General features: G+C 33.7%; 61 protein-coding genes (1 of these 61 running past the window's edge). 12 read left to right on the top strand and 49 right to left on the bottom strand.

Annotated elements, in window-relative coordinates; translation table 11 throughout:
- Positions 1-178 precede the first annotated feature (178 nt).
- The gene (locus NK213_RS04525) at positions 179-787 is read left to right on the top strand and encodes a zinc ribbon domain-containing protein (RefSeq protein ID WP_253347165.1); all 609 of its coding nucleotides are present in this window, start codon (positions 179-181) and stop codon (positions 785-787) included.
- Between the two features lie 38 nt (positions 788-825).
- Here NK213_RS04525 and NK213_RS04530 read toward each other — a convergent pair whose 3' ends face one another.
- The 32 genes from NK213_RS04530 to NK213_RS04685 form a co-directional block, all read right to left on the bottom strand.
- Positions 826-1500: a GspE/PulE family protein gene (locus NK213_RS04530; RefSeq protein WP_253347166.1), complete on the bottom strand. Its 675-nt coding sequence runs from the start codon at positions 1498-1500 to the stop codon at positions 826-828.
- A 36-nt stretch (positions 1501-1536) separates the two neighbouring features.
- The gene (locus tag NK213_RS04535; RefSeq protein WP_253347167.1) at positions 1537-1971 is read right to left on the bottom strand and encodes a viral A-type inclusion protein; all 435 of its coding nucleotides are present in this window, start codon (positions 1969-1971) and stop codon (positions 1537-1539) included.
- Entirely contained in the window at positions 1972-2598 is a 627-nt protein-coding gene (locus NK213_RS04540; protein ID WP_253347168.1) for an L-threonylcarbamoyladenylate synthase, read from the bottom strand. It lies immediately after the preceding gene.
- On the bottom strand, positions 2591-3547 hold the full coding sequence (locus tag NK213_RS04545) for a ribose-phosphate pyrophosphokinase (protein WP_253347170.1): 957 nt from the start codon (positions 3545-3547) through the stop codon (positions 2591-2593). The genes NK213_RS04540 and NK213_RS04545 overlap by 8 nt, the downstream gene beginning before the upstream one ends.
- Positions 3547-4890: a bifunctional UDP-N-acetylglucosamine diphosphorylase/glucosamine-1-phosphate N-acetyltransferase GlmU gene (gene glmU, locus NK213_RS04550; RefSeq protein WP_253347171.1), complete on the bottom strand. Its 1344-nt coding sequence runs from the start codon at positions 4888-4890 to the stop codon at positions 3547-3549. Before glmU ends, NK213_RS04545 begins: the two co-directional genes overlap by 1 nt.
- Before the next feature lie 309 nt (positions 4891-5199).
- A complete protein-coding gene (locus tag NK213_RS04555) occupies positions 5200-5349 on the bottom strand; it encodes a FeoB-associated Cys-rich membrane protein (RefSeq protein ID WP_253347172.1) in 150 nt (49 codons plus the stop codon).
- A 19-nt stretch (positions 5350-5368) separates the two neighbouring features.
- On the bottom strand, positions 5369-7588 hold the full coding sequence (gene feoB / locus NK213_RS04560) for a ferrous iron transport protein B (RefSeq protein WP_253347174.1): 2220 nt from the start codon (positions 7586-7588) through the stop codon (positions 5369-5371).
- Positions 7589-7804 carry a FeoA family protein gene (locus tag NK213_RS04565; protein ID WP_253347176.1) on the bottom strand — a complete coding sequence of 72 codons (216 nt, stop codon included), beginning with the start codon at positions 7802-7804 and terminating at the stop codon, positions 7589-7591.
- A gap of 315 nt (positions 7805-8119) precedes the next feature.
- On the bottom strand, positions 8120-8953 hold the full coding sequence (locus NK213_RS04570) for an ATP-binding protein (protein WP_253347178.1): 834 nt from the start codon (positions 8951-8953) through the stop codon (positions 8120-8122).
- A 178-nt stretch (positions 8954-9131) separates the two neighbouring features.
- Complete coding sequence (locus NK213_RS04575) at positions 9132-9692, bottom strand: lipopolysaccharide assembly protein LapB (RefSeq protein WP_253347180.1); 561 nt, start codon at positions 9690-9692, stop codon at positions 9132-9134.
- 75 nt (positions 9693-9767) lie between these two features.
- A complete protein-coding gene (locus NK213_RS04580) occupies positions 9768-10220 on the bottom strand; it encodes an NAD(P)H-dependent oxidoreductase subunit E (protein ID WP_253347182.1) in 453 nt (150 codons plus the stop codon).
- Between the two features lie 218 nt (positions 10221-10438).
- Positions 10439-10708 (bottom strand): hypothetical protein, encoded by a 270-nt coding sequence (locus NK213_RS04585; RefSeq protein ID WP_253347184.1) that lies wholly within the window; start codon positions 10706-10708, stop codon positions 10439-10441.
- A gap of 12 nt (positions 10709-10720) precedes the next feature.
- The gene (locus NK213_RS04590; protein ID WP_371926372.1) at positions 10721-10975 is read right to left on the bottom strand and encodes a hypothetical protein; all 255 of its coding nucleotides are present in this window, start codon (positions 10973-10975) and stop codon (positions 10721-10723) included.
- Between the two features lie 45 nt (positions 10976-11020).
- A complete protein-coding gene (locus NK213_RS04595) occupies positions 11021-11230 on the bottom strand; it encodes a hypothetical protein (protein ID WP_253347188.1) in 210 nt (69 codons plus the stop codon).
- A gap of 151 nt (positions 11231-11381) precedes the next feature.
- Positions 11382-12230 carry a hypothetical protein gene (locus NK213_RS04600; RefSeq protein ID WP_253347190.1) on the bottom strand — a complete coding sequence of 283 codons (849 nt, stop codon included), beginning with the start codon at positions 12228-12230 and terminating at the stop codon, positions 11382-11384.
- 109 nt (positions 12231-12339) lie between these two features.
- Positions 12340-12723: an adhesion protein FadA gene (locus tag NK213_RS04605; RefSeq protein ID WP_253347193.1), complete on the bottom strand. Its 384-nt coding sequence runs from the start codon at positions 12721-12723 to the stop codon at positions 12340-12342.
- A gap of 35 nt (positions 12724-12758) precedes the next feature.
- Positions 12759-13184 carry an adhesion protein FadA gene (locus NK213_RS04610; protein ID WP_253347195.1) on the bottom strand — a complete coding sequence of 142 codons (426 nt, stop codon included), beginning with the start codon at positions 13182-13184 and terminating at the stop codon, positions 12759-12761.
- A 64-nt stretch (positions 13185-13248) separates the two neighbouring features.
- Complete coding sequence (locus NK213_RS04615; RefSeq protein WP_253347197.1) at positions 13249-14349, bottom strand: OmpA family protein; 1101 nt, start codon at positions 14347-14349, stop codon at positions 13249-13251.
- A 204-nt stretch (positions 14350-14553) separates the two neighbouring features.
- Entirely contained in the window at positions 14554-16317 is a 1764-nt protein-coding gene (locus NK213_RS04620) for an NADH-dependent [FeFe] hydrogenase, group A6 (RefSeq protein WP_253347199.1), read from the bottom strand.
- 25 nt (positions 16318-16342) lie between these two features.
- Positions 16343-18187 (bottom strand): NADH-quinone oxidoreductase subunit NuoF, encoded by a 1845-nt coding sequence (nuoF, locus tag NK213_RS04625; protein WP_253347201.1) that lies wholly within the window; start codon positions 18185-18187, stop codon positions 16343-16345.
- A gap of 14 nt (positions 18188-18201) precedes the next feature.
- On the bottom strand, positions 18202-18678 hold the full coding sequence (locus tag NK213_RS04630) for an NAD(P)H-dependent oxidoreductase subunit E (RefSeq protein WP_253347210.1): 477 nt from the start codon (positions 18676-18678) through the stop codon (positions 18202-18204).
- A gap of 562 nt (positions 18679-19240) precedes the next feature.
- Entirely contained in the window at positions 19241-20083 is an 843-nt protein-coding gene (locus tag NK213_RS04635; RefSeq protein ID WP_253347212.1) for a transporter, read from the bottom strand.
- Between the two features lie 188 nt (positions 20084-20271).
- The gene (locus NK213_RS04640; protein WP_253347214.1) at positions 20272-21465 is read right to left on the bottom strand and encodes an acetate/propionate family kinase; all 1194 of its coding nucleotides are present in this window, start codon (positions 21463-21465) and stop codon (positions 20272-20274) included.
- A 16-nt stretch (positions 21466-21481) separates the two neighbouring features.
- Positions 21482-22474 (bottom strand): phosphate acetyltransferase, encoded by a 993-nt coding sequence (pta, locus tag NK213_RS04645; protein ID WP_371926373.1) that lies wholly within the window; start codon positions 22472-22474, stop codon positions 21482-21484.
- A 42-nt stretch (positions 22475-22516) separates the two neighbouring features.
- Complete coding sequence (ftsY, locus tag NK213_RS04650; protein WP_253347218.1) at positions 22517-23560, bottom strand: signal recognition particle-docking protein FtsY; 1044 nt, start codon at positions 23558-23560, stop codon at positions 22517-22519.
- Entirely contained in the window at positions 23550-24239 is a 690-nt protein-coding gene (gene tsaB / locus NK213_RS04655; protein ID WP_253347220.1) for a tRNA (adenosine(37)-N6)-threonylcarbamoyltransferase complex dimerization subunit type 1 TsaB, read from the bottom strand. The genes ftsY and tsaB overlap by 11 nt, the downstream gene beginning before the upstream one ends.
- Positions 24220-24672, bottom strand: a complete 453-nt coding sequence (tsaE, locus tag NK213_RS04660) for a tRNA (adenosine(37)-N6)-threonylcarbamoyltransferase complex ATPase subunit type 1 TsaE (RefSeq protein WP_253347221.1) — start codon at positions 24670-24672, stop codon at positions 24220-24222. Before tsaE ends, tsaB begins: the two co-directional genes overlap by 20 nt.
- On the bottom strand, positions 24662-25153 hold the full coding sequence (gene rfaE2 / locus NK213_RS04665) for a D-glycero-beta-D-manno-heptose 1-phosphate adenylyltransferase (protein WP_253347222.1): 492 nt from the start codon (positions 25151-25153) through the stop codon (positions 24662-24664). Before rfaE2 ends, tsaE begins: the two co-directional genes overlap by 11 nt.
- Before the next feature lie 271 nt (positions 25154-25424).
- Complete coding sequence (upp, locus tag NK213_RS04670) at positions 25425-26048, bottom strand: uracil phosphoribosyltransferase (RefSeq protein ID WP_253347223.1); 624 nt, start codon at positions 26046-26048, stop codon at positions 25425-25427.
- 76 nt (positions 26049-26124) lie between these two features.
- Positions 26125-26367: a type B 50S ribosomal protein L31 gene (locus tag NK213_RS04675; RefSeq protein WP_012860083.1), complete on the bottom strand. Its 243-nt coding sequence runs from the start codon at positions 26365-26367 to the stop codon at positions 26125-26127.
- A 199-nt stretch (positions 26368-26566) separates the two neighbouring features.
- Positions 26567-27178 (bottom strand): peptidylprolyl isomerase, encoded by a 612-nt coding sequence (locus tag NK213_RS04680; protein WP_253347224.1) that lies wholly within the window; start codon positions 27176-27178, stop codon positions 26567-26569.
- 20 nt (positions 27179-27198) lie between these two features.
- Complete coding sequence (locus NK213_RS04685; protein ID WP_253347225.1) at positions 27199-27549, bottom strand: hypothetical protein; 351 nt, start codon at positions 27547-27549, stop codon at positions 27199-27201.
- Between the two features lie 403 nt (positions 27550-27952).
- Between NK213_RS04685 and NK213_RS04690 the strand changes: the two genes are divergently transcribed.
- Positions 27953-28537 (top strand): hypothetical protein, encoded by a 585-nt coding sequence (locus NK213_RS04690; protein ID WP_253347226.1) that lies wholly within the window; start codon positions 27953-27955, stop codon positions 28535-28537.
- Positions 28538-28565: 28 nt separating this feature from the next.
- Here NK213_RS04690 and NK213_RS04695 read toward each other — a convergent pair whose 3' ends face one another.
- The 7 genes from NK213_RS04695 to NK213_RS04725 all read right to left on the bottom strand — a co-directional run bounded on the left by NK213_RS04695 (position 28566) and on the right by NK213_RS04725 (position 39554).
- Positions 28566-29165 (bottom strand): hypothetical protein, encoded by a 600-nt coding sequence (locus NK213_RS04695; RefSeq protein WP_253347228.1) that lies wholly within the window; start codon positions 29163-29165, stop codon positions 28566-28568.
- Between the two features lie 161 nt (positions 29166-29326).
- The gene (locus tag NK213_RS04700) at positions 29327-29968 is read right to left on the bottom strand and encodes a hypothetical protein (protein ID WP_253347229.1); all 642 of its coding nucleotides are present in this window, start codon (positions 29966-29968) and stop codon (positions 29327-29329) included.
- 70 nt (positions 29969-30038) lie between these two features.
- Positions 30039-30524: a hypothetical protein gene (locus NK213_RS04705; protein WP_253347230.1), complete on the bottom strand. Its 486-nt coding sequence runs from the start codon at positions 30522-30524 to the stop codon at positions 30039-30041.
- A 137-nt stretch (positions 30525-30661) separates the two neighbouring features.
- Positions 30662-31984, bottom strand: coding sequence for a PhoH family protein (locus NK213_RS04710; RefSeq protein ID WP_253347231.1), 1323 nt, complete (start codon positions 31982-31984; stop codon positions 30662-30664).
- Positions 31985-32321: 337 nt separating this feature from the next.
- On the bottom strand, positions 32322-33803 hold the full coding sequence (locus NK213_RS04715; protein WP_253347232.1) for a DUF1254 domain-containing protein: 1482 nt from the start codon (positions 33801-33803) through the stop codon (positions 32322-32324).
- Positions 33804-34047: 244 nt separating this feature from the next.
- Positions 34048-35952, bottom strand: coding sequence for a threonine--tRNA ligase (gene thrS, locus NK213_RS04720; protein WP_253347233.1), 1905 nt, complete (start codon positions 35950-35952; stop codon positions 34048-34050).
- Between the two features lie 17 nt (positions 35953-35969).
- Positions 35970-39554, bottom strand: a complete 3585-nt coding sequence (locus NK213_RS04725; protein ID WP_253347234.1) for an LptA/OstA family protein — start codon at positions 39552-39554, stop codon at positions 35970-35972.
- A gap of 173 nt (positions 39555-39727) precedes the next feature.
- Here NK213_RS04725 and NK213_RS04730 point away from each other — a divergent pair, with 173 nt between their 5' ends.
- Positions 39728-40939 (top strand): uracil-xanthine permease family protein, encoded by a 1212-nt coding sequence (locus NK213_RS04730; protein WP_256478652.1) that lies wholly within the window; start codon positions 39728-39730, stop codon positions 40937-40939.
- Between the two features lie 88 nt (positions 40940-41027).
- Here the strand turns inward: NK213_RS04730 and NK213_RS04735 are convergent, their stop codons facing one another.
- The 3 genes from NK213_RS04735 to NK213_RS04745 form a co-directional block, all read right to left on the bottom strand.
- The gene (locus NK213_RS04735) at positions 41028-41651 is read right to left on the bottom strand and encodes a GyrI-like domain-containing protein (RefSeq protein ID WP_253347235.1); all 624 of its coding nucleotides are present in this window, start codon (positions 41649-41651) and stop codon (positions 41028-41030) included.
- A gap of 121 nt (positions 41652-41772) precedes the next feature.
- On the bottom strand, positions 41773-42486 hold the full coding sequence (locus NK213_RS04740) for a peroxide stress protein YaaA (RefSeq protein WP_253347236.1): 714 nt from the start codon (positions 42484-42486) through the stop codon (positions 41773-41775).
- Between the two features lie 510 nt (positions 42487-42996).
- A complete protein-coding gene (locus NK213_RS04745; RefSeq protein WP_253347238.1) occupies positions 42997-43398 on the bottom strand; it encodes a hypothetical protein in 402 nt (133 codons plus the stop codon).
- Between the two features lie 377 nt (positions 43399-43775).
- On the opposite strand from NK213_RS04745, the gene gpmA reads away from it, so the two are divergent.
- From gpmA to NK213_RS20400, 7 genes are all read left to right on the top strand, one after another.
- A complete protein-coding gene (gpmA, locus tag NK213_RS04750) occupies positions 43776-44465 on the top strand; it encodes a 2,3-diphosphoglycerate-dependent phosphoglycerate mutase (RefSeq protein WP_253347240.1) in 690 nt (229 codons plus the stop codon).
- 98 nt (positions 44466-44563) lie between these two features.
- Entirely contained in the window at positions 44564-45373 is an 810-nt protein-coding gene (locus tag NK213_RS04755) for an aldo/keto reductase (protein ID WP_253347242.1), read from the top strand.
- Between the two features lie 21 nt (positions 45374-45394).
- Positions 45395-45895 (top strand): nitroreductase family protein, encoded by a 501-nt coding sequence (locus NK213_RS04760; protein WP_253347244.1) that lies wholly within the window; start codon positions 45395-45397, stop codon positions 45893-45895.
- Positions 45896-46078: 183 nt separating this feature from the next.
- Positions 46079-47410 (top strand): sel1 repeat family protein, encoded by a 1332-nt coding sequence (locus NK213_RS04765; protein ID WP_253347246.1) that lies wholly within the window; start codon positions 46079-46081, stop codon positions 47408-47410.
- A gap of 223 nt (positions 47411-47633) precedes the next feature.
- A complete protein-coding gene (locus NK213_RS04770; RefSeq protein WP_253347249.1) occupies positions 47634-48125 on the top strand; it encodes an NUDIX hydrolase in 492 nt (163 codons plus the stop codon).
- A 21-nt stretch (positions 48126-48146) separates the two neighbouring features.
- Positions 48147-48725 (top strand): DJ-1/PfpI family protein, encoded by a 579-nt coding sequence (locus NK213_RS04775; protein WP_253347251.1) that lies wholly within the window; start codon positions 48147-48149, stop codon positions 48723-48725.
- A gap of 133 nt (positions 48726-48858) precedes the next feature.
- Positions 48859-48987, top strand: a complete 129-nt coding sequence (locus tag NK213_RS20400; protein ID WP_256478653.1) for a hypothetical protein — start codon at positions 48859-48861, stop codon at positions 48985-48987.
- A gap of 80 nt (positions 48988-49067) precedes the next feature.
- On the opposite strand, the gene NK213_RS04780 is transcribed toward NK213_RS20400, so the two are convergent.
- From NK213_RS04780 to NK213_RS04795, 4 genes are all read right to left on the bottom strand, one after another.
- Positions 49068-49664 (bottom strand): hypothetical protein, encoded by a 597-nt coding sequence (locus tag NK213_RS04780; RefSeq protein ID WP_253347253.1) that lies wholly within the window; start codon positions 49662-49664, stop codon positions 49068-49070.
- 123 nt (positions 49665-49787) lie between these two features.
- Positions 49788-50393, bottom strand: a complete 606-nt coding sequence (locus NK213_RS04785) for a C40 family peptidase (protein WP_253347255.1) — start codon at positions 50391-50393, stop codon at positions 49788-49790.
- Positions 50394-50410: 17 nt separating this feature from the next.
- Positions 50411-50854 carry a D-aminoacyl-tRNA deacylase gene (dtd, locus tag NK213_RS04790; RefSeq protein WP_253347261.1) on the bottom strand — a complete coding sequence of 148 codons (444 nt, stop codon included), beginning with the start codon at positions 50852-50854 and terminating at the stop codon, positions 50411-50413.
- A gap of 162 nt (positions 50855-51016) precedes the next feature.
- On the bottom strand, positions 51017-51331 hold the full coding sequence (locus NK213_RS04795; RefSeq protein WP_253347262.1) for a hypothetical protein: 315 nt from the start codon (positions 51329-51331) through the stop codon (positions 51017-51019).
- A gap of 262 nt (positions 51332-51593) precedes the next feature.
- Between NK213_RS04795 and ligA the strand changes: the two genes are divergently transcribed.
- Positions 51594-53603 (top strand): NAD-dependent DNA ligase LigA, encoded by a 2010-nt coding sequence (ligA, locus tag NK213_RS04800; protein ID WP_253347264.1) that lies wholly within the window; start codon positions 51594-51596, stop codon positions 53601-53603.
- 305 nt (positions 53604-53908) lie between these two features.
- Positions 53909-55192 (top strand): guanine deaminase, encoded by a 1284-nt coding sequence (gene guaD, locus NK213_RS04805; protein WP_253347266.1) that lies wholly within the window; start codon positions 53909-53911, stop codon positions 55190-55192.
- A 114-nt stretch (positions 55193-55306) separates the two neighbouring features.
- Here guaD and NK213_RS04810 read toward each other — a convergent pair whose 3' ends face one another.
- The 3 genes in view from NK213_RS04810 to NK213_RS04820 are tightly spaced (at most 30 nt apart) and all read right to left on the bottom strand, a layout consistent with a single transcriptional unit that may run on beyond the window.
- A complete protein-coding gene (locus tag NK213_RS04810) occupies positions 55307-55807 on the bottom strand; it encodes a flavodoxin family protein (RefSeq protein WP_253347268.1) in 501 nt (166 codons plus the stop codon).
- 1 nt (position 55808) lies between these two features.
- A complete protein-coding gene (locus NK213_RS04815) occupies positions 55809-57056 on the bottom strand; it encodes a coproporphyrinogen-III oxidase family protein (protein WP_253347270.1) in 1248 nt (415 codons plus the stop codon).
- A 30-nt stretch (positions 57057-57086) separates the two neighbouring features.
- Positions 57087-57671: the 3' portion of a HugZ family heme oxygenase gene (locus NK213_RS04820; protein ID WP_253347272.1), read on the bottom strand. 165 nt of this gene lie beyond the right edge of the window; only the last 585 of its 750 coding nucleotides appear in the window; its start codon lies beyond the right edge, outside the window — the gene reads right to left on this strand; the stop codon is at positions 57087-57089.

A 57671-nucleotide genomic window follows, 5' to 3' on the forward strand; every position in this document is an offset into this window, starting at 1 on the left:
TCATTTCGGACACCTGCCTTCTCTCAATTAGTTTACACAATCAAGATTTTTGTGTCCACTTTTTCATACTAACACCAGACCTAAAGATGGTAGCAAAATAACAAAAGGGGATTATGTAACGGCTAAAGGAAACTGGCAGCCTATTATCTCAGAAGAATTATTCAATCAAGTTAAGAAAATGAGAGATATACAGAAAGAAAACAAAGCAAGATGGAGTGAAAAGAGAGCGGAATTTCTTCTAACAGGCTTTACATTCCACACATCCTGTGGTGGAAAATTTCGGGGTTCTAACACGAATGGTGGAAGGTATAAGTATTATGTCTGTCGTGAGTGTGGTGAACACTTTAAAAAGGATATTTTTGAGAAATCAATATTTGATGAATTGTTAAGGGATGATTTTCTGGAAGATCTCAACAAAAATCTGGAAGACAATTCAAATAAGAATAACCAACTCAAGAGATTAAAAAAACAGCTCCGTAACTTGGAAGCTGAAAATGATAAAGCCCTAAAATTCTTAATGAATGAAACTATAACAGAATCAGAATTTACAAAGATTAAACAAAAAAATTTAACAGAAATAAATAATATAAAAGAGAGTATTATAAATATAGAAAGGGAATATATTCCAACTGACCAGTTGAGTCTGGATGTTATTGAAATATTCCGAATAACTCTCAAGGAGCTGGATCAGGATGAATTTGTTGAAGCTAAAGCGATATTGAAGAAGATGATTAAAAGGATTGACTTTAAAGATTTGAAAAACTTCAATATCTATCTAAATATATAGAGCGAAGCACACTTTATTTTTTTAAAATATGTTTCGCTCTAAGAACAAGAACCATCCGGATCATTCCTAAGTATATGTTTCAGTCCTTCAAGGAAAGTAAGACCAATTTTTTCTTTTACCTGAATCTGGGTTATTCCGTTTAATCTTTTCTCCACAGGATCTTCCACAGTGATTATCTTTCTGCTTTCATCATTTAGTTTATTTATCATAGAAAAAAGCGTAGTTGTTTTTCCTGAACCGGTAGGGCCGCTTATTAATACAAGTCCGTGATTTTTACTGATCAGCTTTTTGATACTGCTCAGACTTTCACCTCTAAAACCCAGAGATTCAAAATCTGTTATGCGATCTTCATTCTGAAGAATTCTCAATACAAGACTTTCCCCGTCAACAGTCGGCAGAGAAGACACTCTTATATCGTATTTCTTGCCCTGTATTGTTAAATTTATACTTCCGTCCTGCGGAAGTCTTTTCTCTGCGATATTCATTTTTGAGATAATCTTTATTCTGGAAATAATTTCAAGTTTCTCATTATCAAATGAAAATTTATCTGCTTTTTCCAAAACTCCGTCTACTCTGTAACGAATATTAAATTCCCTGCTGTTGATATCTATATGAATATCACTGGCGTTTTTTGCCACTGCATCACGAATTATCCGGTTTACACTTTCTATAATGCCCGGTTTTCCGTTCTGAATTCTAAAATTGTCCCCCATTTTCCCCCGCCTTTTAATTTTATTATTCAAAAATTATTATTTTGATAGTTCTTCCAAAAAGTACTTATTCTGCTTAACCAGCAATCCGTATACTACTTTTTTTATCATATTGTACCATTTCAGATTCTGCTTTAATTCTACCACTGCTTTTGTAGACTCTCTTACCTGCATTTTTAAAAAGTCCAGTTCTTCGTATGATAAAGTTAAATTTATCTTTTTACTCTTTGACTGAGCTTCTTTTTCCAGATAATTTAAAAATGTAAATACATTAGAGGCCTGTTTTTCATATGGAAGCATTTGCTTTTTCATTTCTTTTACCAGTTTCGCAAGATATTTCATATTTCCTCTGCTAAGTTCCACCTTTGAATTTCTTTTTCCTCTTCCTATTTTTTGTATAAGTGAAGCTGCTTTATTCTGATTTCTTGCTGCCATAGTATCTACTGCACTTGGGTTTACTGCTTTTCTTTTCATTTATCCTCTGCCCTTCTTCATAAATAATTTTAAAATTTCCTCTGTTTTTATATTCCCCTCTCTTAAGATACTTATTTCTCCGCCGGAATATTTTATTACAGTCGACGGAACACCATTTAGTATGGGTCCGCCGTCTAAGATATAATCCGTTTTTTCTAAAATATCATAAGAGATATCCTCTATTTTTGCAGGAGATTTTTCACCTGATATATTTGCACTTGTGGTAAAAACTATTCCTCCGCATGATTCTATTATCTCTAACAGTATCTTATTACCGGGAATTCTCACTCCTATTGTATTATCTTTCGCTACATTATATTTACTTCTGTCAAAAACAACAGTTAACTCTCCCGGCCAATATTTACCAGTGATTTCCAGAATATTTTCCAGATTCTCATTTTCAAGATCAACTAATTCCCCAAGATACTTTATATCGCTGATCAATGCTATTATCGGCTTACTTCTGTCTCTGTGTTTTATGTCAAAAATTCTGTTTATACCTTCGGGATTATTATAAACTGCTCCGATTCCATACACTGTGTCTGTAGGAAAAATAGCTATCCCGTTTTTCTTCAGACAATTTATTATACCCAAAACCGATTCTTCACTTACTTTATGTTTATTCATGAGGAAGCTCAAATAAATCGCTTATTGCCTGATCATTTACTATTCTTTTGATTGTTTCTGAAAACATAGTATCTGTAGATAAAATTTCCAGATTCTCAAATCTTTTGTTATCAGGTAATTCTATCGTATCTGTTACTATTACTTTATTGAACGGAGCAGCTTTCAGTCTTTCCACCGCAGGATCTGACAAGATTGCGTGTGTTGCACAAGCATATACCTCTGTAGCTCCTTTTTCTTTCAGTGCATATGCAGCATTGCAGATTGTTCCTGCTGTGTCTATCATATCATCGATAAGTATGGCTTTTTTCCCGGCTACATCGCCTATTATGTTCATAACTTCCGATACATTAGCTTTTGCTCTTCTCTTATCAATTATTGCAAGTGGTGCATGAAGCCATTTCGCAAGACTTCTTGCTCTTTTAACTCCGCCAACGTCAGGTGATACTACTACAATGTCATCACCTACAAGTTCATTTTTAATGAAATACTTTGCCAGAATAGGAAGTGCTTCCATATGATCTACCGGTATATCAAAGAATCCCTGTATCTGTCTTGCATGAAGATCCATTGTTACCACTCTTGAAGCTCCTGCCACTGTTAAAATATCAGCGATAAGCTTAGAAGTAATCGGCTCTCTCGGACTGGCTTTTCTATCCTGTCTTGCATATCCGTAATATGGTATTACAGGTATTATTTCTGCTGCAGATGCTCTTTTTAATGAATCCATAAAAATCAAAAGTTCCATTATACTTTCATTTACAGGCTTTGATGTTGACTGAACAATAAAAACCATACATCCTCTTACACTTTGATTGACTTTCGCAAATGTTTCCCCGTCCGCAAATTTGATTAAATCTACTGAGCCTAACTCCACATCCAGTTTTTGCGCTATTCTTCTCGCTAATGCTTTACTTGAAGACCCTGCATAGATTTGAAAATCTTTTTCCATTAATCCTTCCCTCTTTCTTTATTTATTTGTCTTGCTCTTCCAAAAGCAATTTGATCATCATTTATATCATCTGTTATTACCGAACCGGCAGCGGTTACTGCTCTCTTCCCGATATTTACTGGAGCCACTATTATAGAGTCACTTCCTATAAAAGAATCCTCGCCTATTGTAACTTTATGTTTCTTTTGCCCGTCGTAATTGCAGGTAATAGTTCCTGCCCCTATATTAGTATTCATCCCTATTTCGGCGTCACCTATATATGTCAGATGTCCTGCTTTTACACCTTTTTCCAGAATTGAATTTTTTACTTCCACAAAATTCCCTACATGGACACTTTCTTTTAGAACTGCTTTTGGTCTTAAATGTGCAAACGGCCCCACTGTTGCATAGTCTTCCATAGAAGCTTCCTCTACCAGCGATGCTTCTATTGTAACGTTATTTCCTATTACCGAGTCAATTATACGTGTATTTGAGTATATCGTACAATTGTCTCCGATTTTTGTCTTTCCCTGAATTACAGTATTTGGATAAATTACAGTATCCTGACCTATAATTACATTATCTTCTATATATGAAGTTTCCGGATCAATGAGTATAACTCCGTCATCCATTAGTTCCTCATTTTTTCTGTTTCTAAGAATCTTTCCTGCTATTGCCAGCTGTGCTTTTGAGTTAACACCAAGAATTTCCGCTTCATCAGATATTTTGAAACTTTCTGCTTTTCCACCGCTGTTAACAAGTATTTTTATTGCATCTGTGAGATAATACTCGCCTTTTTCATTCTTGTTGTCTATTTTATCCAAAGCTTCTATCAGGCTGGCATATTTAAAAATGTAGACACCTACATTTATCTCTTTTATTTTCTTTATTTCATCAGAGGCTTCTTTTTCCTCTATTATGTCAATTATCTGCTCTTTTTCATCAAGTATTATTCTGCCATATCCGAAAGGATCACTTACATCACATGATAGTAGTATACAATCAAGGTTGTCTTTTAGAAATTTTTCCTCCATTTTTTTTAAAGTCTCAGCTTTAATTAATGGTGAATCACCATATGTAATAAGAACGTTATCCTTACTTTTTAATATTTCATCTTTTGCTATAAGAACTGCATGTCCTGTTCCCAGTTGTTCATTCTGCTCAATGTAATCAATTTCACCCATTACAGATAAAACCTTTTCTTTCATGTGTCCCAGAATGAATATTTTTTTATGTACCCCTGTTTTTTCAAGTACATCCGAAACTTTTTGCAGCATCGGTACACCATTAACTTTGTGTATCACTTTAGGAAGTTCCGATTTCATTCTCGTTCCCTTCCCGGCCGCTAATATGACAGATATCATTTTTCACATACTCCTTTTCAAATTGATTAAATAATTGTTAAAATATTGATTTTGCAAATTTGCAAAAAAACTTATATTTCATTATAACATAATTGCTTATACCAATTCAATTATTATGAATTTTTTTAGATATAAACTTTTTTTCCTTTACTCCAGTATGACGATATACTTACTTTTAGTCATAACAGCAGCGGATTCCCTCTCTCTGTAAGAAACATATTAATCTAATACTAATTGAAAAATCATGATTAGATGCATTATTTCGTTGAATATTTACTACATCAAACAAAAAATGCCGCATAACGGCATTTAATGTTTTTTATGTGAACTCCCAGAACAACTGCAGCTTGTACAGCTAGTTCCGCAAAAATTTTTATTTTTTTTATATTCCTTGTATATCACTGAAAATACTTTATATACAATTCCAGCTGTAATTAACAAAATTATTGCTGTTTTCATATTATCAGTCTCCTTATTTTTACATAATTAATTTTGCAATATTAAAGAATAAGGTAGATACCACATAAGGCAGTACCAGAAGTATCGCGATTTCCATCAGCATCATTTTCCATCCGAATTCCTGTTTCAATGCACCGAGAGCTACCGCACAAGGTACAACTAAAAGTACGAATAACATAAATGAATACGCTCTTATCGGACCTAAATCATCATCCCATAAACTTCTTACTGCTGGTATAATATCTCCTCCGGCATCTTCTTCAAGTGTCTCCTCATCAGCAGGTTCAAAAGCTCCTACATGGAAAGTAACAGCATTAACAAGTGATTTCACTGAGTCTATAGCGGCTATACCAAGATCTTTTGCCTGACCTATAGTATCTGCAAGAAAATTAAATTCTTCTGCTTCTTCCTCTTCACCTTCTGCCACTTCTTCTTCCTGTTGCTGTAATAATACCTGTCCAAAAAATGCTACCACTGTTTCTTTTGCTATCACACTTGGTACTAGTGATGCTACAGGTTCCCATCTGTCTGCGAATCCTGTAGGCTTAAATACAGGCTGTACTACCTTTGCTGCTTTAGCAAGATAAGAATCCTGTATCTCCCCGTTATTCGGGAAATAACCAAAAAACCATATTACTATTAATATTCCAAGAATTATTGTTGTAGCTCTCTTCACATACATCATAGTTTTTGTAATCATGTTATTCCATACTACTTTAAAGCTTGGCATTCTGTATGGAGGAAGCTCAATCAGCAATTCTGTATTATCACCTTTGAAGTAGTCAAACCTTTTCAAAATATACGCCATAATCAGTGCGAATGCGACTCCTATTACATACATAGAAACTATCACCAGTGCAGCATTCTTGCTGAAAAATGCTGCTGCAAGCAGTGAATATACCGGCAGTCTTGCACCGCATGACATAAATGTAGTGATGAACCCTGTAAGTCTTCTTGTTTTTTCATCTTCAAGTGTTCTTGTGGAATAAATCGCAGGAACTGTACATCCAAAACCAATAAGCATCGGTATAAATGCCTTTCCTGATAATCCTACCCTGTTCATTGCTTTATTCATTAAGAAAGCAACCCTTGCCATATATCCGCTCTCTTCAAGTATTGACATGAAAAAGTAGATAAAGAACATCAAAGGCACGAATGTCAGAACTGATCCCACACTTGCCAGAATTCCGTCAAGAATGAAACTATTCAGCCACGCCGGAGTTCCCTCTATTAATTTTCCTACGTACTTTATGATGTAGTTACTAAAAAATCCGTCTACCCAGTCTATAAACGGGGCACTTCCGTCAAAAATCAGTACAAACATCACATACACGATCAATAAAAATGATAAAACCCCAAAAAATTTATTTAGTAATATCTTATCAATTTTATCCGTCATGGCAAATTTATTAATATCACTTTTTTTCAGATTAGCTGATACAATTCCTCTAACTGCCCCGTAACGCGCTCTTGCTATTACATCAGCAGGATCCATATCATACCTGTCTTTTAAATTTTTTATTTCTTTTTCAGCTATGTTTCTTAAATCTATTCCGTAATTTACTTTTACTGTTGCCAGGAAATTAGTATCTTCTTCAAGTGCTTTTATGGCAACCCAGTCAATTGGGTATTTTACTATCAATTTATTGTAATCTTTATTATTTGTCAGTGTCTTTTTTACGCTAGTAATCTCTTCTTCTATTGCGTTGTCAAATGCCAGTGTATATGGTATGTGAGCTTGATCTTTATGGACTTTTGCCAGTTTTACAGCTTTGGATATTATTTCATTTACACCTTCTCCGGTTTTCCCGCTTGTAAAAACTGCTTCCATTCCAATCTGTTTTTCAAAAACTTCTTTGTCCAGCTGGTAGTTTAATTTTTTAAATTCGTCATGATAGTTTAAAGCCATTACCATAGGCTTCCCTATTTCTTTCAATAAAGCTGTCAAATAGAGATTTTTTTCCAATGCAGTAGATTCTACCACATTTATAATTACGTCTACATCATTTTCCAGTATAAAATCCCTGGAAACCAATTCCTCAGGAGTATTAGCCATAAGGCTGTATATTCCCGGAAGATCGACTAAATTAACTTCCTCATTCTCAAATTTAAAAAATACTTCTTTTTTTTCAATTGTTACGCCCGGCCAGTTTCCCATTTTTAAACTTGCATTCGAAATTTTATTAATTAAGGCAGTCTTTCCGACATTTGGGTTTCCTACAAATGCTATTTTTATCATCTATACTACCTCAATTTCAATCTTTTGCGCCAGATTATTGCTTAGCACTATTTTAGTTTCAGTAGTTTTCATAAGTATATTTCCATTTGCAGCATTCTCCATAAAACAAGAATCTCCATTACATACCCCTAAACTCAACAGTCTCATATTCAGGTTTTTTTCTTTGATTTCCTTAATTCTGAATTTGTCCCCTGCTTTTGCTTGTAACAATGTCATAATTCCCAACTCCTCACAAATTTGATTCACTAACTATAAATTGTTTTTATATTCAAAATAATTCTATACCTTTTTGAAACCTTTGTCAAGCCTTTATTTTTCAGGCTTTACTGTGAAATATCTACAATTTTATAATTATTACAATTTCTTAATTATTATAAAAAATTCATTTTTATTCTCAAAACATTGATATTGCTAATTAAAATAAAATTCAGTCAATAAAAAAAAATACAACTTCTGAATTTTTTATTTTCAGACCTGTATTTTTAAATTTATTTTTATAAATAAAAATATAAAATTTTACCATCTTTTAGTTTATAATAAATCTTTTTCTTTTGTTTCCTCATACCCGTAAACATAGTTCAAATTAATATTTCTCATGGAATTAAACACACTTTTCTTTATTCCCGGATGCTTTTCTTCAAGATCTTTCAAAAGATCCTTTACTTCTTTTCTTTTGCTTGATGTTTTTCCCGCTTCTATGGTACATCCGCAATTCATCGCAAGTATGCCGTTTTTCTTGGTATACTGGATTATGTCCTTTTCTTCCACATATATCAGCGGTCTTATTACTTTCAGTTTTCCCGAAGTAGAATCTACAAGCGGAGTCATAGTCTTTATCGAACCTGAGTAAAAAATGTTTATAAGTGTAGTCTCTATTACATCGTCAAAGTGATGACCGAGAGCAAGTTTGTTATAACCATATTCTTCTACTTTATTATAGAGGATACCCCTTCTCATCTTGGCACACAAAAAGCACGGGTAATCCTTAGCCTTTTCATTTGCTATTTTCCAGATATTAGTGTCAAATATCTCACAGTCAATATCCAGTTTAGAAAGATTCTTTTTAAAATTATCCAGATCTTCTTTCTTAAAACCAGGATTAAGATTAACTGCCCTGAATTCAAAATTCCTTCTCTTGTCTTTTTTCAAACGCTGAAAAAGCTTATACAGCAGAAGACTGTCCTTCCCTCCGGAAATTGCTATTGCTATCTTATCTCCATCCTGTACAAGATCGTATTCATTAACAGCTTTCAAAAATTTTGTCCATATAGACTTCTTATATTCAGCAGTTATACTTTTTTCTATCTCTTCAAGCGGTTTCATATCACATTCAGGCAAAACCGCCTCACATTTCAAATTTACCATTTTCACTCCTTAATACTAAAACCAGAAAAGCGTACTTACTCTTAAAAATTACCTGTACTTATCAATACAATGTAATTTCACCAATAGTAAAATATCTTCAAATATAACATCTTATTTCATATGAAATAAAAATTACATAATAAAAATGTGGAATACCCACATTTTCATCTTTTATAAATTAACAATTTCGACATTCTTTTTCCAGTTCAGCTATTTTTTCTTTCAGAGCCTCATCTCTCGAATCTATATCGTATGCTGCTTTATATTCCTCTATCGCTCTGTTAAATCTTCCCATATTTTCATATTTTCTTGCAAAATCTATATGTGCAATATATATGTCAAGATCAAGGAAAATTGCAAATTCATAATTCTCTATTGCCTTAATGATCTCACCTTTTCTTGAGTGTATATTTCCTAAAAGAAATAATATAAAAGGCTCCATAGGGTCATAATTTAATGCTATGTTCAAATTTTCCTCTGCTTTATCCAAATCATTCACTTCATAATATAAGTAACCTAAAAATGCCCGCATTTCAAAGTCATCAGGCTTTAGCTTAACAAGCTGTTCATATATGCTTATAGCTTCCTTATCCTTTTTTAGTGCGTGATAGATTGTAGCTAAATTCTGCAGTGCTTCAATATCCTTAGAATTATTGATTACTTTTGCTTTATATAGTTTCAATGATTCTTCTATATTATCATCATATCTGATCTCTTTAAATATTAATGTCTTTAACATTTAATACACTCTCCATTATTCTATTCTAACACTCTCTGATTAATTTTATTAAATATTCTAACATATTTTTTTTTATTAGTAAAATTTTATTTTCTCCAGTACTCTGTCCAGTGTAGAAACTGTTACATTATGGAACAGTTCTCCGTTAACCTCTATATTTACACCATAACTGCATGCCTTAAAACAATTTTTCACAGTCAAATAAACACCATCATTTTCCTCGTTTAGATCCACTCCCATTTTTCGGGAAATTACTTCAAGTAATTCCATGCTCCCTTTCATTGTACAACCCGGACCTGAGCATACAGTGACAGTTACCGGAGCTTTCTTTTCCAGAAAAAAACTCGAAATTTCCACAATTTCACTAACTTCAGAAAATTCAAGAGACATTTTCCAGGCAATATATTCTTGTGTATCTTTCGGTATACAGCCTATTTTTGATTGTACAAAGTGCAAAACATCAAATAAATCGGCATTATCTTTTTGTATTAACAGATAATTGTTAATTAGTTCATTTATATCTTCCATATCAGCACTTTCTTTTGAAAATATTTATATCTTAATTATACTACATTTGAAAAGTATTTGAAACAAAATTTTTTCAAAGTTTAGAGTATCTGTTAATATAATTGTTTTTTAAGCAGTCCTTATATTCAATCCGCTTTTATTATTTAAAAACTTTGTTACTGTAATTTTGGCAAATAAAAAATGGTTCTGAATTAACAGCAACCATTATAAAATATATTTTATCTTATATTATTCTCAGCTTTATACTGCTCTATTCTGAATAATAAATCTTCTATTTCCTGTATTTCAGCTACTTTTTTGTCTATTTGCTTATCCACCTTTGTCAATTCTTTTTCTAGTCTCTGACCGCTGTTTAAGTGCTGTCTCAGATTCGTCCATTTTCCTCTTGCACCTTCTCTTAATTCTCTTCTGTATTCATATGTCGGAGCTGCGCTTGCCATCATTCCTGCGAATATACATAATAATGCTGTTATTCCTAATTTTTTCATTTTCTCCTCCTCTTATTTCTTTCTTCTCATTCTTGCCTGTTCATCCGGCATCAGTTCTTCTTCCTCAGCCTTTATTCTGTCAAGCATAGTGTACCAGTATCCTCTTTTTTCAGGTAATGTTACATATATTGATCCCTGAGCTCCTCTTAATGCTTTTTCATATGAAGAATATACTCCGTCCTGATCATAATCCTTAGTTATACTGTCTTCAAGAGACTTAGTTACCTGTATATCATCATTTTCAGCACTATAAGCCAAAACAGTCATTATCCCCATTAAAAAAAATAATAGTAGTTTTTTCATTTTCCCTCCTTATTTTCTTGTTTTGTTTAGATATTTAAGTACTTTATTATATTCAGTTTTATGCCATGCCACATCTTTTTTGGCTCTGTAGCTTTCTATTTTATCTGCTCTTTCCATCTGTGCTTCTACACTAGGTACTTCGACTTCTGTTTTATTTTTTTTGGCACTAAATGAAACTACCCCCAAAACCAACATAATACTAACCATGATTTTTTTCATACTTTCCTCCTTATATAAATTAAACAAAAAGTATTTTTTAACTATATAATAACATATATATTGAACTAATTCAATATAAAATATTTAATAACAAAACACAACATTATGATAAAACAAAAAAAGTCACTGATATAATATCAGTGATTTTTTCTTATTCTGCGTCTGGCTTATCTTTTTTTGTCATTTTAATTTTTCCGAGATTAATCAGACCTTTTTTGTCATAATCTTTTATTATGTCATTTAACTTATATTTATCTACAACTTTTTTCATAATTTCAAGTCTGTCGTTGTTGATTTTTTGCTGGAATAAGAAATTGTAAATTTGTGTATAAGCATCTGCGATAGTGAAATTCAAGAATGATTCCTTATTCATTTCATGGAAATTCTTAACTTCATCTTCTGTTACATTCACTTTTCCTGACAAGCTTTTTTCTATGTAGTAGTTTATTTGTACTTTGTCTTTAATCTCTTCTATTTCATCAGCTTCAGCAGTGAAAAAATCCTCTTTTTTCATCTCTTCAAGCATTATTTTGTCAAAATATTTTGCAGTAATTCTCACTGAGTTATTGCTCATATATTTTACTTCATCATTATTCAATACAAGTTCACCCTGAAAATTAGCTATAATATCCTGTATCATTTTAGTTTCATTAGCTACTAATTTTTGTCTGTATAAAAAGTTGTAAATTTGTGCAGCTATATTGTCAGAATTGCTCTCATTCTGATTAGCAAATAATCCTCTGTTTGCATTATAGAAACTCTGAATTTCGTTATTTGTAACTGTAACTGTACCATCTAGTTTCTTTTGGACATAGAATCTTACAAGTGCATTTTCCTGAAGAAAATCCATCTCTTTTAATTCTGCCTCTGTTCTTTCAGCTTGCTTTGCTTCATATAATAAAGCTTTATCCACTAAAACCTGTGCTATTTCATTAGGTCTGCTTTTATATTTTTCTATTTCTTTTTCCGTAAGAGATATAAAATCTTTTGCGTTATCCATAGATCTTCCTTTCTATAAATATTTTCCTTCTTTTTTAACTTTCCCGTGTATATATAACTTAAAAGATACTCCTAATGCAGGAGTATCTGTTATAAATATAAAAAATTAATTAATTTCCTACTATAGCACTGAACTCTTCATAAGCATCTACAACTTTTTGGTTAGCAGTTATAGATTTTTGTAAATCATTTCTTAAAGAAGTTAAAGAAGCAAGAACACCTTGGTATTCTTTTTCATAAAAACTTACTTTTCTTTCTCCAGATACTACATCAATTTGATCCTGAACATTTTCTAATAATTCAGAATACTTAGCTACGTTATCAGTAGCTGTTTCAGCTCTTTGCTGTTCAGCTTGCAAAGTTGCAGCTGTTTTAGCTTCTATTACACTAATTTGGTTGTCAATTGCAGCCGCCTGTCTTTCAATGTCAGAAGCTGTTGCAGCAAATGATAATGAAGCTGCTATAAATAATCCAGTTAAAACTATCTTTTTCATTTTTCCTCCTAAAAAATTTTTTATTATTTCAAAAATTATTGAGCGTAAGCGTCTCTAGCTGCGCTTAATTTTTCAAAATTGTCTATAATTTTTTGGTTTTCTTTTATTGAACCATCAAGTTTTCCTAAAAGATCTTTATACTGGTTAGCTACTGGCCCGTAAGTTGGCTTGTAGTAAGAGATTTTAGCTAATTGAGCTGCTTCGTCATATTTAGCTTGTAATTCATCTCTCATTTCTATTTGCTTATCTAATTCAGCCTGTGCATTATCAGCTTTTTGTTGCTCTAACTGAAATCTTTGGTCATCCTTTGCTCTTAATGCGTCTAATTGATTAGAGATCGCGTCGTATCTTTGTTCAAATGTCATTGTTGCTGTAGGTGCTGTAGTTTTAGTTGTTGTTGTTTTAGCAGCTGCTGATGCTACTACTGAAGATATCATTAATATAATTCCTATCTTTTTCATATTTTCCTCCTTGATATATTTATACTATTAAATTTTACAATAAATACTGATGTTTGTCAATAAATTATTTAATTTGTGACTCTACATCCAGCTCATAATTAGTGTTATTTTCTCTGATAATTTTGTTATCAGGATAGAATTTAACTTCAACCCTTCTGTTTCTTGCTCTTCCTTCAGGATTGTCCTTACCGTTAGGCAGTGTATTTGGTGCAACTGGTCTGTCTTCACCATATCCTGCTACGTTATATCTGATTCCGTTTCCATTACCAATTACCTGTGTATAAACATCGGCAACTGCAGCTGCTCTTCTTTCAGACAGCTTTTGGTTGTATTCTTTTGCTCCCTTAGAATCTGTATGTCCTGCTACATCTAACACTCCTGTTAAATTGCTCTTTTGATTCAATGTTTTGATCTGCTGAGCAGCAGTTACTATTTCTTGTTTAGCATTTTCTTTTATTGTTGCTTTATCAAAATCAAAGTATGCTCCTGAAACTGTTAAATCCACAGTTTTTCCGATTGGCTGCGGTTTTTCAGGTGTTACTACTATTGGTGCAACTGGTTTTGCTGCTGGAAGTATAGGGTAATCTCTCTTTTCCCCTGCTCCAAAAGTGAAACCTAATTTAAGCGATACTTGACTTTCAGTTCCGCTGTGGCTCTTATCATTATTATCTGTTAATTTATATGTAGAACCTTCATATAGAAGTTCAGCATTAAACCAAGGTGCGAACTGTTTACCTATACCTGCTGCATAGTAAAATCCGTCTTTAGCTTTCTTAATAGTGTCTCTGTCTTCAAAGTTAAACTGGTACCCTAATCTAACCGGTACATAAAATGCATTTCCTGTAGAGCTATGCCCTATCCCTATTCTTGATACCGCGTAAACCGGTACTGACGAAAACGCCTTATATCCTCTTTTTCCATTTAATTCAGTCTGATACTCAGATCCAAGTCCCCATCTGAAACCGTCTTCAGGCTTTCCTGACATAATTTCCAGACCAATACTTGCTCCAGGTTCAAAACTATTTGGTTTTTCTCCAAATTCATCTTTTGTTATTGTTCTGTAACCTAATACACCAGGTTTCAAATCCACTGTTACAGCGCTTGAAACTTGTGATGCTACAGCCACTCCCAAAAGAAGCGAAAGATTTTTCATCCCTTTCTTCATTTGACTTCCTCCTACTTATTATTTTAGTTTTGGTATGTTCGTATAAATTATACAAAATTTTATACTAAAAAGCAAATTTTTTTATAAAAATGGTACTTTTTAAAACCATTATTTTGATTCTTATTAAATATATTTTATATAATTTTTACATAAAATGATATAAAAAGCTGTTCTGACACATTTCAGAACAGCCTTTCTATTTTATTAAATTTTATGTTTTTTGAAATACTTAGTGTGTAAAAGCTCATGTGCCTGATGACTCATCGGCTCTTTGAAATATTCATTATATAATTTTTTAATATATGGATTTTCGTGTGATTTTCTTATTGCTTTAGATTCATCTTCCACTCTGATTGCATCAGTTCTCTTTCTCAGTATAGAAGTGTTTCCATGATGGTAAGGCTGTCCTCCACCACCGATACATCCACCTTTACATGCCATTATTTCTATTGCGTGATACATAGATTTTCCTGCTCTTACTTCTTCAAGAAGTTTTCTTGCTTCTCCAAGACCATGTGCTATTCCTATTTTCAGATCAAGATCTCCTACTTTTACATCAGCACTTCTTACACCTTCAAAACCTCTTACAGCTTCATAATCTATATTATCCAGACTCTTTCCTGTATACCAGTCAGCAGCAGTTCTAAGAGCAGCTTCTATAACTCCTCCTGTTCTTCCGAAAATTACCCCTGCTCCAGTTGATTCTCCAAGTGGATTGTCAAATTCTTCGTCTTTCAGGATATTGAAATTTATATTAGCCTGCTTTATTAATCTTGCAAGTTCTCTTGTAGAAAGAACTATATCTGTATCAAAATCTCCGTCTTTAGAGAATTCTTCTCTTCCTGCCTCATATTTTTTAGCAAGACAAGGCATTACAGAAACTACTATCAGATCTTTTCTGTCCACGTTTAATTCCTTGGCAAATACATTTTTAGCCACGGCACTAAACATCTGCATCGGCGACTTAGCTGTCGACGGTATATCTAATAAGTCGTTAAAGTTATGCTCGAAGAATTTTACCCATGCCGGACAGCAAGATGTCAGAATAGGTAATTTTACACTAGTATCACCAGCAAGGTGTCTCTTTAATCTGTCTAAGAATTCAGATGCTTCTTCCATAATTGTCAGATCAGCTGCAAAGTCAGTATCAAAAACTCTGTCAAAACCTAATTTTCTAAGGGCTCCAACCATTTTTCCAGTTACAGAAGTTCCCGGATCATATCCGAATTCTTCTCCAAGTGCTACCCTTACTGCTGGTGCCGTTTGTACAATAACTGTTTTTGTAGGATCTGCAAGGGCTGATAATACATCCCATGTAGCATCTCTTTCTACTAATGCTCCTGTAGGACACACAGCAACACATTGTCCGCAGTATGTACATACTGAATCATTTAAGTCCATTTCCATAGCAGGTGCTACAACTGCATCAAAACCTCTGTTTACTCCTGAAAGAGCTCCTACTGTCTGAACTTCGTTACACATAGTTTCACATCTTCTGCACATTATACATTTGTCCATATCTCTGATTATTGACTTAGATATATCTTTTCTGTATGTAGATTCTTTTCCTTCATATGCTATTTCTTTTATCCCGAATTCATGTGCCAGATCCTGAAGTTCGCATTCTCCTGATTTCTGACAAACCAGACAATCTTTCGGGTGATCAGATAATAGTAATTCTAATACTATTTTTCTTGAATTTAGTGCTTTTATTGTATTTGTTTTTACTGTCATTCCTTCGTTAACAGGTGTCGCACAAGAAGGTGCCAGGTTTCTTCTTCCCTCTACTTCAACAACGCAGACTCTGCACGAAGCTGTTTTGTTTACACATCCAAAATCTGCCAGATTTAGATAGCATAATGTTGGAATGTTTACTCCTGCACTTTTTGCAGCAGCTAGTATCGTTGTTCCTTCAGGAACTTGTACTTTTATATCATCAACTATTACATTCACAAGTTTTTGACTCATTGAACTTTCACTCCCTATCTTTTAATTATATTCTGTCTATTGCACTGAATTTACATTTGTCATAACATGCACCACACTTAATACATTTATCCTGCTCAATGACATGTTTTTCTTTTACTTTACCTTCTATACATGACACAGGACAAACTCTTGCACAGGCAGTACATCCTATACACTTGTCGTTTATTACATATTTTAACAGTGCAGTACATTGACCTGAAGGACACTTTTTATCTTTTACGTGTGCCTCATATTCATGCCAGAAATTATTTAATGTAGATAATATCGGATTTGGTGCTGTCTGCCCCAGACCACACAGTGAAGTATCTTTTATTACGTTAGAAAGTTCTTTTAGTTTTCTTAAATCGTCTTCCGTTCCGTTTCCTTTTGTTATTTTTTCAAGTATTTCAAGTAATCTCTGATTTCCTATTCTGCAAGGAGTACATTTCCCGCATGATTCTTCTACTGTAAATTCCAGATAGAACTTAGATACTGCAACCATACAGTCATCTTCGTCCATTACTATCATTCCGCCGGATCCCATCATAGATCCCTGTGCCATCAGACTGTCAAAATCTATTGCTACATCAAGGTGTTTTTCAGTAAGACATCCTCCAGACGGTCCTCCTGTCTGAACTGACTTAAATTTCTTTCCGTCTTTGATTCCTCCGCCGATTTCATAGATAACTTCTCTAAGAGTAGTTCCCATAGGTACTTCTATCAGTCCTACGTTATTTATCTTTCCTGCAAGGGCGAATACTTTTGTTCCTGATGATTTTTCAGTACCGAATGATTTAAACCAGTCAGCCCCTTTATTTATGATTACTGGTATATTTGCCAGTGTTTCTACGTTATTAACGTTTGTAGGGTATCCGTTATATCCGTGTTCTGCCGGGAACGGCGGTTTCGTAGTAGGTTCTCCTCTGTGCCCTTCCATTGAGTGGATAAGTGCTGTTTCCTCTCCACATACGAATGCTCCTGCACCATATTTTATTTCAATATCAAAGTCGAATCCTGAATTAAATATGTTCTTTCCAAGAACTCCACTTTCTTTTGCTTCTTCAAGTGCTATTTTCAGTCTCTTTATCGCAAGAGGGTACTCTGCTCTTATGTATACAAGACCGTTACTTGCCCCGATAGCATATCCGCAGATAGCCATAGCTTCTATTATAGAGTGAGGATCTCCTTCAAGTATTGATCTGTCCATGAATGCTCCCGGATCTCCCTCATCGGCATTACATACTACATATTTTTGGTCTGCTTTATTATTTAGTGCAAACTGCCACTTCATCCCTGTAGAGAATCCTGCTCCTCCTCTTCCTCTGAGTCCTGAATTCTTTACGATTTCTATTACTTCCTGCTGATCCATTTCTGTTACTTTATGAAGTGCAGTATATCCGTCATGAAGAAAATAATCGTCTATATCTTCCGGATCTACTAATCCACAGTTTCTTAAAGCTATTCTTCTCTGTTTTTTATAGAAATCCATATGATCTGAATCGCTTATTCTTTTTTTAGAAACCGGATCTACATATAGTAATTCCTCTACTTTTTCTTCACCTATAAGATGTTTGTCTACTAATTTATCCACATCTTCAGGTGTTACTTCTGTATAAAATGTATTATCAGGAAGCATTTTTACTATCGGACCTTTTTCACAAAATCCAAAACATCCCGTTTTTATTACTCTTATTTCATCTTCTTTTCCCAGAGCTTTCACTCTTTCTTCCATTTTAGCAGCTATATCATTACTACCTGAGGAAATACAACCTGTTCCACCGCATATAAGAACTTGCTTGCTGTATTTTCTGCTTTTATTAATACTGTCTTTTAAAGTATTTAACTCTTCTATAGAAGTCACACGTGACATAAGTTCCCTCCTAATTATTTATATTCATTTATAATTTTCTTTACTTCTTTTACTTCCACTTTTTTATACACTTTTTCACCAACTAATACCACTGGTGCAATACCGCAGGCACCTACACATCTTAATGCATCTATTGAGAATTTCCCGTCAAGAGATGTCTCACCAGATTTAATTCCTAATTCTTTTTGGAATTCTTCCAATACTTTATCTGCTCCTCTTACATAGCATGCTGTTCCCATACATACTGAAACTGCATGTTCACCTTTTGGTACCATTGTAAAAAATGAATAAAAACTAACAACTCCATAAACATTAGCAAGAGATTCATTTAATTTCTCCGCAACATACTCCTGAATCTCTCTCGGCAAGTATCCAAAGATTTCCTGAGCCTTGTGCAAAACAGATATTAACGATCCCTTTTTAGTTTCTAATGAGTCAATAAAAACATCAAGTTCTCTAAAACCTGCTTCTTTTAATTCGTTTGCACACATTTTTTTTCCTCCTTTATTTTGTCAATCAAATATTTTTATATTAAATTTTTTTTGATATTAAACATTTTGTTTATCTTACTAAGTTAATTTTTTCACAAAGAAAATTTACATAACGATATTATACACTAAATAGCTTTTAAGTCAAGTTAAATCTTGTTTTTTCCGTTAATTATATATTTTTTTTCAGAAACAACTTTATAGCATTAGTTTTCTATATGCTAAAAACTTCCGGACACTGTATTCAAAAGTAATACAGACAATTATTTTCATCAGATTGTTTTATTTTTTTTTAGCGAATAAATTATTTTTCATTTGCATATATAATTATTTTAAAATTAATATTTTCACAATGTATTTTTACTTACTATATTTTAGATATTAATATTTTTGCTGATATTTAATAAACCTGATCTTATCTGGTTTTATAAAAAAAGAAAACGGGTGTATACAATCCCCCGTTTTCTTATAAATTATTCTGATAATTTCATTATATTGCCGATCAATATCTATATATTACATTAATGCATAATGACCGGTACTAAAGTACAACTACAAACATTAATTATACTCCCCATCTAGGGTCGTTATCAGTACGTTTCAGATAATAACGCGGTGACAGTCCTATACTTAAAGGTACTACTCCGCCTAATTTCACGACTTTCCCCACTCCTACTTCCAAGGGGGCGCTCAGCTTATCATCTACCCAGTCATAATCAAGTTCCACGTTTCCGCTTACTGTCCATCCGCCTTTGATATGATATGCCACAAACGGCTGTATTGATGTCTCATTAATATCTCTGTCACCTTCACCGCCAGTTGACCACAATTGTTCCGCGAGACCGCCGAAAGTCCAGCTTTCTCTCTGTACGACTATAGTAGCAGCCGGCCCGAAAGCCCATTTCTTCGAACTAAATTCATCTTTTCCCAAAGGAATATTTACAATAGGTCCTACACCCCATATCAGTTTGTTCGGCCCTTGATCTGAACCTCCCTGCGGTGCAAAAAAGAAACTTTGCTCAATATCTCCTATACCTTTTTGTGAAGTATCCCCTACTACACCGTTTTGCTGTATCAGAGGAATTATTGTTCTTATTATTACTTTCCAGTCTTTTCCAAGATTTACCGGTATTACAGGCTGTATATTTAAAGTATTTCTTTTTCCGTAATTCGGTCCTACATCCCCGTCAAAATCATATTCAAAAGGAAAGATATACAGTGAAGACACAGGATTCGACAATTCTTTCGATATCTCATCCACACTCTGATTCCTGTCATTCGCCGCCGCTGCCTTAACCTCTGCTCTGTCACTCAGAGCCAGAAAAGGAAAACACATGATTGCTAACAAAATGAAAATTCCTCTTGCTGTATTCTTTGCAGCACCAGATTTATAAGCTGGTTTTGCCATATTAAACCACTCCTACTTGCTCAGAATTCAATTCAGACTACTATTAATACTATACTTTCTTTGCTCTTTTATTCAAAATGTTTTTCTATATACAAATGTTAGCAAAATTGGCTGTCTTTGTCAATTAATATTTTGCAAAAAAAGAAACAGTAATGCTGTTTTAATGCTATACTGTTTCTTCTTTTTGATTATTTTGCTAATTCATATGTATCTCTTGCTATCATTAATTCTTCTGCAGTTTCTATTTTAAATACTCTTATTTTTGAAGCTGCCGTACTTAATTCAACGTCACCGCTGATTCTTTTTCCGTTTATTTCTTCATTCAGTTCTACTCCAAGGAATTTTAACCCGCTGCATATGTCTCTTCTCACAGCTGAATCATTTTCTCCTACGCCGCCTGTAAATGCTATTGCATCTACTCCGTTTAATGCAGCAGCATATGCACCTATATATGATTTTACTCTGTATGTAAACATATGGTGTGCAAGATAAGCTCTTTCATCTCCTACGGCATTGGCATCTTCCAAATCTCTGAAATCCGAACTTTTCCCGAATATTCCCAAAACTCCTGACTGCTTATTCATTCTCGCATCCATCTGTTTTGAGTCAAGTCCTCTTTTTTCCATTATGTATAATACAGCAGCAGGATCAATATCACCGCATCTTGTTCCCATCATAAGCCCCTGCAGCGGTGTAAGCCCCATTGATGTGTCTATAGATTCACCATTCTTTACAGCTGAAATACTTGCTCCGTTTCCAAGGTGGCACACTATTATTTTTGAACTTTTATTATCTATTAATTCTGCTGTTCTTTCACTTACATATTTATGAGATGTCCCGTGAAATCCATACTTTCTTACTTTTAACTCTGTATAGTCTTCATAAGGAAGGGCATACATATATGCTTCTGCAGGTACTGTCTGATGGAATGCAGTATCAAATACAGCTACATTCGGTTTCCCAGGAAGCAGCTCCTGCATTACTCTTATTCCCATAATATTAGCAGGATTATGAAGAGGAGCCAGTTCTGCCACTTCTTCTATTTTTTTCAAAGCTTCGTCAGTTATTAATGCCGATCCTTTAAAATATTCTCCGCCGTGCACTACTCTGTGCCCTATTGCATCTATTTCGTTTACATCTGTTATATTTCCGCTTTCAGAATCCTGGAGGGCTTTTAATACTAAATCAATTGCCACTTTATGATTGGGCATATCTTTTGTTATTTCATTTTTTGTATCTTTTACTGTGTTTTTATAAACTAATTTTGAATCATTTATACCTATTCTTTCACAGATTCCTTTGGCCAGAGTTTCCTCCTTAGTCATGTCTACTAGCTCGAACTTTAGCGAAGAACTTCCGCTGTTAATTACTAAAACTTTCATGTTTTCCTCCTAAAAATTATAATTCTGATTCTACAGCCGTTATGGCGGCTACATTTACAATATCCTCTACACTGCATCCTCTTGACAGATCATGTATCGGTCTTGCCAGCCCCTGTATTAACGGACCTAAAGCTTCTGCTTTGGCAAGTCTTTGTGCTATTTTATACCCTATATTTCCCGCTCCAAGATCCGGGAATATGAGAATATTTGCCTCTCCTTTTACTTCGCTGTTCGGAGCTTTTTTACGTGATACTTCCGGCACCACTGCCGCATCAAACTGTAATTCCCCACCAAATTTAAAATCAACATTTCTTGATTTTAAGATTTCTACTGCTTCCTGAACTCTTGTTACATCCTCCGAAGAAGCACTTCCATAGGTAGAAAATGACAGCATAGCCACCTTAGGCTCTTTTATATTTACCAGACTTCTTGCTTTTTCAGCACTTGAAATTGCTATATCAGCAAGCTGTTCTGAAGTAGGTTTCGGAATGACACCACAGTCACCGAAAATAAGAACTCCGTTTTCACCGTATTCAGGTGTATTCGTTATCATTATCATGGAACTTGATACAGTTTTCAGACCCGGCTTTGTTCCCACTACATGTATTGCCGCTCTCAAAACGTCTGCTGTCGGTGAATTTGACCCCGCTACCATTCCCGACACATATCCTTTTCTTACAAGCATTGCACCAAAATAAAGATTATCATGCTCCAGAGTTTTTCTGGCTTTTTCTAATGTCATCCCTTTTTTTTCTCTTAATTTAAAAAGTTCCTGCACAAAGTCATCCATCTGAGCATATTCTTTTGGATCTAATATTTCTGCACCTTCTATACTTACCCCCAATTTTTCGGCGCTGGCTTTTATTTCATTTACCGCACCTACCAATACTACCTTTACTGTCCCTTCTTTTATCAGCTGTGCAGCTGCTTCTATTACCCTAGTATCTTCAGTCTCGGGTAATACTACTTTTTTTCCGAGGCTTTTAGCTTTGCTCTTGATTTGTTCCATCAAACTTGACAATTCCCATCACTCCTTAATGTTTTATATATATTAATCAAAAATTGCATTAACAAATTCATCAGCGTTAAACTCACGCAGATCCTCTATTCCCTCACCAACTCCAAGATATTTTATAGGTTTTTTCAGCTCATCGGATATTGCAAAAATAATTCCTCCTTTTGCAGTACCATCAAATTTAGTAAGTATCACACCTGATAAATCAACTATTTCATTAAATAACTTTGCCTGTTGGAGTCCGTTCTGACCCGTAGTACTGTCTATTACAAGTAATTTTTCAAAATTTTCCTCACCTGACTGCTGCATGATTATCTTATTTATTTTCTCCAGCTCTTTCATCAGATCAGACTTATTATGAAGCCTTCCTGCTGTATCTATAATAGCTACATCATATTTTTTATTACGGGCTGTACTTATTGTATCGAAAACCACTGCTCCGGGGTCACTTCCATGTGACTGCTTTACTACTTCCACGCCTGTTCTTTTTCCCCATTCTTCCAGCTGTTCTATTGCTGCAGCCCTGAAAGTATCTGCTGCCCCGATTATTACTTTTTTATTTTTCTGTTTCAGTTTACTTGCTATTTTACCAATCGAAGTTGTTTTCCCTACTCCGTTTACACCAACTACGAGAATTATATTTAATTTTCCGTCTATTATATTCAAAGCACTGTCTTCACTGGAAATTTTTTCTCTCAAAATCTGCTTTAGTATTTCGTATACTTCCTCAGAATCTTTTACTTTGGCTTTTTTCACCCGTTCTTCCAGTTCTTCTATTGTTCTCAGAGTCATATCAAATCCCAGATCCGACTGAATAAGCAAATCTTCCAGCTCTTCATACATCTCGTCATCTATTGGTTTTCCAGTAAAAACTTCTTTCAGCTTAGTAAAAAAGCCCTTTTTGGTAGTTACAAGCCTTTCTTTCAGAGGTTTGGGCTTCTCTGCTGTGTTTTCTTCAGGCTGTTTTTTAATTTCTTCGTCTATTACCTCTTCTGTTTCTTCTTCCGGTATGTCAGTATTGTTATCTTCATTATTTTCAGCTTTATTTTTTTTCAGCTTGAACAGATCTTTAAGTGCCATTCTTTATCTCCTTTTCTGCTTGAGATTTCTCCAGATAATATGGTTTCAGACTGTAAATGTCTGTTACTTCATAATTTTTTCTGATAAGTATTAATGTAGAAGCTTTTATTTTTATATTTGAATATAAGGGAAATTTTGCATTTTCACCCAGTTTTGCAATGATCTTTTCTCTGTAATTAAAGGCTCCGTCTCCTGAAAAATAATATATACAGTTATCAGTATACAGTTTTTCCAAAAGTTCATCCAGTTTTATGACCTGATAGTCTTCTAAAAGCTCCAGACCATTTGGACCAGTTACTGATATTGAATAATATATTTTTTCTTTTCTTGAATCAATGATAGAAACAACTTTCTCCCCCGGCACATTTACCTGATAAGCCAGTGCGTCAAGCTCATTCACAGGATAAACAGGAATCTTTTTTGCAAAAAACAAACCCATCACAGTGGCTATTGCTATTCTAACTCCTGTAAAAGAACCCGGCCCTTTTGATACTGCCACCTCGTCAATATCTGATACTTTTTTCGACGTCCAGTCAAGCAGTTTGTCTATTTTATCCAGAAGTGTCGCCGAATGAGTCTTTTCTATATCTACGGTAATTTCACCCAGAAGTCCCTTTTCTTCATCATACAAAGCAATACTCCCTGTTTTTGTGGTAGCGCTAATTCCCAATATCAACATATTTTTTTTCTCCGTTTATTATTTTATATACTGATACTTTTCTTGTACTTTCAGTATCATAAGCCAGTTCTACAAAAAGAGCATCTTCCGGAAGTTCTTCCTGTATTTTATCAGCCCATTCTATAATAGATATCCCGTCTCCGCCAAGATAATCTTCATAACCTATATCATATATTTCCGCTGCTTCTTCCAGTCTGTATACATCAAAATGATACACTGGAATATCACCGGAATTATACTCTGTAACATAATTAAAAGTAGGACTTTTTACATTTTCCGTTATATTAAAATATCTGCATACAGTCTTGGTAAAAGTAGTCTTCCCTGTTCCCAGATCACCGATTAATGCAAGACTATCGCCTTTTTTCAATATCCGGGCAGTATTTTCTGCAAGTTTATCCAGCTCTTCAAATGTCAAAACTCTACTTTTCATTTTTACTCCCATAAACATCCAGTATTTTTTCTATTACTCCTGTAGTGGATTTATTATCAACAAAAGATAGAATTTCTACGACTCCGCCGTTTTTCTCCACTATCTCAGTTTCAGGAAGCTCTTCCTTTTTATAGTCTCCGCCCTTTATATGGACATCTGGTTTAATTCTCCCTATTATCTCCACAGGAGTTTTTTCATCAAAAATAACAGCATAATCCACAGGCTTCAGACCCAGTATCATTTTCGCCCTGTCTTGCTCGCTGTTTATCGGTCTTTTGTCGCCTTTATTTATCTTTACTGCTGAATCACTATTTATACCCACTATCAGAATGTCTCCGAATGATTTCGCTTCTTCCAGATATGTAAGATGCCCTACATGAAGTATATCAAATACACCGTTCGTAAAAACAACCTTTTTATCCTGTTTTTTCAAATCTGAAATAAACTTCCCTATATTCTCTCTGTCCAGTAAATTTCTCATTCTAACTCCTCTTTTTCAGTGTAATGTCGTTATTTTAGTATAGCATATTTTTTTCAGAGATAATTATAAATTTTTATTATTTAATATGATTAATTTTTTATTATTTCTTTACAAATAGGTATGCACCAAAGGTTTGTCGGTTTTATAAAAAAACATTATTTTTTTCAGAATAAATTTCTTTTTTAGAAAACAGACGAAAGGGACCAGAGTTTAGTCCCTTTTTTCCGTATATTTGTTTTCAATAAATTTTGTATTTATTATTTAATCAATATTATTTAGTTCCAAAAATTCTGTCTCCTGCGTCTCCAAGTCCTGGATAGATATATGCATGTTCGTTTAATCCTTCATCTATACATGCTGTATATATATCCACATCAGGATGCTTTTCCACTACTTTTGCTATTCCTTCCGGTGCAGCTATTATACATAAAAATGATATATTACTTACACCAAGGTTTTTCAGATAATCTATAGTGTAGTTAACTGAGCCTCCTGTTGCCAGCATAGGATCTACCACAAGAACTTTGCTTTCTGCCACATTAGAAGGCATTTTCGCATAGTAATAAACAGGGTCAAGTGTTTCTTCATTTCTGTATACTCCTAAATGCCCTACTTTTGCCGTGGGAACAAACTGTAATATTCCTTCTACCATTCCCAGCCCTGCTCTTAATATAGGTACCAAAGTTACCGGCTGGCTTAATACTTTTGTTGTTGTTTTCTGAAGCGGAGTTTCTGTTTCCACTTCCTTTACTTCTAAATCCTTTGTAGCTTCATAAGTCATTAAACCTGCTATTTCATTTAAGCTCTCTCTAAATAATTTAGTATCTGTATACTTATTTCTTAGATTCGTCAGTTTATGCTCTATTAACGGATGTTTTATTTCGATAACAGACATTTATATTTCACTCCCTCATTGTATTTTCATAAAAAAAGCAGAGATTACTATTACACCTAATAGCTCCCTCTGTTTATTATAAATTATATTTTTTCTTAAATTTATCAACTCTTCCAGTTTCATCAACAAATTTAGATTTTCCTGTATAGAACGGATGTGATGTAGAACTTGTAGCAACTTTAACAACTGGGTATTCTTTCCCATCTTCCCAAACAGTTGTTTCTCTTGTCGCTTTTGTCGACTTTGTTAAAAACTTAAATCCATTACTAGTATCTTCAAAAACCACTAATCTGTAATCTGGATGTATATCTTTTCTCATCCTGGTACTCCTTTCCAACATTTTAAAATTTTCATAGTTCGTATTATTGTATCATATGTTTTTTTTTTTTTCAAGGGATTTTGAAATATTTCAATATTAAAATTTCTTATTTTTTTGACTATTTATATTATATATTATTTCCCCTAAAACATTTATTTTTTCTAATACTAAAAGAGGGTGCGAATTGCACCCTGTATATTTATTGTTGTCTAAATTTTGCATTTAGTGCGGCATTCCATTCATCCAGCTGATTCGAATAAAGCATCAGGAATTCCTCATAGTCTTTTCCTCTTATTTCTATACTGTTAATTACATCACCCTGTCTTATTGTTTTCAAAACACTTAAGTCAGCTCTTGTCTTCAGTTCACCAAAAATAGTATATTTTCCGTTTAACTGATCTAACGGGTTTATTGTAAGAAAAAACTGTGATCCATTTGTATCAGGCCCGGAATTCGCCATAGCAAGCATTCCCGGATCATCGAAATTCAGCCACTTTACTATTTCATCATTAAATGTATAACCAGGACCACCTGTTCCGTCACCATTCGGGTCTCCGCCCTGAACAAGTGTGTTCGGCAATACTCTGTGAAATGTCAGCCCGTTATAAAATCCTCTTCTTGAAAGATTTACAAAGTTTAACACTGTAAGAGGGGCTGCCTCAGGATATAAAAATACGTTTATGTCACCTTTGTTTGTTCTTATTGTCGCTTCTAAGCTATAATTTTTTGGTTTGTTGCTTTTAAACCAACCGAATGAAAAGCTGGACATTGAAAGCATAACTAATGTAAGTAGCACTAAGATTTTTTTCATTTTCTTTTTCCTCCTAAAAACTAATTTTTATGGTTTTGTTCTATAATTTTCTCCACGTTAACCTCTAAGTTGTAGTCGAATTCATAAATTTTGAAATCAAATTCTTCTATTTCATAATCGTATCTGGCAATACTTTTTTTTGAAAAGAAATTATCAAAAATTACTACTATCAAAGTATCATTTCCTTTCAAATCCCTGGCATTTACTATTTTCAAATATCTATCCTTATTTATATTAAAGGTTTCCTTTAGTACCGCAAGAAATCTGTCTCTGTTTTTTATTTCGTAATATAGGTTTTTCACTATCTCCGGAAGTTTTATGCCAAAAAGAATTTCCGGTTCTTCCTTCTTTTGAAATTTTATTACTGCCATTTTTCTCTCCATGCATTTTTTATAAATGATAACATATTAACAGGCAAATTTCAATTTTTATCGTCACTCACAGTGATAAAATTTATTTTATAGTTATTTTCCATCTGTAAATCAGATAATATATACTATTCACTGACTTTTTATTTCAGCTTTTACCTATTGGAATTTTTTATAAAAATAAAATCAAATTCACTTTTTTATTATTTATTTTTTATCATCATTTTATTATCTCATATTTTTGTGAATCATGTGTGAACTTTTTTATTTTTTTCTTCTTACTAAACTATATAATTCTTTTTATTCGGCTCTTATAACATATTAATTATTAAATTTGAATTTTTAACTTTACAAAATTAAAAATATCTATATAATAATAGTGTATAAGTTTTGAGGGGTGATATGTTTGAAATTAACAGTCAAGGAATATATGAGCTCGCGTAAAGTCTCGCGTAGAACTATTTATAACAGAATTGAAAATAATCAGCTTACCACTATCAAGGAGAACAATAAACTCTATATAATCGAAGAAAATCTTGGTACTAAAAAAAGCGGCATTACGAAAAATCAGGTCTCTAACTCGTTAGAAGTTAATTCCAAGCTTCTTAAGGAGATTCAAAAGGAAATTAACAACCTGATTATGCTTACCAACGAATTTGATTATAAACTCATAAGAGAAAGACTTGTATCTCTTGATAACGCTAACATTAACGTATTTAATAAACTGGACACAATAAGCAAATATAAAATCGATGAGAATTTCGGTCTTATTTTATCCCAGCTTGAAAAAAGTGTAAATACCGGCGAAATTCTGAGTAAAAAAGTAAATGACATCGAAGAGAGAATGAATATGCTTGAGCAGAAATTCGAGCTTATTTATGAACACGTAGTTGATTTTTCGGAAAAATTCAGTATTCTGTTCAGTGACAGATTTGGTGAAAAAACAGAAAGAGAAAAAAAGAAACTCATTAATATATTCAATAAAAAATAAGGGCATAATACCCTTATTTTTTTATATTTTAGTCATTCCAGTATATCAAATACAATTTGAGCTTATTTTTTTCAAATTTAAATTCATATGCTGTTCCTCCGTCTCCTTCAGGCTCTTTCGGGGTAAGCTTGTTAGGCGTCCAGTATTCTATTGCAAATAATCCTTCATCGGCATACTGGAGTTCCACACGATCATCCCATATACGCCCTGTTTCAAGATATTTTTTTGTGTTTTTTTCCATATAATAATATGATGACATATGAGCATCAAAATAATATTTTCTTTTTTTATCTTCTTCTGTTGCGTTATTTTTAAAATAATTTGTTATTTTTCCTGAGTTTGGATCTACTTTTATATATAACAGCGGCTTTAGATTATCAAATATTCTTTCTTTATATTTTTCCATATCTTTCGCAGTCATAGCTTTCTTTCCGTACTCGTATTCTTCCGGTACATTCCCCATCTCGTCGGTTATCAATGCTGTCAGTTCTTTTGTAGGGAGTTCCGTCATTGCTATTATCGTTTTTATATCTTTATTTTCCAAAGCCTGCTGAAAAACATAAAACTGTTTCACCATTTCTTTCTTTTCTTCCTGTGTAAATGTTCTGGCATTTATCAAAACTGACATTAATATTGTAAGTAATATTATAAGTTTTTCATATTTCCCCTCATTTCATGTGTTTTTTTATATTATTCCGGCGTTTATCCCGAACTTGATTCAAGACTCTTTAGTCTGAATCCGGTATTTTTCAATCTTAACTATACTCTCCGCTTTTTTCCACAGTGAAATTAATCATTCACATACAAATCCTGAAGTCTCAGCTTATTCTCCTTAAAACTAAACACATATACAAAACCGCTTCCCATAAAGGAATCTTCCGGAGTAAGCTTATTCTGCCACAAATAATCCAGAACATATAAACCATCCTCCATAAATTCCAGATCTGTCCGATTATCCCATATACGCAGATTTTCCAGATATACCTTTTCTTTTTTGGAATTATAATAGTAATAACAATCTCTGCTTCTGTCAAAGAAATATTTTTTCTTTTTATCCTCTTCTGTTGCATTGTCTACAAAATAATTTTCTACTTTTCCTTTATCCAAATCTACTTTTATATCATTAAGAACTTCCAAATCTTCAAATATTTCCGCACTATGTCTTCTGAGCATTTTTTCAGTGACTATTATTCCCTCCCGATCCCTTGTTATTTCTTTTTCTTCTTCAGCAGTAAACGGTCCCATTATCAGAAGAAAACCACGTATATCCGGAAATTCCAGCATAGAAATAAAACCATCAATATCTTTATTTTTCACTATATTCTGAAATTCCACAAACTGCCTTAACATTTCCTGCTTTTCTGCTTTTGTCGGAGTTTTTGCACTTATCATTACTGTGAACAAAAGCATGATTAATATAACTTTCTTCATCTTTCCAACTCCTATAGTATATATTTTTTGTTTGTAACTTTTTCTCTTCTTATTCGATAAATTTCTGAAATTACCATTTTCTTTCCACATCAAAAAGCTTGAGCTTATTTTTGTACATTTTAAATTTATACATAATATAGCCCCCGCATCCGTTTGATTCTCCCGGTACAAATGTTCCTGTTATACGGAGTTCTTCTTCTTTAAAAGCTCCTGTATATTTCATATTACAGGCAAAACCTTTTTCCAGATAGTCTGAAACAGAATTATTCTCTGTATTTACTTTCATATACGTGATACTTTTAAATTCTTCCGTGACATCATCCACTTCTTCCAGAAAATCACTTTCTTTCATAGTTTCATCATAATCTCTTCCATGCTCCACAAGCAGTATGGGAAACTTGATCATACCTTTCAAAGTATTTCCGTCCTTAGCTTCCAAAGCTTTCTGAAAAACAGAAAACTGCTTTAACATCTCTTGTTTCTGAGAGTCTGTCAGTGTTTTCGCGCTTATTGCCATAGAAAATACTACTGCTAATAGTAATATAACTTTTTTCATTTTCACTCCTTTATTTTTTTATTATATTTAAAGAATTAAATATCTAAAAATTTAATATATACAAAATATTTCCAGCTAATAAAATCAGGACAGAAAAGCTCTTTCACTCTCCTGCCCTGAAAATCTGCTTTTAGTTTTTATAATAATTTACTTGCCAGTTCCGACACATCTGAACGTTCACCTTTTACAAGTGTCATATGACCTGCCAGCTGCTCTCCTTTCAGCCTTTCAGCCATATACGATAATCCATTGCTGTTTTCATTCAGATAAGGACTGTCTATCTGGAAAGGGTCACCGGTAAGCACTATCTTTGTATCTTTTCCTACTCTAGTTATTATAGTTTTTATTTCATGCGGTGTAAGATTCTGAGCCTCGTCTATTATAATAAATCCCTGTGGAATAGACCTTCCTCTTATATATGTGAGTGGTTCCACTTTCAGAAGTCCCATACTTTCCAGTCCTATTATCACTTTTTCTGCATCGCTGCTGTTTGCAGGCTGTTTACTGCTAGCAAGGAATTCTATATTATCATAGATCGGGTGCATCCACGGACGCATTTTTTCCTTCTCGCTTCCCGGAAGATAACCTATATCTTTTCCCATTGGAATAACTGGTCTTGCTATAAATATTTTTTTATAAAGCTTTCTTTCTACGACCTGTTCCAGTGCAGATGCTATTGCCAGAAGTGTTTTCCCTGTTCCTGCCACTCCCATCAGACTGACTATTTTTATTCTCTGATCCATTAATAATTCTATTGCTTCTTTTTGTTCTGTATTTCTTCCGTTAATTCCCCAGAGTGTAGACTCAGAAAATACAGTTTTTTCTATTTTTCCTCTTTCTTTCTTATAAATTCCCAGCACACTTTTTCCTGCACATGTAAAATTAAACATCTCATTGGCAAGCGGCTCCTTATCAAGTAAAAGTGAATAGTTCACCACAGGAGCTTTATATATAAGGTCAAATTTACTGCTTTCCAGCTCCACTGTCCTGTTTCCTGAATAAAGAGTTACTATATCCAGTTTGTCTTTTACATAATCCATTGTTTCAAGCCCCAAAACATCAGCCTTTATTCTGACATTCATATCTTTGGATATAAGAACTACTTTTGTGTCTTTATTCTCATTTTTCTGCTTCAAAGCCATAGCTATTATCTTATTGTCAGCCAGTGTCTTGGAAAATGCATCAGGCAGATACTCAAGTTCGTGATCACCGAGAAGTATTCTGAATTCCCCGCCTTCTTCGTTTTTTATCCCGTTCGAAAGAGTTCCTTTTTCTCTAAGGGAATCTATATTTCTTGAAGCTTCTCTTGCAGATTTTCCCACATAATCATTATAGTTTTTCAATCTGTCTATTTCCTCTATTACGTAAATGGGAATATAAACATCATTATCCTTAAAGTCAAAAATACAGTTAGGATCATGTATTAATACATTTGTATCTAATATAAAGATTTTTTTCATGCGTCTCTCCTTCTGCTTTAGAATTTGATCAGTGTATGCCCTCTGTTATACTGTCTGCTGTATAGCTGTAATCAAGTTAATATTAACATATGCTTTCTTTTTTATCAATACTTTTAGGCAAATACAATACTTTTTTTATTTCCTCTCTTTTAAGATTATTTCCTGCTAAAAACTTTGCATTATAAAATTACTATTCTTATATAAATTATAATAAAATTACAGCCGCTTTTTCTGAATTAGATAATAATAATCCGGTTCTGTATTTTATCTATATTTTTACCTGAAATAATTCATAAAAAAATACCCCAAATTTTCTCGGGATATTTATATAAAATTATTATTTTACTCTCTCTACAGCTGGCGGAAGCCATGTTCCCTGTGCTATTTCAGTTTTTGGCCAGTAAGCACGTAAATATACAGAAAAATCTCCTGTTTTAGGTGCCGGAAGCCAGTTGCTTACCTTATCGCCGGTTGGCTTTTCACTCTGAATATACAGAGTCAAAGAACCGTCTTTATTATATTTCAAATCTTTATTCTTTGTTCCTAATGAATATCTGTTAACATCATTTTTTTCAAAAAAGTGATACTGATTATACATTGTTAATGACCAGAATCCGCTTACCGGCGGCAATTTCCCTTTGGGGAAAGTAATTGTATACTTTTTTGCAGCATTTAAGCGTATACCGTCAGAGTCAAAATCCTGATAAAAATATCTTGTCTCTGCTGCCTTGTTTACGAAAATATTAGACTTTGCCACTGCTGTTCTTGTTATGTAATCATCTTTGAATTCTGCGCCGTTTGTAATTGTAGTCCAGTTATAAGGAAGTTTTATTCCGTAATTATGGAACTGAAATAACGGAGTGACTATGTTTTTATCTGCATCCTGAACTGCTTTTGTAAATACTTTTTTTATGTTCGGATCTTTTTTACCGGCTTCCAATACAGCATTTATTGCTGCATAAAGTGGTTCTTCACCGGGCATAGGCGGTAATTCTTTCATTATGAGAGGAAGCTCATCATAAAATTTTTCCGGTATTACCCATTTTGTTTCTTCATCTCCGTTGCTGGCTGTTCCTGTTGGCGACGGTATAGTAGGACTAGTATTTTTCCAGTCTTTTGTTTTCATTTTCCCGTCATACTGGCTTAAAGGATACATCATGATTTGATTTATCACAGGCTGTACTGCTTTTTTATCTGCCGGATCATCTGTTACAAAGATACGCGGAATTATAGTTCCCAGATTTGTATCAGAATGAATTACCTGCGTAATTCCCGCAGGAACTTTTCCTTTCCATGCAGGCCCTATAATGAGATAAAATCCCGGTTTACTCTGATACATTGCACCTACGCTTGATATCTCGTCTGTTCTCTGATTCCCTATCTGATACACCCAGAATCTTCCTTTAAAGTCCGGAACCTGTACTACTACTGCATCCTGATCCAAAGAAAATATACCAAAACCATATACGACATCCTGATTCGGACATGCTACCAGACGTTCACCTGCATCTATATAGTCGGAAAGCATTGAAAGCTGATTCGTCGGAGCTACAGGTACTATTCCTCCCATAAGTCCCGGTTCTTTCAATTCCTTAAATACCTCACGTCTGTTATGAATATTTACCATTGGCCAGCCCCAGACATATGAAGCCTGTGCTACTTTTTGTACATATTCATTGGTCATTTTTCCTTTAGGCGGTGTTAAACCTGTTATCTCGCTGTTTGTATACGCTGCGGACAAAGAAGTCTGCAATACTGTTACAAATAACAAAAGTGTTGTAACTAATCTTTTAAATACAGTTTGCTTAAAATTTTTCATATTATGGATTCTCCTTTCAATTTTTGTTTAATTTTGCACTTTATATCAATATGAAACAAACTTATTTTAAATAAAAAGTTTTTTCTGATATAACCACCTTTTTTATTCTCAAACATAAAATCAAATTCTTTTTTTCCATAACTTTCTGTATTTTTGATAGTGCTTCATCGAAAATTTACCCTACGATTAATAATACACCATCTGATTAAAAATTACAACACATTCTTATTTTTATATTATTTCATTAAAATACTACTTTTGATTCTTCTTCTATTAATTTAAGAAAATCTTCTGCTTTCATTGTAGCGCTATCCTGTGAACCAAATCTTCTTATATTAACTTCACTGTTAGCCACTTCATTCTTACCTATTATCAGCTGTATTGGTATTTTTTGCTCTGCATTGGCTTCTCTTATCTTATATCCTATTTTTTCATCTCTTGTATCAAGTTCTGCTCTTATTCCCAGATCCTGTAATTTCTTGAACAGGTCAGATGCATATTCTACCTGCTCTTCGGAAATAGTCAGTATGCTTACCTGCACAGGTGCAAGCCATACCGGAAATGCTCCTGCATAATGCTCTATCAGTATTCCCATGAATCTTTCTATACTTCCGTACATTGCTCTATGAATCATTACCGGCTGGTGTTTTTCACCGTCAGACCCGATATAACTCATATTAAATCTCAGGGGAAGGTTAAAATCAAGCTGTATAGTTCCGCACTGCCATATTCTTCCTATTGAGTCCTTCATTTTGAAATCTATCTTCGGCCCGTAAAATGCTCCGTCTCCGGGATTCAGCTTATAGTCTATCCCCATTCTCACAAGTGCGTTAGTCAGGTCTCTTTCTGCTATATCCCATATTTCGTCAGAGCCTATAGCTTTGTCAGGTTTAGTAGATAATTCTATATTATATTCAAAACCAAATAATTTATAAAATCTGTCATATAAGTTTATAATTTCTATTATCTGATCCTCTATCTGATCCTCTGTACAAAATACATGGGCATCATCCTGTGTAAATGCTCTTACTCTCATAAGCCCATGAAGCGCACCGCTGAACTCATGTCTGTGTACAAGTCCCATTTCCCCGTATTTCAGCGGGAAATTTTTATATGAATGAAGATTATTCTTATAAGCAAGTATAGATCCCGGACAGTTCATAGGTTTTATCGCATATTCTTTCTCGTCTATTTCCGAAGTATACATATTTTCTCTGTAATTAAACCAGTGTCCTGAAATCTCCCAAAGCTCTTTATCAAGCATAACAGGTGTCTTTATCTCTTTATAGCCTGCTTTTTTATGCTCTCTTCTCCAGATTTCCTGTAATTTATTTATTACTTCCATTCCCTTTGGCATAAAAAACGGAAATCCCGGTCCATGCTCATCAAGAAAGAAAAGGTTCATTTGTTTCCCCAGTTTTCTGTGATCTCTTTTTTCAGCTTCTTCCATCATTATCAGATAGTCTTCAAGCTCTTTTTTAGTAGGAAATGCCACTCCGTATATTCTTTGAAGCATTTTTTTATTAGAGTCTCCACGCCAGTAAGCTCCCGCTGTGGACATTAGTTTAAAAGCTTTCAGATAACCAGTTGACGGAAGGTGAGTACCACGGCATAAGTCTTTAAACTCGCCTATTGTATAGATACTTACTCTTTCTGCCCCAAGATCATCTATAATTTCTATTTTATAGTCTTCTTTCATTTCCAGAAACATCTTTTTGGCTTCTGTGGAAGTCATTTCCGATCTCTCGAATTTATAGTTTTCTTTTACTATCTTCTTCATTTCGTCTTCTATTTTTGCCAGATCATCTTCTGTAAAAGGATTTTCAGGATCAAAGTCGTAGAAAAACCCGTTTTCTATAACAGGTCCTATTGTTACCTTTGTTCCCGGAAATAATCTCTGCACTGCCTGTGCCATAACATGTGCTGCACTATGTCTTAATATTTCTGTACCTTTTTCTGAATCTATAGTTATTAACTCTACTTTTGCAGATTTATCTAATATATATGAGCCGTCCACCTGTACATTATCTACAAGTGCCCCTACTGTTGCTTTTCCAAGGCTTGAACCTATACTTTTTGCAAATTCCAAAACTGAAACCGGATTTTCAAGAGTTCTTACACTGCTGTCCGGTAATATTATCTCTATCATTTTTTCTCCTTTCGATATTAAAGTCCTGCTCCAAATGATGATGTTCCTCCGCTGTATTCATACTGTAAATTTTTATCAGGAAAATTAGTTACCCCGAATTTCAGAGTGACTACATTATAGTATCCTAAACCTTTATCTTTCGGCTTATCCCACTGTCTTCCCACTCCTATTTCCCATTCCAGATTCTCAAATCTGTGTGATAAAGTAACCAGATTTAATGTCGGCTTATTTACTCTTTTTGCTGCTGATGAACTTTCATATTCTTCCGGCTCATCTGATTTTGGTGCCCCGTCCTGTGTATAGTTTAATTTATAACCTATCCACCACGGATTATCAGGATCTTTACTAAACATATATTTTGTTTCAAACTCGTGCTGTCTGAAGTTATACGAAGAGAATCTCATCGGATCATCTCTTTGGTCTACATCAGGTCTTTCCATATTATACTTGTATCTGAAATAAAATTTTTCCAGATATCCCACTTCTGCCTTAAACACAATGTCTGTAATCGAGTCAAAGTACCCGTTGGCTGAAGTGTTATCGTGAAAATACTGTGAGTCGTTTTCCAGCTCTACACCAAACTCAAAGTATCTTTTATTTTTTCTTTGTGCCTGTAAAATTCTGTCTAGATTATTCAAGTTATACTTATCCTGTTTTTCACGTGCATCACTTACAACTGTATCGTATATTGCTTCTTCCTCACGTGAAACAAACAGTTCGTTGCTCTGATATCTGTTAAATAAATCATCGCTTGTAAGTCCCGTTGTCTGTAAATCTGTATTTCTCGTCTGTATTACTGATGCTTTATCATTCTCATATCTGTATACAAAGATAATTCTGTTTCCTGCTCTTTTATCCACATACGTATCATCAGTATAGATCGTCGGCGTATTATTAGGATCTCTGTATTTATCCTTCCCGAATTCAAATGCTACCCTGAAAAAATGATTTGATTCAAAAGGTTTCTCTTTCATTCTCGAAGTATCATACACAAAACCTACTCTGTGTCTGTTGCTGTCCAGTTTCAGATCCATCTGGCTTCCGAAAACATCGTGGATATTATCTTTTATATTGGCATATTCAAATCCCCACTCGTTATAATTTACTCCAAATACTCTTTCTCTGTTCAGCTCTTTCACAGCGTTTGGATCCCAGCCTGCCCATGTGTCGTTTGAGTAGTTTTTATACTGATATTCCTTGTACTTATATTGTACATTATTGTCTTTTTCCGTTTTAAATCCATATATTATATTTCTGTTTGTTGTTTCTTCATATTTAAAATCCTCGTAAGGATAGTAATTATTTTTTGAAAAATCAAAACTTATATATCTTTTATCCGCTATACCCAGTTTTATGTAATTTCTGGTAAAATCCTGCTTTGTCCAGTTGTCTCTCCAGTGTTTATCCATTTGTTTTGTAAAATTATAGTTTAAGTTTACATTCCCGAGATACACGTTGAAATCATCATTAAATCTGAAAATATTCGCAGGTGTATTAATTATGTCATTATCACCGTACATCGCATTATGCGCATCAGTAAGCTGGAAAAACAAAGGCATATTGTTCGTTATTTTTAAATCATATTTATTATCGGAAAATCTGGTATTATCGTATAATGTAGTAAAAAGTCCGAAATCAAATTTATTAACCTGTACTGTAGGTTTTTGTGTTATAGCAGCTCCTGTAGAATCTGTAAGTACCTTATACCCGGTTTTTGAGTCAGGATCTTCTATTTTTCTTCTGTCCTCGTCAAATACAGGAACAGGTGTACTGTCGTATATTCTGCTGTCCATTTCATATCCGAAACTAAAATATGAATTTGGAATCGGAAGATTTATCTTATCATTTCCAAGTCTTATTGTAGCACCCTGATATTTTTCATAAATAATGTCTCTTACTCTTCTTATGTCTTCACCATCGTCATACAGCTTATAAATTCTGCTGTAATCATCCACACCGGGCTGTGTTATATAATTTCTGTAATTCGGGTTATCCGTGGTGTAATCGTACTCATAAGTTTTCTTTTTTATCTCTGATCTGTATATCTGTCCTCCTACATACAGATTATCCGTCAGATTATTAAATGTATCTTTTCTTTTGTAACCGAAAAAGTCATTTTCTTTCAGCGGATAATAATTTCCAAGAGTAACATCATATGTTTTATTATAGTCATATGCTGTTGTTGCTAAAATTCTGTCTGTATAGGTATCAATTGTGTTCGGATCTCCGTAAGCTCTCTGTCTGAGTCCAAAAATCGGCTGATATTCATCCTGATCAGTCTTACTGTAGGTCAGCTTTATCTTGGGACTTTTTAGATTTATGCTGTATTCATCTGCATTTTTATATGAATGAGTATCTCCTATATACCCGGGATTCAGATCTATAAATCTTTCCTTATGCAGGTATAATCCCAGACCGTTATCTTCCTGCTTATAGGTCATTCTTTTGAAAAGATCCACATCTGTTTTTCTGGGGTCTATATCATCATTCTCTGCTATGTCGTCATTTATTGCTGTTAAAGCTTTCAGAGCATCCATATTCTGGGTCCAGTAATAGTCCAGATTGAATTCCCCTGACTTCCCTATTTCCTGATCTATTTTAAAATCATAAGTTCCTATATATTTATACTGCTGTTTAAATGACATATAGTTGTCATCAAGACTTTTTCCGTTTATCGTATACATCTGATTCGTGGTCAGGTTTCTGTAGTTCAGATCCCATACTCCGTACCCCAGCTCATAAAACTTTCTGTCCTCTGCATTGGGATTTTTCGGTATACTTATAAAATTATGCGACCATGATACATTCCACTCATCTTCATTACCGCTTACCGGCATTACAAATCTCTTTACGAAAAGGTTTCCCTTATTATTCGGGCTTAATTCGTAATCATTTGAAAATCTAAGTGCCAGTATTTCTTTTGTACTTAATTCAAAATCTACAAATCCTTGTAAAAGCTTCCCTTTGTCATAGTCGAATCCCTGAATTACAAAAAGACCTCTGTCAGAATCCCCTCCAACATATGGAAACAGAGTGGCTCTTTGTGTTTCAGGCTTCAGAGATGTCACATAATAAGGTATGCTTACTATGTCTTTTCCTTTCACATTCAGTGAAACTCCGTGAGCTTCCAGTTTTTTATTTGGAAATATAACCAGTTTTTTGGCATTCATTTTATAAGACGGATTGTTATAAGGGCTGGTAGTGAACCATGAATTTTTTATGGTAAACTTTTCCGAACCTTCGCTTATAGTCTCTTCTCCACCAAAAATTATTCCTTCTTCAGTAACACTTTTCGAATCTATGATTCTTGCATTTTTAGAGTCTAAATCAAAAATGACCTCTTTAGCGAGTATCTGACTTGTCCCCTGTGTGTACATAACATTTCCGTATGCAACTATAAGATTCTTATTTTCGAGCTTTTTCATATTATCGGCTCTTATTGTCATGTCCCCGTATTTAAGGATAATTCCTCCAGATGCTATCATGGATTCATTCTCTATATTTATAATCGATTTTTCTGTTTCTACCTGTATGACTATCTCTTCCGAGAATAAACTAACCGCCAAAAGAAAAAACGCTAATATTTTATACCTAAGTTTCATATACCTATCCTTATCTAACATGTATAATATTTTTTCCAAATTATATCACATTTATTTGCATTTTAATAGTTTCTCTTTACAGTTTTTTTATATATGTATATATTAAATATATTTTATTTTTCTCTTTTTATGGAATATAATACTTTTTGAAAATAATCCGGGAGGTAAATTTAATGAATGCAAAAAAACTTATTCTTGGTATACAGCATGTACTGGCTATGTTCGGTGCAACTGTACTTGTTCCGTTTCTCACAGGTCTTAATCCGTCGCTTGCCCTGCTGGCAGCAGGTATAGGGACTCTGATCTTCCACTTTGTAAGTAAAAAAATAGTACCTGTATTTCTTGGTTCCAGCTTTGCTTTTATCGGTGCTCTTACGCTTGTGCTGAAACAGGATGGTATAGGTGCCGTAAAAGGCGGCGTTATATGTGCGGGCTTTGTCTATGTTTTTATGAGTATTATAATCAAAGTATTCGGCGTAGAAAAGGTAAAATCATTTTTCCCGCCTATAATAACAGGCCCTATAATTATGGTTATAGGTCTCAGAATGAGTCCTGTGGCACTTTCCATGTCAGGGTATTCAAACGGCAAATTCGAAATCAGAAGTCTTATCATAGCATTATCAGTACTTATTACAATGATAGTAGTATCAATACTCGGAAAATCATTTTTCAAACTGGTTCCTATACTTATCTCGGTTATTGTGGGATATTTGGTTTCCATGTCATTTGGAATAATAGATTTTTCACCTATCCATGCTGCGAACTGGATCGGCTTTTCAAAAGAAGCATTCAGTGATCTTTCCACTATGCCTGTATTTAAGCTCAGCTCGATAATAGCTATAGCTCCTATTGCATTCGTAGTATTTATAGAGCATATCGGCGATATTACCACAAACGGCGCAGTTGTAGGAAAAGATTTTTTCAAAAATCCCGGAATCCACAGAACTATGCTTGGAGACGGACTGGCAACAATTGCTGCCGGACTTCTCGGAGGCCCAGCTAACACCACATACGGTGAAAATACCGGAGTTCTTGCAGTAACAAAGGTTTATGACCCTTCGATACTAAGAATCGCCGCATGTTATTCCATATTTTTAAGTATAATGGGCAAATTCGGAGCTGTGCTTCAGACTGTACCCCAGCCTGTTATGGGCGGTGTCTCTATTATTCTTTTCGGTATGATAGCTTCGATAGGTGTCCGTACTCTTATTGACGCCAATCTGGATTTCGGACATTCGAGAAACCTTATTTTATCATCACTTATTCTGGTTTTAGGAATTTCTATTGATAATATAGTTGTCTGGAATACGGTTTCCGTTTCAGGACTGGCTGTCTCTGCCTTCTTCGGAGTAATTCTGAATAAGCTTCTTCCGGCAGATATCTAAAATAAAATCCGGCATTAAAAATCTCCCTGTTAGAAACAGCCTTTTATTACGGCTCTTTTTAAAGGGAGATTTTTTTATTATAAAATTTTTATTTTTCAACAAAATATCTAAGTACAGTCTTTAATTTTTCCTGTGCTGTTCTTTCAGGATTTGATATGTATATTTCTTTGTGTGCTTTGCTTCTTATCTTTAGTCCGTTTTCCAGACAAAAATCCTTCATTTTTTCAAAACTCGCAGTTTCGCTGTCATAAGAACCAGTATGCATCATCTGTACAGCCTGACCATCTTCTATCTCTTCAAACTTTACTTTTTCAACATGTTCAGCTGTTTTTTTCTTTTTCAAAATCTCAGCTGCTGTTTTTATAACTTGTTCATTTACAAATTCCGGCTGCCTGATCATTATTTTATAAACCAGTTTACTTTTATCCAGCTTTGTTTCATTGGAGTGACTGCCTTTGGCCAGATCCCATATTCCCTCAAGAGGATATACCGCATAATCAAAATACCCGTCTGGTGTTATTCCCCTTTTGGGAAGCATTTTCAATGTATAAGACAATGAAAAAAGTGTGCCTGCCAGTTCTGAAAAAAGACTTTCATTGGGATTTCCGCTCCCTTCCAGTGTCAGATACTGAAATTTTTCTATAAATATCAGCTCCGGCTGTCCTTTTGGCAGATAGATTCCTTTTTCCTGCTTTTTCCAATCATATTTCATAATATCACACCTCTTTGTCATTTCAGTTTATTTATATTTTATCTTCTCTATGATGACAACACTGTGTCATATTAATAAATACCCTGAAAGCTAAAAATATGCCTGTCAAACCATTTTCCCGTTACTTCTTTACAAAGACAAGGCTGTTCTCTTCTGAAAGCTTCTTATCGAATTTATACCCTCCAAAACTAATTTCTTTTATTTTTTCTTTTTTAGATATTTTTTGTGTGATTATATGTCTTGCCATTTCACCTCTTGCTTTTTTGGAATTCGTACTTATCTGAACCGGCTTTCCGTTTTTCATATCAAAAAATTCTATATCTGTAAGCGGTTTTTTTATCATTTTTGAAAATTCCTTTGAAGCCAGATTTATTATTAAGTCCTCTTTTTCAAAATAATTGCCTATGCTGTTTTTCCAATATTCATAAAGTGATTTTTTATCCAGAACAGACATAGTCATATCCAGTCTGTAAGGGCGAATTCCTGTAAGAGGCGTCAATACACCGTATAAAGCTGACAGAATCACCATTGTATTTTCCATATATTCAATTTCTTTTTTTGAAAAACTTTCTGTATCCAGTGCCTTGAATGCAACACCTGTATAGCTCGCCGCTGCATGGCCGGATTCATTCCCGTAAAAATTATGATAACTGTCCAGTATCTCTTCTGTAAGCTTGTCACTCGTTTTCATTATTCTTTTTATGTCCTCTTTTTTCAGATTTTTCAGAATATTTACAAGATTGTCCGTTTCTTTTTTATACATTATATCTTTTAGCCCAAAACCATTTATTTTCCTGATTTTCTGTGTTTTACTAGGGGATAATATTATCTTCACGCTTCACCTCTTTTTTCTGTTCTCTTTCTGTATATTCTACTACAAATTCAGTTTTTCTTGAAGTATATTTTCATTTGAATGTTCATATTTAATTGACATCAAACATAAAGATGAATATAAGAACAATCTAAGTTATCAGACTTATAATATTCACATACCAATAAAAGAATATTTTTCTTCATAACCCCCTTAATAGCTGCTGATTTTTTCAGCAGTTATTTCTTTTTAAGAATCAAAATTAAAATAAAGAATAAAATAAGCGTAATCTAAGTTTTTAAGATTATAATTATAGCAAATAAAGAAATAATTTTTTCTTCATTCTCCCCTTATTAAAAAAGACTGGATCTAGCCGGTCTTTTTTGTTTTATGAAAATATATTCTGCTGCATTATGATTTTTCTATTCTGCCTGATTTCATACTACTCTCCTGTTTTAATATGCTTTCTGAAATTACACATAATAGAAAAAAGAACTGTCCGCAGACAATTCTTTCTTTCTCTTTTATAATTTATTACTTAGCTGCTTTAGTTGCTGCATCAGCAAATTCTTGACCTAATTTTTGTATTTCTTCACCGAATTTTTTAGCTTCTTCAGGATCAGTTAATTTTGCACCAACTTCTGCTGATTTTGCACCTAATTCTTGGAATTTAGTTGTTAATTCTGTCATTTTTGTTGCATCTTTTGCTTCTATAGCTGCTACGTACTCAGTTAATAAAGCTTTGTAATCATCAACATACTTTTGTACTTCTGGTTCTTTAAATGTAACTCCGTCAGCTGCTGGTGCATCTTTAGCAGGTTCAGCTGTAGTTTCTGTTTGTGTTTCTGTTTTTGCATCCTCAGTTTTTGCTTCTTCTTTCTTACCACATGAGAAGATTACTCCTAAAGTTAATAAGACTAATAACATTTTTTTCATTGTGTATTACCTCCAAATAATTTTAATTCTAATAACGACAAAATTATATCATAATTAATTATCTATTTCAATGAACTTTTTTAATTATTTTTTTGTGTATAAATTTTATTTTTTTCTAAGTAAATAAACGATAAATAAAGCTCTTAGTATTTTTTATGCTGTTATAATTTATTTCTTTGTTTAAAAAATTTTACAGAAATAAAATATTTTTGGAAAATGTAAAGATGAGAATTTATTTTTCACAATCCATATATAAACATTTTCCGGTATTTTGAAAAGAATTTTCTATATACAAGTTTATAGTTTCATGTTAAAATATTTATATATAGAGGCTTTTTTTCTATAATTTTCTTTATCTTATTTAAGGAGGAACAATTATGTATTTAGTTTTTATTCGTCACGGTCAAAGTGAATGGAACAAGGAGAATCTTTTCACAGGCTGGACTGATGTTAATTTATCCGATGAGGGTATAAATGAAGCTATTAAAGCCGGACAGCTGCTAAAAAAGCACAATTTTACTTTTGACGTGGCTTACACTTCTGTTCTGAAAAGAGCAATTCGTACACTTTATTATGTTTTAAACGAAACTGACCAGCTGTGGATACCTGTCCAGAAATCATGGCGTCTGAATGAAAGACACTATGGTGCATTACAAGGGCTTAACAAAGCACAGACAGCAGAAAAATACGGTGAAGAGCAGGTGCATATATGGCGTAGAAGCTACGATGTACTCCCTCCGCTTTTAGATGAAAATGATGAAAGACAGTCAAAATTCGACAGAAGATACGAAGGATTAGATTCTCGTGTTCTGCCTTCAGGAGAAAATCTGAAAGTAACACTTGAAAGAGTCATGCCTTACTGGGAAGATGAAATCGCCCCTGCATTAAAATCAGGAAAGAAAGTAGTTATTGCAGCACACGGAAACAGTCTGCGTGCTTTAGCAAAATATCTCGAGAATATAAGCGATGACGAAATCATGGATTTGGAAATACCTACAGGTATTCCTCTTATTTATGAACTTGACGATAATTTTAAAGTTTTAAAAAAATATTATCTTAAAGATTAATCCTGATTTATTTATATAAAATCAGGTGCAGATATTTTGATATTAACAGAATATTATTATGATAAATACCAGTATATTTCCAAAGGAGTGAATTATAAATGATCAGATTAAAAATGGCAAATGGTGTGGAAATACCCCAGATAGGTTTCGGGACATTCAGAATACCTGATGATGCAGTCACACAAAGTGTAAAATATGCATTGAATGCAGGTTACAGACATATTGATACTGCTGCCATCTACGGAAATGAAAAAGGAGTCGGACTTGGGATCAAAGAGTCAGGGGTACCGAGAAATGAAATATTTCTTACAAGTAAACTATGGAATGAGGATCAGGGTTATGACAGTACACTAAAAGCATTTGATGAATCCCTGAAAAAACTTGGTACAGATTTTCTGGATCTTTATCTTATCCACTGGCCGAAAGATAAAAACAAAGAATCGTGGAAGGCTATGGAAAAACTTTATAAAGACGGAAGAATAAAAGCAATCGGAGTAAGCAACTTCAAGGAACATCATTTAGATGATCTTCTTACAGAGGCCGAAATAGTTCCTATGATAAACCAGGTCGAACTTCACCCTCAGTTCCCTCAGACCGAACTCAGAAATTACTGCGGGAAAAAGGGAATTCTTGTGGAAGCATGGGGTTCTTTGATGCAGGGACAGATTTTTGATAAAGAGATTATAAAAGAGATTGCAGAAAAACATAATAAAACTGTTTCACAAATTGGTGTAAGATGGGCAGTACAGAGCGGAGTGGTTACTATCCCTAAATCTACTCACGAGCAGAGAATAAAGGATAACATAAATGTATTTGACTTTGAGCTTGATAATGAGGACATGAAAAAAATAGCAGAGTTAAATACCAGTGTAAGAATAGGAAGGGATCCTGACAATATTGATTTTTAATGATATTTAGGAGGTGAAGAAATGAACAGTATTTTTGCAAGAAGAAGTATAAGAGAATTTTTGGATAAGCCTGTGGAAAGTGAAAAGATCGATCAAATCCTGAGAGCCGGAATGCAGGCACCCACTGCCAGAAATCAGCGTGCATGGGAATTTATAGTTGTTACGTCACAGGAAGACAAGGAGAAAGTTTCCCAAATGAGTCCTTTTTCAAAACTCGCCGCTAAAGCCGCTGTTTTAATTATATTAGTCGGAAATAAGGACAAAATGACTGTTCCGGAAAAATGGCAGCAGGATATGGGAGCATGTACACAAAATATGCTGCTTCAAATTGTAAAAGAAGACCTTGGCGGAGTATGGCTGGGAGTTTACCCTACACAGGAACGCGTTGATGCATTAAAAGATATTTTTAATCTTCCTGATAACATAATACCTTTTGGTGTAGTGTGTTTCGGTTATTCCGATAAAAAGAATACTTTTAAAGATCGTTATGATGAATCTGCTGTTCACTGGGATAAATTTTAACATTGTAAACAAAGCAACAGAATTTTGTATAACCAGCTTACCGGACTGTTTCAACAAAATGAGACAGTCCTTTTTTATATAAAAAATTTTAATTATCTGCTGTATAATTAAAATTTTTATGATATAATCGAAATGATTATATTTTTTTAAAAATTATATTATAAAAAGGAGATGGTATTTTATATGAAGAAAAAATTATTGGTAATTGCACTTTTATCTATAGTTGCCGTTCCGTCATACAGCGGATGGGAAGTCCTTATAGGACCTGCTGTTGACATAGTTAACACTATAGGTAATAGTATGTCGAATTCAAAATCTAAAGAAGACAAACCTAAAGAACCTGATTCGGCTACACTGGAGAAAAATGAAAAACGTTATGAGAAAGATCTGAATAATCCGAAGAAAAAAGAAGCTGCACTAAATGAACTTATTGCAATCAATCTTAAACAAAAAGATATTGAATCTGCTAAAAAATACTACTATATGTTTGATTCAAATAATGTGTATACTCCTTTTCTTTCAATAGTAAAAGAATACCGTACGCAGAATAATACTACAGGGCTTGAAGAATTCCTGAAACAGGAACTTTATGCCAAAACCGGTTCCGGATATGACAGTATACAGCGTGACGCATCATTTCTGCTGGCACAGATTTATATCGGGAAAAATGATTTTGATTCAGCTGCAAATTATTATGAAAAAGCAACGAAATTTGATCTTGACCCTGCTGAAGTCTATAATGTATACTGCAAACTTGTGACTCTTGGTTCTTCAGAAAGCAACTCACCAAAGCTTGCCGGCTTTCTTGTGCAGGAAATAGACTCAAAAACTAATACCAACTATTCAAAAGTCGCAAGAGAAGCATCAGTAAAAATTGTAGATGTATATTTAAAAGCCGGAAACTTTCAGGAAGCAGATAAATATTATGAAAAAGCAGTAAAAACAGCTACTGACAATGAAAAACGTCTACTTAGCTCTGCAAAAAAGAAAATAGATATTCAAAAAGAAATAGAAAAACATCTTACAGCAGGAAAAACAGGAAATGCAAAAAGTTATTTTGATCTCGCGAATATTTATTATGAGGAAAATGATAACGAGACAGGTGACAAATACCTGATGATGGCTGCTGATAACGGGCATACCCCGTCTATGAAGTACATTGCGCTGGATTATTTTGATGCAGAAGAATACAAACTGGCAGAAAAATACTTTAAAATGGCGTCTGATAAAGGAGATGCCGATGCTATGGGAAGTCTTGGTCTTTTATATGAATTTGCCGGAAAAGATACACAAGCCGAAAAATATTATAAAATGGCTGCTTCTAAAGGTGATATAAATGCAATGATAGATTTGGCAATCTTATATCAAAATCAGGGAAAAGCACAATCTGCACTAACCTATATCCAAATGGCAACAAAAAGAGGAGCTGACTACGAAGATATCGGAAGCAGAATGCTTTATCCAAGTAACCGTATGCATGAAAAACTTGCTTTCAGAACTGTAAATCTGGATTAATCCCTCTGTTTGAATTTAATAATTTATTTTATACAGGTATCAGAAAAGTAAGAATTTACTTCTTCATGATTTCAATATATAATCGTTTTTTAAAAGGCTGGTTGCGGCCTTTTTTATTTTTCAAGACTTACTTTTAGCCTGAAAATATGATAAATTAATATATCAGACTCATAAATAATAATTTTATTATCAGAAAAATTTTATAGAATTACGGAGGTTTCATATGGAAAATGATACAGATCTTGACTGTTGTTTTACAAGAGATAAAAACTGGTTCCGCTATCGTGCCGCAGCTGTTATCATTGAAAATAACTGCGTTTTACTGGCAGGAAATGAAAAAGCCGATTATTATTACTCAGTAGGCGGAGGGGTACATTTAGGCGAAACAGCCGAAGAAGCTGTTATAAGAGAAGTTTTTGAAGAAACAGGCGTAAATTATGAAATTGACAGACTGATATTTATCCATGAAAACTTTTTTACAAATGATGGTATTTTTGACGGGCTTCAATGTCATGAAACAGCTTTTTATTTCCTGATGAAGCCAAGAGGTACGCAAAAACTGAACAGTAACAGCTACTGCCTTGAAGGAAAGGAATTCATGCACTGGATACCAATAGATAATTTGAAAAATATGAAAGTATTCCCTGCTTTTTTTGAGGAAAAACTGACAAAAATCCCTGATAATATAGAACACATTGTTACAAAAGAAAATTAAAATAAAAGATGGAGGTACTTCATGAAGATTTTGCTTTTTCTTGCCAAAGGATTTGAAACAATGGAGGCGAGTGTATTTATAGACATTATGGGCTGGGCTGATAACGACTATAACTATAATACAAAAATAGTAACATGCGGTTTTCAGAAAAAAGTTACAAGTACATTTAACATACCTGTTATTGTAGATAAATTAATTAATGATATTAATGTTGATGATTATGCGGCATTAGCCATTCCGGGCGGATTTGAGGAATTTGGATTTTATGAGGAAGCTTATAATCAGGAATTCCTTAATTTAATAAAAGAGTTTGATTCCAGAAAAAAAATCATTGCCAGTATATGTGTAGGAGCCCTTCCACTGGGAAAAAGCGGTATCCTCACAGGAAGAACAGCTACCACTTATCATCTGAAAGACAGTATCCGTCAGAAACAACTTGGGGAATTTGGAGTAAATGTGATAAATGAACCTGTTGTTACTGATAATAATATTATTACTTCTTACTGTCCGCAAACAGCTCCTGCAGTAGCATTTAAACTTCTTGAAATGCTTACTTCTGCTGAAAAATCCGCAATTGTTATGAAAGCTATGGGATATTAACTGAAATTAAGCTTTTTCATGTTATTGAATTTTTTTATTTTTAAGTAAAAAAAACTTTGCCACTGTTTTAACACATTCGTTCTGTATAATCATATGTAATAAGATAAATTTATATAATACAGGAGGAAAAAATATGAAAAAGACAATGCTGTTAATTGCTTTTATAACAGGAATTTTATTTGTGACTTCATGTACTACAGTTTCTTTTAATCCTGAAGAGGACAGAACTGAGGAATTAATGAGAGCCTACAGCGCTGAGTGAACGTTTGATCAAAGTTTGAATATAACAAGAGATACATGACAAATCTGCAATGTATCTCTTTTTTATTTATTATTTGATTTTTACTTTTTAATAAATTCTGAAAGTTCAGATATATATTCTCCCCATATCTTATTCAAATTCTCCAAGCTTTCATTAGCATCATCTAGCTTAGGACGCGAACTTTTATCATCCAGAAAAACTATTAATTTTTTTGCAAACTCATACTTAGCAGTATAGGCTTCTGTCATTTTATCTTTTAAAGCTTTACATTCTTCATCAAATTTCTTATCCCCTGTATTTCCCCAATTCATAGCAGAAACATCTGCCAAAATTTCTTCTGTTTGTTTTTCGGCTGTCTCTGCATATTTATGAGCTTCAATAATATTATTGGAATTTACTGATTCTACTAATTTTTCCCAGTTAGAAAGATGAGTCTCTTCATATTCTTTTATTTTTTCCCCGATTTTTTCCTTTTCTCCAAGTACCCTCACCTGTATTGTATTATCATACTGCTTCTGATTTTCCTCTGTCCGGTATTTCCATTTTTCAGAATTTGCGAGTTTTGTTCTTGCCTTACTACCACTATTTCCTATTATTCCGGCTGTAGAAGTTCCAAGAGCTGAAAAAACAAAAAACATACAGCCGAACAATAACGCGGTCTTTTCACCGTTAGTCATCATACCCTCCTTATAAATTCTAATAATACATTTTAACATATTGTGTATTATTTTAAAATTTTTATCTTAATAAAAAAACTGCCTGTGAATCCACAAGACAGCTCTTTTCATTTATCTTAAAAATTATTTCTCAGCAATTCTTACACCATACTTAAAGTATTTCCCCCAATAATTGTTTTCAAGGCTTGATAATACAACACCTTGTGATGATGAAGCATTTATAAACAGGGAATTCCCCACATAAACTGCTGTATGATTAACTCTGTTTTCCGGTCTGAAAAACAGGATATCTCCCGGTCTCAAATCTGCCCTGGAAATATGGACTCCTTTTTGCGCCTGATCCACTGATACTCTTGGCAGTTCAAACTCAAATACCTCTCTGTAAACTCTTCTTGTCAGAGCCGAACAATCTATACCGTTTTTAGAGTCTCCGCCCCACGAATATCTTGTTCCTCTCCAGTTCTCAAACGACTTTAATAATTCATTTTCCACTATGATATCATTAAGCTGGTCAAATGTTCCCGACATTAATATTACCTGCTGGTCATCCTTTAATTGTGTGACTTTTTTTGTAATCACTTTTTCATCATGTACATATCCTGAATCATATATTCCCGGATCTCCGGATGTTGTACTCTTCTTAGAACTGGAAGGGGTTGTCTTTGCTGAAGTCCCTATAAAAAAACAAAAAATAAATAAAATCGCAGAAAAAATAAAAAACTTTCTCATGCTTTCCTCCTTTGAAACTATTCCTTACTATTTATTATTAATGTCACCGGACCATCATTTTCAAGGATAACATTCATGTGCTCCCTGAATTTCCCGGTTTCATACGGTATATTATATTTTGATAATTCTTCCAAAAATAAACTATACAGCTTCTCAGCCTCTTCTGGAGATGCTGATTCTATATAACTTGGCCGCCTTCCTTTTCTGGTATCACCATAAACAGTAAAATTACTTACTACTAAGAGTTCTCCTTTTACATCAAGAAGAGATAAATTCATCTTCCCTTCCGAGTCTTCAAAAATTCTTAAATTAATTAATTTTTCCAGACTATACTTAATATCTGTTATTGTATCTGTCCTGCTAATCCCTACAAATGCTGCGATGCCATGTCCAATACTGCTGTAAGACTTTTCATCTATTACGACTTCTGCTTTTTTTACTTTCTGTACTACTATTCTCAATCTAATAACTTACCTTTCTAAATAATATTAATTATAATACTAAAATAATATTAAGTCAATATTTCCAACAAAATTTTATGTTTTTCAAACTATTTTTTTACTAATTTTTCTACTCTGCTCTGCATTTTGAATTTTTTTATACTTATATTTCCTTATTTAGTATCATTCATCCCATTCCCATGGATCTTTATCCCGGCGTTTAGCCCATTTCTCCCTTTGCTTCTGCTCTTCACTTTTTGTAAAACCCGAGGAAGAGGAATATGTTTTATTTTTTGTTGTTTTCATTGGTACAGACGGCTGTTTATAGTAGTTCTTTCTTCCTGTATTATTTTTTTCCGGGTTCTTGCTTTTGGCTTTTAAATTACCTAATAAAAATACGACTGCTATAATCCACAATATACTTATCCTTGTAAAAATACCAAGTGCAATTAATGCTATGAAAAAAAATAATTTTTTCTTATTTATTTTCTTGTCCATAATCCTCCTTTAGTGATCTGTTATTTAGTCTATTGTACTTTTTTATTAATAGTACACTTTATTTTACCATATTCTTTAGTTATCATGGTAATTTGCTGATTTTTCCATTTTTTTATCTGCGTTATCTGCTTAATTTTACACATTTTTCATTTACTATAATTATACTATACAGTCAAACTGTAATATATAAATAAAATATTTTCCTTTAAAGAAAAAATATAGTAGAATATAGTAAAACGTAAAATTACAAAAGGAGAGTATAATGGATCAAACTGGCGTAAAAAAGCGGTATGAAGAACTAAAAGGTCTTATCCAAAAATATAATGAATATTACTATGAAAAAAGTGAATCACTTGTTACTGATTATGAATACGACATGCTTCTAAAAGAGATGGAAAACATGGAGAAAGAACATCCCGAATTCAAAGATAATGTTTCTGTAACAGAAAAAGTGGGTGGAAGAGCAAGTGGAAAATTTTCTAAAGTAGTACACAAAGTCCCTATGCTCAGCTTGTCTAATACTTATAATATAGGTGAAATAGAAGATTTTGATAAAAGAATCAAGAAAGTTATCGGCGAAGATGAGGAAATCGAATATGTACTGGAATTAAAGCTTGACGGACTTAGTATAAGTATTCAGTATGAAAACGGTGAATTAACAAGAGGAATTACCAGAGGTGACGGAGAAATCGGCGAGGATGTTACCGAAAATATTATGCAGATTGATTCTATCCCAAAAAAGCTAAAAGAGCCGGTTACCCTTGAAGTAAGAGGAGAAATTGTACTTCCTATATCAAACTTTAATAAAGTAAATAAAATGCGTGAAGAAGCCGGTGAAGATGTATTTGCCAATCCGCGTAACGCAGCTTCCGGAACTATCAGACAGCTGGAGAGCAGTATTGTAAAAGACAGAGGTCTTGACTGTTATCTGTATTTCCTTGTGAATGCACAGAATTATAATTTGCAGAAACATTCTGACAGTGTAAAATATCTTGAAAAACTTGGATTTAAAACTACAAAAGTTTTTGAAATATATAAAGATTTTTCGCTGCTTGAAAAAGCAATTGAAAAATGGCATATTGAAAGAGAAAAACTTGATTTTGAAACAGACGGACTTGTTATCAAGCTTGATGAATTTGCCTATTATGAAAAACTCGGTGCTACCACAAAAAGCCCAAGATGGGCCATTGCGTATAAATTTCCTGCGGAAAAAGCAAAGACAAAGCTTCTTGACATTACTTTTCAGGTAGGAAGAACAGGGGTTATTACACCTGTTGCCGAGCTGGAGCCTGTGGAGTTATCAGGTTCTGTTGTCAGACGAGCCAGCCTTCATAATTTTGACGAGATAAAAAGAAAAGATATAAAAATCGGCGATTTTGTATATATAGAAAAAGCTGCCGAGATCATACCGCAGGTCATAGAGCCTGTTATCAGCGAGAGAACAGGCAGTGAAAAGGAAATTGAAATGCCTGAAAACTGCCCGAGCTGCGGGCATAAGCTCGTAAAAGTGGAAGATCAGGTTGCTATCAAATGTATAAATCCTGCATGCCCGGAAATTATAAAAAGAAAAATAGAGTATTTTGTATCAAGAGATGCTATGAATATCACAGGACTTGGTGAAAAAATAATAGAAAAGTTTATTGAACTGGGAAAAATAAAGGATATTGTAGACATCTACAGCCTTCATGAATACCGTGAAGAACTGGAAACTCTTGAGAAAATGGGTAAAAAAAGTGTCGAGAATCTTCTGAACAGTATTGAAGAAAGTAAAAAAAGAGAATACAGCAAGGTATTATATTCGCTTGGTATACCTTTTGTGGGGAAATTTACTGCTAATCTTCTTGCTAAAGAATTTTTGAATATTGATAACCTGAAATCCAAAGATACGGAAGACCTTTTGGAAGTCAAGGGGATCGGAGAAAAGGTCGCACAATCAGTGAATACATTTTTAAACGACGAAAATAACTGGAATCTCATAAATAAGCTGAAAAGCACAGGATTGGACTTTGAGGAAGAAGAAGTATTTATTGAAGATAATCCGATAAAAGGAAAAACATTCCTTGCCACAGGAAAACTGGAAAAGTACACGCGTGATGAAATAAAAGATATGATTGAAGCAAAAGGCGGAAAATATCTTTCAGGTGTCTCAAAAAATCTGAATTACCTTATCGCCGGGGAAAAAGCCGGAAGCAAGCTGAAAAAGGCAAATGACCTTGGTGTTGTTGTTCTTGATGAAGATCAGTTTGAAAAAGAATTTTTGGAAGAAAAATAGAATAATTTCAGGGCTGTATCATTTTTGATACAGCTTTTCGATTCTCTTAAATAAAATAAAAGTTTTATATTGAAATATATAAAAACACTATAAAACCCGAAATATCTTAAAATTATATAGCTACTCCCAGATATTTTTCTGTCTTTCATAATATACATAAGTCTAATTAGCTGTAAATGTTGACTTTTTCTAAATTTGTTATATAATTAGGTGTTTGGTAGTAACTCTGATTTTTCAGATTCTTTATATATTTACTTTAAAAATTTGTAACTAAAAAAATCATAAACTTACTATGGAGGTTTTTTATGATAAAAGAAATAAAAATATACAAAGGCGACATCATATTTTGTGCGTCCCCTGATAAATTTACAACATTGGAAAACGGATACATTATAACAGAAAATAATAAAATTAAGAAAACTGTTTGTGAACTTCCTTCTGAATATTCTGACTGCGAAATTTTAGATTTTTCAGGAAATCTTATTATTCCCGGATTTGTAGACATCCATCTTCATGCACCGCAGTTTGAAAATCTGGGACTGGGCTATGATAATGAGCTTCTTCCGTGGCTTGAAAACTATACATTTCCTGAAGAAGCCAAATTCAGTGATACTGAATATGCAAAAATTATCTATTCAAAGTTCATAAAAGCATTATATACACACGGGACAACAAGAAGCGTAGTTTTTTCTTCGCTTCATCTGGAATCCACAGAAATACTGGCAGATTTATTCCTTGAATCAGGTCTCGGAGCATATGTGGGCAAGGTAAACATGGACAGAAATTCTCCGGAATTCCTTACCGAAAATTACGAAAAATCTCTTGAAGAGACGGAATATTTTATAAAAAAATACAATAGCCCTGACAGTCTTGTCAAACCAATAATTACACCAAGATTTGTTCCCACGTGTACTCCGGAATTAATGGAAGGTTTATCAAAACTCTCTGAAAAATACAACATTCCGGTTCAGTCACATTTGTCGGAAAATCTGTCAGAAATTGAATGGGTAAAGGAGTTACACAAAGAGATAGGAAGTTACGCAAAAGTTTATGATCATTATAAAATGTTTGGAGACAGACCTACGATAATGGCTCACTGCATACATAATACCAGTGATGAAATAAAATTAATGCAGGAAAAAGGAGTCTTTGTGGCTCACTGCCCTACTTCAAATTTTAATCTTTCCAGCGGAATAGCTCCTGTTAGAAAGTTTCTGGACAGCAGTGTAAAAGTAGGAATAGGAACAGATATAGCCGGAGGTCATACTGTGTCTATGCCGGAAACAATTGTTGCTGCTATACACGCTTCAAAAATGTACAATGTCTACGTCGACAGGTCTTTTCATTCCCTGAGTATATCAGAAGCCTTTTTTCTGGCTACAAAGGGTGGAGGAGAATTTTTCGGAAAAGTGGGAAGCTTTGAAAAAGACTATGAATTCGACGCTTTGATTGTTAATGATACTGAATTAAACGGAAACAGCAGAAAAAACCTTCAGGACAGACTTGAAAAATATATTTATTTTGGTACAAAAGAAGATATCAAAAAAGTGTTTGTTTCAGGAAAAGAAATAAACCGAAACAGATTTTAACCATAAAAAAACTGTCTCGGCTCTCGGTGTAAAATTGTACCCCGACAGCTCGGACAGTTCTTTTTATATATTCTTCTAAGAAAGTATGAATACTTCTAGTGTTTATTATGGATATCAGTCCAGTTTTCCGAAAATTTCTTTTGCTGCGGCAAAATCTGCCTCATTTGGATGTTTTGCTGCCTCTGCCCATCTTGCTTCTCTTTCAGGCGTCGGAGCATGAGGACCGTTTGATCCCATTTTTCTCATTGTTTCTATAATTCTAGGGTCTATTGCACCTTGACATATAAATTCCGCAATTACTGTATTATTATTTACTCTTAATGCATCGCTTATTTTTTCCACACATTTTTGTGCATGTTCAGAATCAGGATAAGCTCCTAAAGTTCCAAATGTTCCTACTTTTTTATCTTTCAGAGATTCCATGAATTTTTTTGCTTCTTCATTTGCCTCTCCTTTATCTACCCAGTATCCTACGAATATTCTGTCATATCCTTCTGCCCCGTTTACATTTTTTATGTCCATTATTTCTTTTTCACCGCTTACAGCTTCAAATACAGCTTCTGCTACTTTTTTAGTGTTCCCCGTTAATGTTGAATATGTTACAAGTGTTTTCATTCTATTCATCCTCCAAACTAATTGAAATTACTTCACGCCCGATCGTATTACCCCAAAATAACCCGTCACCTTTTAATTCTATATAATCTTTGTTTACAGTCATTAATTCCTTATTTTTCAAATCTTCAAGCAATTTATGAATTTTATCAAATGTACCATTAGATACGAATTTCTTTATGTCATCAAAATATACCTTCGGATACTGAAATAACCCGCTTAAATCTTTTATTTTCTGTTCTTCGTCACTGCTGTATGAAAAGAACTGTCTTTCATAATTCATTCTGAACATATCATAATTCCCCAGTTTTCCTCCGGCCCCAAGTCCTATAGGAAGAATGTCTGTTCCTTTATTAGACAGAGTAATATACTTATATTTATCTCTGCCTTTTCTATTTATTTTGGTAATCTCCAGTATTTCATAGTTTCCTGTATCCAGAAGCGTGTTCATAAATGTATTATGCAGTTTTCTATCTGTTTCAAGTTTATAATCCAGATGAAACACATCATCTTTAATATCCTTCGACATTTGAGAACCGTCATGAATCATCAGCGAATAAAAACTTGAGCTGTCTATATCCAGACTATGTACAATTTCTGCATCTTCTTTTACTTCTTCCGGAGTCTGGTCAGGATAATTATAAATAATATCCACACAGACAAGTCCTTTAAATTTTGTTTTTATTTCTTTCAGTCTGTTTACCACTGTTTCTTTATCATAAGTTCTGTTTAATATTTTTCTTCCCCTGTCGGAAAAAGTCTGAATACCAATACTTAATCTGTTTACCCCGAGTCTCTCCATTACTTCCAGTTTCTCGTCAGTAAGATTGTGAATTGTTGTTTCAAAAGTAAATTCACAGTTATCTTTCAAAGTAAAATTTTTATTTATTGATTCGAGTATTCTTTCAAGCTGTCCTGCTTTGAAAATAGTGGGTGTTCCCCCGCCAAAATATACTACTTCCAGTTTCTTATGTTTCATATAATTAGTCGCACCATATTTTTCAAATTCGCTTATCAGAAAATCCGTGTACTCCTCAAGGTCATTATCCAGCTGTTTTCTGTTCAAATTACAGAATGAACAGATTTTATCACAAAAAGGAGTGTGAATATACAAAATTCCTGTTTCATTTTTTGGTTCTGAATCAAAAAGAACTTTCACCTCATCCGGAGCTACCATTCTTTTTGAAGCCTTAAATTTCGTCCCAATGATTGATTTTACATCATGATGTGACTTAAAACGCTTTTCAAACATATTTTTCCTTTCTCTCTATCTTCATCTGCTTTATTTCATATTTTCATGTCCTCTGCCAAGTTTATCCGAAGTAAGCTGTTCCATTTCACCGTTTTCAGATATTGTATATGCCTGTCCGAATCCTTTTACAAAGCTTCCTTCAAGAAGTACCAGTTCCACAAGATGAAAATCAGTCATATCTCTCATTACCTTCATTGTACTTCCTGCTTTTTCTTCAAAAGCATCCATTATTTCCCCGAATTTTTCATCTCTTTCAAGGAAAACAGCACGGGCATTGAATCTCACACGTTGTCTTGCAGTAATGGCTTTGGCTTTTGCCTCATCTTCCAAAAATAAAAGTTCAAGTTTTCCGTTACTTCTCAAATTATCATAGTGTGCACCTATTTTACTGATATAAATATAATTCTTATCTTCATGTCTTAAGTAAGGAGCATATGTTACATTCGGATTATTTTCCGCATTTACAGTCCCTAATACTACAGAACCAAACTCAGAAATAAATTTTACTGCCTCATTTACTGTTTTTTTTTCTTCCCCCAAAGCCGCTCTGGCTGTTTTTAACATACTTATTAATTCAATTCTCACTTCGGCAAGTTCTGTATCTTTAGTAAAAGG

The organism is Sebaldella sp. S0638 (genome assembly GCF_024158605.1).
GTDB lineage: Bacteria > Fusobacteriota > Fusobacteriia > Fusobacteriales > Leptotrichiaceae > Sebaldella.

Coding starts and splice junctions, on each gene's coding strand:
- NK213_RS04700 (WP_253347229.1), bottom strand. CDS start 29,968: ATGAAGAAAGTTATATTAATCATGCTTTTGTTCACAGTAATGATAAGT.
- NK213_RS04760 (WP_253347244.1), top strand. CDS start 45,395: ATGAACAGTATTTTTGCAAGAAGAAGTATAAGAGAATTTTTGGATAAG.
- NK213_RS04545 (WP_253347170.1), bottom strand. CDS start 3,547: ATGGAAAAAGATTTTCAAATCTATGCAGGGTCTTCAAGTAAAGCATTA.
- NK213_RS04635 (WP_253347212.1), bottom strand. CDS start 20,083: ATGGCAAAACCAGCTTATAAATCTGGTGCTGCAAAGAATACAGCAAGA.
- NK213_RS04675 (WP_012860083.1), bottom strand. CDS start 26,367: ATGAGAAAAGATATACATCCAGATTACAGATTAGTGGTTTTTGAAGAT.
- NK213_RS04630 (WP_253347210.1), bottom strand. CDS start 18,678: ATGTGTGCAAACGAATTAAAAGAAGCAGGTTTTAGAGAACTTGATGTT.
- NK213_RS04755 (WP_253347242.1), top strand. CDS start 44,564: ATGATCAGATTAAAAATGGCAAATGGTGTGGAAATACCCCAGATAGGT.
- NK213_RS04590 (WP_371926372.1), bottom strand. CDS start 10,975: ATGACTGTTTTGGCTTATAGTGCTGAAAATGATGATATACAGGTAACT.
- NK213_RS04695 (WP_253347228.1), bottom strand. CDS start 29,165: ATGTCAGTTTTGATAAATGCCAGAACATTTACACAGGAAGAAAAGAAA.
- NK213_RS04640 (WP_253347214.1), bottom strand. CDS start 21,465: ATGAAAGTTTTAGTAATTAACAGCGGAAGTTCTTCGCTAAAGTTCGAG.
- upp (WP_253347223.1), bottom strand. CDS start 26,048: ATGTCTGTTATCGAAATAAAACATCCGTTAATAGAGCATAAACTGACG.
- NK213_RS04600 (WP_253347190.1), bottom strand. CDS start 12,230: ATGGATAACGCAAAAGATTTTATATCTCTTACGGAAAAAGAAATAGAA.
- pta (WP_371926373.1), bottom strand. CDS start 22,474: ATGGAACAAATCAAGAGCAAAGCTAAAAGCCTCGGAAAAAAAGTAGTA.
- NK213_RS04725 (WP_253347234.1), bottom strand. CDS start 39,554: ATGAAACTTAGGTATAAAATATTAGCGTTTTTTCTTTTGGCGGTTAGT.
- NK213_RS04685 (WP_253347225.1), bottom strand. CDS start 27,549: ATGGCAGTAATAAAATTTCAAAAGAAGGAAGAACCGGAAATTCTTTTT.
- NK213_RS04580 (WP_253347182.1), bottom strand. CDS start 10,220: ATGGAAGATATAAATGAACTAATTAACAATTATCTGTTAATACAAAAA.
- ligA (WP_253347264.1), top strand. CDS start 51,594: ATGGATCAAACTGGCGTAAAAAAGCGGTATGAAGAACTAAAAGGTCTT.
- NK213_RS04570 (WP_253347178.1), bottom strand. CDS start 8,953: ATGGTAAATTTGAAATGTGAGGCGGTTTTGCCTGAATGTGATATGAAA.
- NK213_RS04575 (WP_253347180.1), bottom strand. CDS start 9,692: ATGTTAAAGACATTAATATTTAAAGAGATCAGATATGATGATAATATA.
- NK213_RS04530 (WP_253347166.1), bottom strand. CDS start 1,500: ATGGGGGACAATTTTAGAATTCAGAACGGAAAACCGGGCATTATAGAA.
- NK213_RS04810 (WP_253347268.1), bottom strand. CDS start 55,807: ATGAAAACACTTGTAACATATTCAACATTAACGGGGAACACTAAAAAA.
- NK213_RS04710 (WP_253347231.1), bottom strand. CDS start 31,984: ATGAAAAAAATCTTTATATTAGATACAAATGTATTAATACATGATCCT.
- NK213_RS04615 (WP_253347197.1), bottom strand. CDS start 14,349: ATGAAGAAAGGGATGAAAAATCTTTCGCTTCTTTTGGGAGTGGCTGTA.
- NK213_RS04815 (WP_253347270.1), bottom strand. CDS start 57,056: ATGTTTGAAAAGCGTTTTAAGTCACATCATGATGTAAAATCAATCATT.
- NK213_RS04595 (WP_253347188.1), bottom strand. CDS start 11,230: ATGAAAAAAATCATGGTTAGTATTATGTTGGTTTTGGGGGTAGTTTCA.
- guaD (WP_253347266.1), top strand. CDS start 53,909: ATGATAAAAGAAATAAAAATATACAAAGGCGACATCATATTTTGTGCG.
- NK213_RS04565 (WP_253347176.1), bottom strand. CDS start 7,804: ATGACATTGTTACAAGCAAAAGCAGGGGACAAATTCAGAATTAAGGAA.
- NK213_RS04780 (WP_253347253.1), bottom strand. CDS start 49,664: ATGACTAACGGTGAAAAGACCGCGTTATTGTTCGGCTGTATGTTTTTT.
- NK213_RS04525 (WP_253347165.1), top strand. CDS start 179: ATGAGAGATATACAGAAAGAAAACAAAGCAAGATGGAGTGAAAAGAGA.
- NK213_RS20400 (WP_256478653.1), top strand. CDS start 48,859: ATGAAAAAGACAATGCTGTTAATTGCTTTTATAACAGGAATTTTATTT.
- NK213_RS04735 (WP_253347235.1), bottom strand. CDS start 41,651: ATGAAATATGATTGGAAAAAGCAGGAAAAAGGAATCTATCTGCCAAAA.
- ftsY (WP_253347218.1), bottom strand. CDS start 23,560: ATGGCACTTAAAGATCTGTTCAAGCTGAAAAAAAATAAAGCTGAAAAT.
- NK213_RS04715 (WP_253347232.1), bottom strand. CDS start 33,803: ATGAAAAATTTTAAGCAAACTGTATTTAAAAGATTAGTTACAACACTT.
- NK213_RS04770 (WP_253347249.1), top strand. CDS start 47,634: ATGGAAAATGATACAGATCTTGACTGTTGTTTTACAAGAGATAAAAAC.
- thrS (WP_253347233.1), bottom strand. CDS start 35,952: ATGATAGAGATAATATTACCGGACAGCAGTGTAAGAACTCTTGAAAAT.
- nuoF (WP_253347201.1), bottom strand. CDS start 18,187: ATGTCACGTGTGACTTCTATAGAAGAGTTAAATACTTTAAAAGACAGT.
- tsaE (WP_253347221.1), bottom strand. CDS start 24,672: ATGAAAAGTAGAGTTTTGACATTTGAAGAGCTGGATAAACTTGCAGAA.
- NK213_RS04775 (WP_253347251.1), top strand. CDS start 48,147: ATGAAGATTTTGCTTTTTCTTGCCAAAGGATTTGAAACAATGGAGGCG.
- NK213_RS04540 (WP_253347168.1), bottom strand. CDS start 2,598: ATGAATAAACATAAAGTAAGTGAAGAATCGGTTTTGGGTATAATAAAT.
- NK213_RS04610 (WP_253347195.1), bottom strand. CDS start 13,184: ATGAAAAAGATAGGAATTATATTAATGATATCTTCAGTAGTAGCATCA.
- NK213_RS04765 (WP_253347246.1), top strand. CDS start 46,079: ATGAAGAAAAAATTATTGGTAATTGCACTTTTATCTATAGTTGCCGTT.
- NK213_RS04745 (WP_253347238.1), bottom strand. CDS start 43,398: ATGAAAAAAATGTTATTAGTCTTATTAACTTTAGGAGTAATCTTCTCA.
- rfaE2 (WP_253347222.1), bottom strand. CDS start 25,153: ATGAGAAATTTACTGGACAGAGAGAATATAGGGAAGTTTATTTCAGAT.
- NK213_RS04795 (WP_253347262.1), bottom strand. CDS start 51,331: ATGGACAAGAAAATAAATAAGAAAAAATTATTTTTTTTCATAGCATTA.
- NK213_RS04605 (WP_253347193.1), bottom strand. CDS start 12,723: ATGAAAAAGATAGTTTTAACTGGATTATTTATAGCAGCTTCATTATCA.
- NK213_RS04555 (WP_253347172.1), bottom strand. CDS start 5,349: ATGAAAACAGCAATAATTTTGTTAATTACAGCTGGAATTGTATATAAA.
- NK213_RS04730 (WP_256478652.1), top strand. CDS start 39,728: ATGAATGCAAAAAAACTTATTCTTGGTATACAGCATGTACTGGCTATG.
- gpmA (WP_253347240.1), top strand. CDS start 43,776: ATGTATTTAGTTTTTATTCGTCACGGTCAAAGTGAATGGAACAAGGAG.
- NK213_RS04680 (WP_253347224.1), bottom strand. CDS start 27,178: ATGAAAAAAATCTTAGTGCTACTTACATTAGTTATGCTTTCAATGTCC.
- glmU (WP_253347171.1), bottom strand. CDS start 4,890: ATGATATCTGTCATATTAGCGGCCGGGAAGGGAACGAGAATGAAATCG.
- NK213_RS04705 (WP_253347230.1), bottom strand. CDS start 30,524: ATGAAAAAAGTTATATTACTATTAGCAGTAGTATTTTCTATGGCAATA.
- NK213_RS04585 (WP_253347184.1), bottom strand. CDS start 10,708: ATGAAAAAATTAGGAATAACAGCATTATTATGTATATTCGCAGGAATG.
- tsaB (WP_253347220.1), bottom strand. CDS start 24,239: ATGTTGATATTGGGAATTAGCGCTACCACAAAAACAGGGAGTATTGCT.
- feoB (WP_253347174.1), bottom strand. CDS start 7,588: ATGATAAAAATAGCATTTGTAGGAAACCCAAATGTCGGAAAGACTGCC.
- NK213_RS04620 (WP_253347199.1), bottom strand. CDS start 16,317: ATGAGTCAAAAACTTGTGAATGTAATAGTTGATGATATAAAAGTACAA.
- NK213_RS04535 (WP_253347167.1), bottom strand. CDS start 1,971: ATGAAAAGAAAAGCAGTAAACCCAAGTGCAGTAGATACTATGGCAGCA.
- NK213_RS04785 (WP_253347255.1), bottom strand. CDS start 50,393: ATGAGAAAGTTTTTTATTTTTTCTGCGATTTTATTTATTTTTTGTTTT.